Origin of the sequence: Sphingobacterium sp. WOUb80, from assembly GCF_050058145.1 — a bacterium.
Taxonomy (GTDB): Bacteria; Bacteroidota; Bacteroidia; order Sphingobacteriales; family Sphingobacteriaceae; genus Sphingobacterium.
In genome coordinates this window covers 4,959,749-5,017,419 of the sequence record NZ_CP165617.1, presented here as the reverse complement: position 1 = coordinate 5,017,419, position 57,671 = coordinate 4,959,749, and the positions used below count along the sequence as shown (strand labels likewise).

Below are 57,671 nucleotides of genomic sequence, written 5' to 3'. Positions count from 1 at the left end.
ATGTGTTCGCAACTTTATTTTACCAAAAATAGCATTCAGTTCCATCCATTCGTCATTGAGATTTAGACGCTCTTTCGTATGGCGACGAACATATTCTTTTTTTAGTACCTCTGCCGGCCGGAAGATACTCTTAAATGTAAGGTCAACACGAAACAACTTCGCTGCAACGTTGTCCTCGGTTATCATAGCAGAATTGCGTGGTATCAAAATCGGAAAATCGATGTGATATTGGTCAAAGTTGGACTTCAACTGCATCCAATAGACCATCTCAGCTCCACCTCCAATGTACGCAAGATTCGGAAGTATAATCTCCTGATACATCGGCCGCATCACCACATTAGGACTGAAACGCTCCGGATAACGCTCGATCTCCTGTTCCAGCTCCGCTCGGGTAAAATATATATTTTGATGCAATACTTCGTATCGGCCGTCAGCAGCCAGCACCAGACGCTCTCTAAATTCGTCCGTCAAATAAAAAAAATTAATCTCCCGAGCATGCACCTGCGTAGAGAAACCGTTGGCTTCCAGCTCCTCCGACCTCGCTTCTATTGCTTTAAAGCTTTTTTCAGTTAAGATATCTTCTTTAATAATTGGTTTGAAAAGATTTTTCAACTCTCTGTCATCCGCATCGATGATCACAAGACCATAGGATTTAAACAGTTCATTGACCATATACCGTGTTGCATCCGACAGTCGATCATGCTTTAAATAGGCTTCTTCCACAACACGGGTAAGTTTAGCAGAATTTTCGGAAAGCCCTAAAATATTCGTATACTGTTTTACGGCATCAACAATTGTCGCCGTATCCATTCGCCCTGTAGCAGATACCGCAGGTGTATCCCAGCCGATTTTCTTGCCAAAAACTTTTGTATGGTTGATTTCCTCAAAATCATGATCCTCGGTTGCCATCCAATACACGGGAATAAAATTTTTATCCGGGTGTTTGGCCTGTAAATCTTCAGACAGCCGTATAGCGGTCATGATCTTGAAAATAAAATATAAAGGCCCCGTAAAAATATTAAGCTGATGCCCCGTAGTTATCGTATAGGAATTCTGGTCCAATAACAGCTCTATATTGGCAACAACTGCCGGAGAATCTTTTAATAGTTCGGCATATTGCTTTTTAAGCCGCTCCACAAGAATTTTTCGGTGAGCAAAAGGCTTCTTTTCAATCACCTGCTTTTCAAAGCCAGCCCAAGTGGGCCAGTTTCCAACAAAAGGTTTTAAGGCTTCATCATGCGCCAGGTAGGCCAATAAAGTCTTAGAGAAGCTATTTGTTTCACTATATTCTATATAAGTTGCTTTCATCTGCAAGTATCATTAATCATTTTCTATTCTTAATTGCATAACTAAAATCTCTCTGGCAACAAACACGATATGACAAACCATCCAGGATTAGCCGCCCTGTAAGTCATTAATCAAAAAGATGGAACCACAATGAAACGAACTGGGTTCACTAATCTGATGTTAACGGAGCCATGGTTATTAAAGAGCATGTAAGTTTACAAATTTGTTTTTTGCCTTGGCAAAATAGTGAATTTTCACAAAAAGCTGGTCCTGCTTTTAAATTATATCATTTTACTGACAATTGCGTAAAAACCTTCATGACTTCGCAGCCCCCAACAGCAATGAAAGCGAAAAAAGGCTCCTTTTGGCCAATAAAATCAGATGCTTTCAGAAAAAAAAACGGGGTTCCCTGTATAAGAAGCCCCGTCTCTTTTCGTATCATTTATAAATGCAACGTTTATTTTCTTACAATCTCGCCATATAAATCGAAATCTTCAGCGCGGTCGATTTTCACCTGAACAAAATCACCGATACGTGCATAAGAGTCTGCAGCCGGAATCAATACCTCATTGTCGACTTCGGGAGAATCGTATTCTGTACGGCCTATAAAATAGTCACCGTCAACGCGATCAACCAATACTTTATACGTGTTACCCACTTTTGACTGATTGATTTCATAAGAAATGCCTTGCTGCACCTCCATAATCGCTTCTACACGCTCTTCTTTTATTTCTTGCGGCACATCATCTTCCAATGAATGCGCATGCGTTTTTTCTTCGTGAGAATAGGTAAAGCATCCCAATCGGTCAAAACGCGTTTCTTCCACCCATTCCAACATTTCCTGGAAGTCTTGCTCCGTCTCTCCTGGGTATCCACAGATAAGGGTTGTACGCAATGCGATATCCGGAACTTTATCACGTATCGCTTTGACAAGATCGATCTGTTTCTGTTTCGTTGTACCTCTTCGCATAGACTTCAGCATAGGATCAGAAATATGTTGCAATGGCATATCCAAGTAATTACAGATATTCGAACGTTCGTTCATTGCATCCAAAATATCCATTGGGAAGCCCGAAGGATAGGCATACTGCAGTCTGATCCATTCGATACCATCAACATCTGACAAATGACGCATCAGATCAGAAAGATTGCGTTTTCCATAGATATCTAAGCCATAATAGGTTAGGTCTTGTGCAATCAGAATCAATTCTTTCGTACCGTTCGACGCGAGAAATTTTGCTTCTTTCACAAGATCGTCTATGGATTTAGAAACGTGTTTACCACGCATCAAAGGAATTGCACAAAAAGAACAAGGGCGGTTACAACCTTCAGCGATCTTAAAATAAGAAAAATGCGAAGGTGTTGTCAATAAGCGCTCACCCAGCAACTCGTGTCGATAATCAGCTCCAATGGATGACAACAGATCCGGCAAATCATTCGTACCGAAAAAGGCATCAACATTGGGGATTTCAGACTGTAACTCTGGCTTATATCGTTCAGAAAGACAGCCTGTAACGATCACTTTATTGATTTTACCCTGCTCTTTCAGATCCGAATATTGTAAGATCGCATCAATTGATTCCTGTTTGGCATTATCAATAAAACCGCAAGTATTGATTACGACAATATCATTTGCCTGTATATTGGATGCTTCATGTACAACTTCCATCTGATTGCCCTTTAACTGGCCCATCAGCACTTCACTATCGTGAATATTTTTCGAACAGCCCAATGTTACCACATTGACACGTGGTTTATTAATCAAAGGGGCTGGTTTCGCGTATTTTGTCTTCATATGATTAGACGGTAGACTCTATTTGAAAAGGGAGTCGACAAATTCCTTTTTGTTAAACAACTGAAGATCACCAATTTTCTCTCCTACACCAATATATTTCACCGGGATCTTAAATTGATCAGATATACCAATAACCACCCCACCCTTAGCCGTTCCATCGAGTTTAGTCAATGCTAAAGCGTTCACATCGGTTGCCTGTGTAAATTGAGTACATTGCTCAATGGCGTTTTGCCCTGTCGATGCATCCAAGACCAACAAGATTTCATGTGGTGCACCAGGAACAACCTTCTGCATCACATTTTTGATCTTAGTGAGCTCATTCATTAGCCCAACCTTATTGTGCAAACGGCCTGCGGTATCAATGATACACACGTCTTCTCCATTTGCCACCGCCGATTTTACAGTATCATAGGCTACTGAAGCAGGATCCGAGCCCATTGCCTGAGCAACGACACGTACCCCCACACGCTCTCCCCATAATTTAAGCTGATCAACCGCCGCTGCGCGAAAGGTATCTGCCGCGCCCAGCACCACTTTACTTCCAGCTTGTTTAAGCTGATGAGCGAGCTTGCCAATGGTGGTCGTTTTACCGACTCCGTTAACACCAACAACCATAATGACATATGGTTTATGATCGCCGTAATTGAAATTCTCGAAATCAGCACTGTTATTTTCTGCCAATAAGGTTTGAATCTCCTCTTTCAGCAGGCCGTTTAATTCGGAAGTAGAGACATATTTATCGCGGGCTACGCGAGCTTGTATGCGATCAATGATCTTTAAAGTAGTTGTAACCCCTACATCAGAAGTAACCAAAACCTCTTCCAAATTATCCAATACATCATCATCGACTGTTGATTTACCGACGACTGCTTTTGTTATTTTGGAAAGAAATCCTTCTTTTGTTTTTTCCAAACCTTTATCTAAGGCCTGTTCTTCTTCTTGTGTTTGTGGTTTTTTCTTAAAAAAATCAAATAATCCCATGGAGTGTAGTAGTGAAAATTGATGTTCAAATATAAACAAATGTCCTCAACAAAAAAAGCCCTTTCGGTAGGATACCAAAACGGCTATTTTTATCGAATTCTTTTTAAAGAAAAACTTTAAAAAAGGAAAATGCTACTAGTTATTTTTGAGCTGCTGCAACGACGTCTTTCACTTTATCGTTGTGAACCATACCTTCTTTGAAAGTATACGCGCCAGTTTTTGCAGATTTAGTAGTAATAATAACCTTTGTAAATTCTTTACCGCCACCTTTTTGTAACGATGCAACTGCTTTCTTTGCCATGGTATATTAATATTTTACTTAGCCCCTCTTTCGAGCGCCAAGATGTGTGACTTACTTAATTTCTTTATGAACAGTAACTTTTCTCAATACTGGGTTGAATTTTTTCAATTCCAAACGCTCAGTTGTGTTCTTTTTGTTTTTAGTAGTGATGTAACGAGACATTCCCGGAAGACCACTTTCTTTGTGTTCAGTACATTCTAAGATAACTTGTACTCTATTTCCTTTTTTAGCCATTGTTTTACTTTATTTTGAATCCTATTATAGGATTGAAATTCATGAATAATCTTAATGTAACAGGCGCGACAATCAATTAGATTGACCCTTTAACGATAAATTTATTGATCGCTGCTGTAATCCCGTTCTTGTTGATAGTCTTGATAGCAGAAGTAGATACTTTCAACGTAATCCAACGATCTTCTTCTGGAATGTAAAAACGTTTAGTTTGTAAATTTGGATAGAATTTACGTTTAGTTTTAACGTTTGAGTGAGAAACGTTATTTCCTGTTAACGCCGCTTTGCCTGTTAAATCACAAATTCTTGACATGATATTATTTTTTTGTTGTCTTTATTACAATATGTTAATCCTTTGCACTCTCTGCAAAGAGTTTGCAAATATCTATATTTTTTTTGGGATAAGCAACAAGATAATGGGAATTATTTTTAAAAATAGTTCTGCACAGGAATGGTAATGGCAAAAATAAAGGATTTTATTGTATTATATTTGCTTTGTAAAGAAAAATAGTTTTCAACAATTCACATTTATGAACAAATATCTTCGCAAGGGTCTAAGGGAAATAATCATCGGTGTTTTGCTGGTCATCTTGGGATATTACCTTATGGAACAGCGTTCTAATTGGTATAAACTCGCTATGCTGGTCGGAGTTATCACATTTAGTATCGGTGTCCTGACTTTAATCTATCGCATGATTCGTAAAGTTGACCGAAATGCCATTATTGAGATGCGTGAAGAAGCTCATAAAAAAGAAAAAGAAGGAGATGCTCAATAAAACTAGAGGTATAGTCTTAAAAACAACCAACTATTCGGAAAGCAGTCTTGTTGCACAGATATACACAGAAGTATTTGGTATGCAATCCTATCTTATTACTGGAGCAAGGAAGCCTAAAGCGAAGATCAAGGCCAATATTCTCCAACCCTTACATTTACTTGAAATTGTCGCCACTCACAAAGACAATGGTTCGCTGCAACGGATTTCCGAAGCTCGTCAAGTTCCTGCTTTACAAGAAATCCCTTATGATATTGTCAAAAGCTCGCTCGCACTTTTTCTGAATGAAATACTCTATAAAATTCTGAAGGAACAGGAAAACGACAGCTACCTTTTTGAATTTATCCATCACTCTATCTGCTGGTTGGATGAAACTCATTTAAATCTAGCCAATTTTCATCTCGTCTTCTTAATCAAACTGACACGTTTTCTCGGATTCTATCCTGCCGAATCAAAACAGGCCCTCCCCTATTTCAATCTGCATGAAGCGACATTCTCCAACAGTCTTCCTGAACATCCGCTGGTATTGCAGGAACCGCACACTTCAATTTTCAGAAATTTAATCGAATCAGAGTATTCAAATTGTGACAAGATCAAAATGACTAGCTCGGACCGGCAGTTCTTATTGGAAAAGGTATTGGACTTCTATCGACTCCATCGCACAAATTTTAAAGAAATAAAATCGCTCTATATACTCGAAGAGATTTTCAGGTAAGACACCAACAACTTTTACCGTTCAAAAGCTAATTCCATTCGACCGTCATATACAAAAAGGCGAATGAGCGAAGCACAAATGAATATATATCCCGCCGCTCAAACCAGCAACTGTAGCTCCGCCAAACACTTATCCTATTATAATAATTGTTCTCTTGGATAAATTCTTGGTACATTTATTGTAACAAAATTGAAATAACATTTGATTTACTAACATCATTTTCACCTAAAAAAGTATTAAAAGATATGGAACTTAAAGAAGCCTTTTTAAAAGTTGTCCGAGACAACTACGCAAATTTTGAGGGGAGAGCCCGCCGAAAAGAATATTGGATGTTTTTTCTCGCAAATCTTATCATTAGTGCGGTATTTGCAATACTAGGGCAAATTGCGAGCTTATTTACTTACGTCTCCGGTCTAGTAAGCTTAGCCCTACTGATCCCGGGCCTAGCCGTTACAGTAAGAAGATTACACGATACCAATAAATCGGGCTGGTTTATATTAGTTGTATTGATTCCGTTTATTGGATGGATTTATCTGCTCTACTTATTGGTTTTAGAAGGCGACAAGGCTTCGAATCAATATGGCCCAGATCCTAAAGCAATAGAAAATGGCACGAATCATCCATTTAACCAAAGCCAAGATCCTTTTGGCTCTTCTCGTCCACAAGATCCTTTTGGAAGTTCGCAACCATCAAATCCAATACCGCCGGCTCCTGATAAAGATCCATTTGCTTAGATTTGACCCCATAAAAAAAGCTTTCACAAGATTTGTGAAAGCTTTTTTTATGCTATTTTTGCTACCTCTTTATACCAGTCGATGACAGTCAAAAAGAAATTTTCCATGGACTGCAATCATACACCGCTACGCCGAATGGAACCTTAAAAGAATTAATATCTATTTTTTTTCTTCTGCTGTCCTGGAGCGAAATCACGGGCAGATTGCTCTCCGTAATACTTTTTAGCCTGTCCAGGGGGCATCTTTTTTGAACCCTGCCCATGGCTATGATATGTCGAATAACATGCCGACATGGAAATAGCAACAACAATGGACAGTCCCAATACTAAAATACGTTTCATCTTCACTGAATATTTTTAAATAAGCTATTACAATTATCAGTCCAAATTATTTTAGCAAGTGAATCCACACAGGCGCCCTCCTCTCGTTTTAAAATAAAAAAGCCCATGCTGTTCGCATAGGCTTTTTCACAATAAATATATCTTCAATCTAATTAGATAACTCTTACATTTACCGCATTAAGACCTTTACGGCCTTGTTCAACTTCGTAAGATACATTGTCATTCTCACGAACTTTGTCTACTAATCCAGAAACGTGAACAAAAATTTCGCTCTCGCCTGAGTTAGGGATGATGAAACCGAAACCTTTGGTCTCATTAAAGAATTTTACTTTACCTTCTTGCATGGCACTATATTATTAATTTCCCTAAAGGTATAGAAATAAAATCAAAAATCTTAACCTTTTTATTTTTTTTATCCGTTAAACTTTTTCGTAAACTTTGGCTCCAATCTTGTAGCAAAGCGATAATGGCAATCGTATTATTATAAAACTTTAAGACAAAAAATATGAAAAAAATATTATTAGGACTAGCCTTTTTAGGTTTGATGACTCAAGTAAACGCGCAACAAATGGTTAATAAAGAATTTGTATCCACGGTAGGCCGTGCAGAAGAAGAAGTAACACCAGATATCATATATATCGATGTTACCCTAAAAGAGTTTTATGAGAATGGCAATACCAAGAAAAAAGCAGCTATTGACAAACTAGAAAAAGATCTGTTTGACTCGGCCATGAAGGCCGGTGTAAAAAAAGAAGATTTTACGATCCAAAATATCTGGAGTTACAATGTACCCGACAAAAAGAAAAAAGACACCGATATCTTGCTGTCTAGACAATACCGCATCAAGGTGACTAACTTGAATAATTTAGATCAGCTGCTAGATGGTGTTGACAAAGCAGGTATCCAAAGTACTTACATCAGCGAATATGATTATTCGAAGAAAAAGGAACTGGAAAAAAATCTAAAGACGAAAGCTGTACTGGATGCCAAAGCCAATGCGCAGATTCTAGCAGAAGCAGCAGGTCAAAAAATTGGTAAAGCGATCGTATTATCGGAAACTCCACAGCAAATTATCTTTGGCGCTCAACCGATGATGCGCAATGCAATGTATAAAGGCGCTATGGCTGAAGCGGCAGACAGTGCTGGCGGCAATGGACTTGACTTGAATATCAGACCGATGAAAGTGACGAGTGAAATCAGCGCTTCGTTCGAGTTACTATAAACATGCGCAGAGAACTATCTCCTGAAAATAAATTAAAAAAAATTGACCAGGATTTCGGTTGGATTGACCGAATATCCTGGTTGATGGATAATCAATTCAAGATTGGTAACTTCCGCTTCGGATTAGATCCAGTCTTGAATCTTATTCCCTTAGGCGGTGCAATAGCAGGTTTTGGAACATCTCTCGTACTTGTCATAGCCATGTGGCGTAATGGAGCCAGTCCAAAATTAGTGATCCGCATGCTGCTCAATATCTCCTTTGATGCTGTTTTAGGCAGCATCCCTTTCTTAGGGAACCTTTTCGACTTTTTTAGCAAGGCCAACGAAAAGAACATCAAATTACTGCGACAGCACTATTACGAAGGAAAACATACAGGTTCCGGCATAGGGATTATAATCAGTATACTCGCTGTCCTTTTTATATTGATCGGTGTTACATTTTACCTGATCTGGACTTTATTTAGCTGGGCATTCTCCTTATTGAACGGCATCTAAAGGTACAGTTAGCGACTTTCCCATAGATAAAGCCCTTATCCTGGGCTTTTCCCACAAAACAATTCCACATATCTGATATCTATTTAATAATTTTGATCACTATAGGTGTATGATATCATCTAAAACTAGAATTGAAAAAAATGAGTAAAAAAAGAATATTCGCACTGCTATTGATCCTGATCATGCTAGCTGCAATCTTGACGAACCCAAGTAAAGAGGACCATGAGAAAATTGTACGCGCAAAAGCCGAACAGCTCCTAAAAAGTCAACTTCACGCAAAGGATCAGGAATTTTTCGGATTGGGTATGCAGCTCTTCGGTAAGGACATTGTTGATAGGTTTATCCAAAGCTCGGTTGTAGTAGACAACTACTATTTATTCTCCTTGACGAAAATCAAATGGCAGGGTACCGAACAGATTATAGGCGGAGGGGCATTTAAGCATATCTGGCTAAGTCCTAAAATTGACGAAAAAGCAGACGAAATTATTGCTGCATTGAAAAAGATCTAATATGCCCTTAGAAATACTATACGAAGACGATTCCATTGTCGCAATCAATAAACCCCATGGACTATTGGTCCACCGCTCTTCCATAGCACGCGATGCTTCGGAGTTTGCGCTCCAATTATTAAGGGACCAATTGGGAAAAACTGTCTATCCTGCCCATCGCCTGGATAGAAAAACTGGTGGGATATTATTATTTTCATTGAACAAAGAGACTGATCAGTACTTACAAAAGAGCTTTCAGGAGCGTCAGATTGACAAAAAATACCTGGCCTTGCTGAGAGGTTTCGCTCCTACGGAAGGCCTGATAGATTATCCTTTAAAAAGGGATGATGGTACAACACAGGAGGCACAAACCTCCTTTCGCCTACTTGCTCAAAGCGAACTCGATATTCCGTTCGGAAAATTTCCGACTTCGCGTTACAGCCTTGTCGAAGCGACCCCTATTACGGGCCGTATGCATCAGCTGCGGCGGCACTTTGCCCATATCTTTCATCCTATAATTGGAGACCGTCCTCACGGCTGCAATAAACAAAATAAGTTCTGGAAAGAAACATACCAAATGGACACCATGTTGCTACATGCGTCAGAGCTGACCTTTAAACACCCGCTATCGGGAGAATATGTACACCTAAAAGCAGCTTTACAACCTGATTTCATCCGCGTACTGGAACTATTAAATCTCAACGAAGTATGTTAAAACTAATTCTCGAAGCCTTTATCAGCATCTCTGGGATTACCGCAGCTTCAGGTATTGTTTATCACGATAATCAGCTCCATATCGTATCGGACAACAGCAATTATATCTATAGTTATCACTTAACAGATCAAAAATTGTCCAAAACGGTACTGCAGCAGTCCCATTCAATGGAAAACATTGCCAAAGCAGATAAAATGGACTTAGAGTCCATTACTTTCGACGGAAATCGCTATTATCTCTACGGCTCAGGTTCAACCCCCAAAAGGAAAAGTCGTTTTACCTGGGATGGCAAAACTGTCACTCAGGAAGACTATAGTCAAGTCTATTCTTTTTTAATGGACGAATTCAACATTTCCGGAGAGGACTTCAACATTGAAGGGGTCGTTCATTTGCACGATAAGATCTTATTTTTTAATCGGGGAAATGGTCCCAAAGGCATTAATGCCATTCTGGAATATCATCCTCTGGCCAGGGATAAATCGAGATGCATCCCGATGGAACTGCCCAAACTCAATGGTATTCCGACAGGTTTTTCAGATGCCATATTGGTCGGAAGCGAAATCTATTTTATCGCTACAGCAGAAGATGCGAAATCCACCTATCTGGATGGAGAAATAGGGGGGTCGATCCTTGGGAAACTGCCTTCAGACTTAACGGCTAAACCAGAGACGTTTGAAATCCCCGAAAAACACAAATTTGAAGGGATCACCTTAAAAGAAAAAACGGCGCAAGGCTTAGTTTTCCTGCTTTGTGAAGATACCGACAGCGAGGATAATGACCTCACGATTTATTCACTGAAAATAAGCAATTAAATCGATTGCTCTAAAATAGATTCACAGCTAGGAATCACGTATATTTTATTAAATTTGTAGCTGATTAAAACTTAATTTTTATGTTAAAAAATACTGCCCTTTCGGAGACGCACATTGCTTTAGGAGCAAAAATGGTTCCCTTTGCAGGCTTCAACATGCCAGTACAATACACAGGCATAAACGATGAGCACGAAACAGTTCGTACAGGTGTAGGAGTTTTTGATGTAAGTCACATGGGTGAATTCATCCTGAAAGGTGAAAAAGCCTTGGATCTACTTCAAAAAATCTCTTCCAATGATGTGTCAAAATTATACGACGGCAAAGTTCAATATGCTTATATCCCAAATGAAACTGGTGGTGTAGTTGATGACTTCCTAACATACCGTATAGACGATAAGACATATTTTTTGGTTGTGAACGCATCAAATATTGAGAAAGACTGGAACTGGATTTCAAAGTACAATACAGATGGTGTAGAGATGAAGAATATCTCAGATCAAACCTCTTTATTTGCGGTGCAAGGACCAAAAGCTGCAGATGCACTCCAATCGCTTACAGATATTGAATTGGCTCCGATGGAATATTACACCTTTGCAAAAGGTACATTTGCAGGTGTGGAAAATGTTTTGGTCTCTGCGACCGGATATACAGGCGCTGGAGGTTTTGAAATCTATGTAGCCAATGAAGATGCTCAAAAAGTTTGGGATGCTATTTTCGAAGCTGGAAAAGCTTACGACATCAAACCGATTGGTTTGGGTGCACGTGACACTTTACGCTTAGAAATGGGCTTCTGCCTTTATGGAAATGATATCGACGACAATACATCTCCTTTGGAGGCTGGACTAGGCTGGGTAACTAAATTTACAAAAGACTTCGTTAACGCTGCGGCATTAAAAGCGGAGAAAGAGGCTGGACTAAAGAAAAAACTTGTAGGACTAGAAATGATCGACCGAGGAATTCCTCGTCATGATTATGAAATTGTTGATGCAGACGGAAATGTAATCGGACGTGTTACTTCTGGTACGCAATCACCAACATTGAAAAAATCAGTTGGCTTAGGTTATGTTGACACAGCCTTTTCCAAAGACGGAACCGATATTTTCATTCTGATCCGCAATCAAAAAGTAAAAGCAAGAGTAACAAAACCCCCGTTTGTTAAGTAAATAAAAAAGCCTGCTTAATGCAGGCTTTTTTATTTACTTTCTCTTTTGTTTGACAGTTGGTTGCTGCTTTTTGCCACTCTCCTTTTCCTGGATAAGCGCCCGCACTCTTTTACTCAAAACCACACGGAGATATATCAAAACGACCAAAAATGCAATGGACAATCCTGTTACCAGCATATTCCCGGCCTTATATCCTTCAAAACCACTGTAGACTAAAAACACAATGGCCAAACTCAAAACTATATTTAGTATAAAATACTTTAGCATATTATTTTTTCATTAATCCCAACACCTGTTTTCTCCAGCCAAAAAAGAAATAAAATACACCACCAACAACATTTAGTAAAACTATTGCTAGGGCCATAAACATCCTTTCTGTGTTAGAAACTGTTCTTGAAAGCATGATCTCCCTTAGCGCCAAAATCACCCATAAAAGAGATAATAGAATGGAAAGACTGCCTAATATGGGGAAAACACCTAGGTTAAACAATCGTGCTAAAATAGCTACGATATAAAAAGCAAGACTAAACAAGAAAGCTTGTTTAGTCTGATGCTCCAAATTCTTCATATTAATAAACGTCTAACTCTGGATCGATTTCCTCTTTCCAAGCCAGGATACCGCCTTTTAAATTTGCGAGGTTATCAAAACCCTGTTGTTCCAATAACATAATCGCCTGCGCAGAACGTTTTCCTGAACGACATTGGACAATAACAGGTTTGTCTTTTGCAATCTTATCCGCCTCAATCAGTATACCCGAAAGAGGGATGTTCAATCCATCTAAATTTGATACTTCATATTCAAAAGGCTCACGAACATCAATCAATTGAAAATCTTCGTTATTATCGATTTTATTCTTTAATTCTTGTACAGATACTTCTTTCATTTTCAAACAATTTAATATTCAAATATACTACATTTTTTCCGCCCTTAATCCACTTGTAGAATTTTCCTTATCTTCATCCAGACTTTACTAAGCTTTATATGAATTCAATACCTAAAATTATTTTGTCATTGTCTCTATTTGCCATCTCGGCAATTACCTATGGACAACAGGTCATTTCCGATCAAGAACGTCAGGATGTAGGCCGTATTCTCAATACTTTAGCTTCAGATGATATGCGCGGCAGGTCCGCCTTGACAAAAGATATTGAACCAGCAGCAGATTTTATAGCAGGCGAAATGAAACGAATAGGATTAAAACCTTATGCTGAACAGAATTTTAGACAAACATTTCAACTGGATCAAATTTCTCCACTAAGCAAATCCGCAACGGTCAATAACAAGAGTATTCCAGCTGATCACATCATTTCCCTCGGCAATCAGGTGAATCTGCAATGGGATAATAACAGCAAGATCAAAGTAGCAGAAATAAAATCAAACGATGATTTTGCGAAGGTATTCAGGGAACATTCTTTATCCAAAGAAAATACACTTGTCTTGGTAGACCCTTCTTTCGAAAACTATTTTCTACGTTTTGGTAAAATGCTCAATTCGCCCAAGTTTGTGGAGGAATCCTCGCAACAGAAGCCCTCGATTGTTTATCTCCTGACAAAGGAAATGCCAACAACATACCAGGTTCAGATTAAAAAAGAACTTAAAAAAGTTCCCCTATTTAACGTGGCGGGAATAATACCCGGAAAAAGCAAACCAAACGAATATGTGATCTTTTCAGGGCATTATGATCATATCGGTATCCTTCCGGCTGTAGGACAAGATTCTATTGCCAACGGTGCTGATGACGATGCTTCAGGTGTTACGGCGATGTTAACCTTAGCGGATTACTATAAAAAACAAAACAAGAATGAAAGGACACTTATTTTTGTTGCCTTTACTGCAGAAGAACTCGGCATGTACGGTTCAAAATATTTTTCCAACCATATTGATGCAGACCAAGTGATTGCCATGATCAACATGGAAATGATCGGAAAAGATTCAAAATTCGGCCCTAATACGGTGTATATTACAGGATATGACCATTCTAACTTAGGGGAATTAATGCAGGAAAATCTAAAAAACACAACCTTCCGATTCTATCCAGATCCATATACCAAACAAAATCTCTTCTATCGAAGCGATAATGCTGTATTAGCGGCTAAAGGAGTGCCTGCGCATTCATTCTCAACATCGCAAATGGATAAGGATGAATATTATCATACGGTAAAAGACGAAGTATCCACTTTAAATGTACAAAATATCATTTCCAGCATTGAAGCAATCGCTATAGGTACCTCAGGAATTGTAGAGGGAAAACAAACTCCCTCCCGTGTCGAAAAACTAAAAGATTAAGATACAGCCGAAGATTTGACCTTCTTCTGCATCACATAGTCATTTAAGACATAATCATAATAAGGAATATCAACTGCTTCGATCACCTCAAAGCCCTGCTTCAAATAAAAATGGTAAGCAGGGTTATTTCTATTTACATTGAGTTCAACAATATCTTTCCCTTTTAATACTGCTTTTTCAGTAGCGAAGTCTATCAGAACTTTCCCGAACCCTTTGCCCTGTACATCAGGCATCAAGTAGAGTTTTTCTATCCGTATTTTATCTTCAAGAGTTCGCAAGGCAACGAATCCCTGAGCAATGCCATCTTCTTTTAAAAGATAAAAAAACTGCCCATTGACCATACTTTCTGCAAGCCCTTCTATCGAATAGCTTTTTTCCAGCATAAAGTCTATTTGATCCTGCGAAAGGATATCGCCATAAGCATTCGGCCAAATAATATGGGCCATATTAGAAACACTTCTGATATCACTTTGTTCTGCCAATTCTATTTTTATCATGCAATCTTCTCTCCTATTAAAATATATTTTTCTTGGGAAAATTGAAGAACAAATAAGCCATCATTTTCCACCTCGTACTCGTTTTCGTTTATCTTGATCAATCCTGTATGCACGATTTGTTCGTTAACAGGAGCGCTCGCAATTTGGATCCTTTCTCCGGCCGGTTTCCACTTTGTAAAACCAGTAGTCACATAATAATAACGAATACCTTTGGAAAAAAGGACTATATTAATCTGCTCAAGGTAAGGGCTATAGTAATCGATATCAAGCTGTTCTGTTACAATATTCACGGCCTTATAGTGATGCGCGATAAGGTATTCAATCGCCACCTTTAGAAAGTCATTGCCGTAGGAAATCACTTTCAGATTTTCCTGTGATCCGCTAATATAATTTTTTGTAAAAACAATATCGAACTTATAGCCGCGCACATCCAATAGATCAATTGTTTCTTCTTCGATGACAATCGTTGGGCTCCACTCGAGCAGCTGTCCCAAATCTTCTTCATCAATGAGGGAAAGATCTTCAATCAGAAGAGCAGGTTCTTGATTTTCTCTAACAATATGATGAGATGACATAACGTCTATTTAATATCCGAGCCTGCGCAGTGTAATATAAGCCATCAATCCTGTACTGATCTCTAAAGAAGCCTCATCCACGTCAAAAGTCGGTGTATGTACAGCAGAGGAAATACCCCGTGCAACGTTACCTGTACCCAAACGATAAAAGCAAGCATTGATTTCCTGTGAATAATACGAAAAATCTTCGGCTGCTGGCCAAAGATCCAGGTCCACAACATTTTCCTTTCCAAGGTATTCTTCGGCAAATGCCCGTGCATTTTTAGTCAGTTCAGGCTCGTTGATTAGAAAAGGATAGCCTTTACGGACCTCAAATTCGCATGTTGCCCCCATACTTTCAGCAATACCCACCGCTATTTTAACCATTCTTTCATGGGCTTCAGCACGCCATTTCTCATCAAATGTGCGAAATGTACCTTCCAGATAAACCTGATCAGGAATAATATTTGTCGCTCCATTGGCGAGAATCTTTCCAAACGACAGTACAGTCGGTGTACGAGGATCCGCAAAGCGACTAGCTACTTGTTGTAAAGCTGTGATAATCTGCGCCGTAATAACGATGGGATCGATATTTTGATGCGGATGTGCACCATGTCCCCCTCTTCCTTTTACAGTCATGAACAGTTCGTCGCATGATGCCATATATTTACCTTCGCGGAAACCGACTTTCCCTACTTCTATAAAAGGCATCACATGCTGTCCAATGATTGCAGAAGGAGCAGGATTCTGCAAGGCACCTTCTTTGATCATCAAAGATGCTCCCCCTGGTAAACGTTCCTCTCCCGGTTGGAAGATCAATTTGATCGTACCTCCGAATTCGGCTTTCAGGCTATGCAATATTTTAGCTGTCCCCAAAAGAGAAGAGGTATGTACATCATGACCACAGGCATGCATTACTCCTGGGTTCTTGGAACCATATGAGCGCCCCTCCACTTCTTGAATCGGTAAAGCGTCCATATCTGCGCGTAACGCAATAACTTCATCTGAGGGTAGGTCACCTTTGATTAAAGCGACAATGCCCGTATCAGCTTTAGCCTCATAAGGAATTCCCAATTCATCCAATTGCGTTTTTACAAATGCCGAGGTATTGTATTCTTCGAAGGAAAGTTCAGGATTCTGGTGAAGATGTCTACGATTGGAAACCGTATCTTCAAAATATTGATGAGCTAAGGCCAGGACTTTTTCTTTCGTACTTGCCATAAGGTTGATTGATTTATTGATACACAAAAACGTTCTCTGAAAAAACAAAGACGTTGCTAAAATACTGACGCAGTTCGCGCATAAAAGCATTTGCCTCCGAGCGACTTCTAAAATCACCTACTTTGACACGGTAATTGGGTTCGTCATAGGTAATATAGGTATCAATATCTTTATACATGCTTCGGAAACGTGTCTGCTCCGAAAATGCCTGATTCCGGTTTGATCCAGCGAAGATCTGTACGCGAAATCCTCTTACTTTAACCCGTGTTGCCGCTGAGCGGACGACGGGCTTAGAAGGAACCACTGTCTCTTTGCTTTCGACAGGATTGATCCCCATAGCCGCCCTAAAATTTTGAAGCTGTGTAATCAACGAATCCTTGGTTACAATGACTCCTCCTTTTTCCTGTGCATTCACATTTACAATCGTAAACAGCACAAGTGCATGTATGAAAATCAATCCTCTCTTCAGCATAGTTTAACCTTTCTTAGCGATTAGTTATTTGCGCCGTGGCAATTTTTATATTTTTTTCCTGAACCACAAGGACATTCGTCATTGCGTCCAATAGTACTTTCATTACGAACTGGTTCTTTTGGCCCGTCATTCACGTCTTCTTCACTCACCCCTGTAGGCGAAGCCAATTCAGCTTTAGTTTCAATCGTTTTCACGGGTGCCTGCTGTACTTGTCTCGCTTGCATTGAAGTCGGTTCCTGACCAGGAATCTCTCCTTTAAAGATAAAGCTTACAACATCCTTATTCATCGAGGCCAACATCGATTTAAACAAATCAAATGCTTCCATTTTATAAATGATGATTGGATCTTTTTGTTCATAAACAGCATTTTGAACGGATTGTTTTAAATCATCCATTTCACGCAAGTGCTCTTTCCAAGCCTCATCGATCAAAGCCAATACAATTCCTTTTTCGAACGATTTGAAAACTTCTTTACCGTTGCTTTCGATCGCTTTTTTCAAATTTGCCGAAACCTGAATGCCGCGGATACCATCAGTAAATGGAATAACTACATTTTCAACGATTTGACCTCTTTCTGCATATACATTATTCAATACAGGGACTGTCAAAGCGCCAACGGCTTCAATTTTATGATGGTAAGCATTAATTGCATGTTCGAAAAGACGATCAGTCAAGCCTTCGATTTTACCTTGAGCAAATTCTTCTGCTGTTATTTCCGGTGTGATCGCAAAAATACGGATTACTTCAATTTGGAAATCTTCATAATTACCTTGTTCTTTGGCCTCAACGACAATTTCTTCTGCAACATCAAAAATCATGTTATTCAAATCCACGTCCAAACGCTCTCCAAACAAAGCATTTTTACGCTTCGAATAGATTACTGTACGTTGTGAGTTCATCACATCATCGTATTCCAATAGACGTTTACGGATACCGAAGTTATTCTCCTCCACTTTACGTTGTGCACGTTCGATGGATTTAGTTAACATACTATGTTGCATCACTTCGCCCTCTTCAACACCCATTTTCACCATGATGTTAGAGATTCGCTCTGAAGCAAACAAACGCATCAAGTTATCTTCCAAAGAAACGAAGAATTGCGAAGAACCTGGATCTCCTTGACGACCTGCACGACCGCGTAACTGACGGTCAACACGACGAGATTCGTGTCTTTCAGTACCGATAATTGCAAGACCACCTGCATTTTTAACTTCCTCGGTCAATTTAATATCCGTACCACGACCTGCCATATTCGTCGCGATAGTCACCTGACCTGGACGTCCAGCTTCAGCGACGATATCAGCCTCTTTTTGGTGTAACTTCGCATTCAATACGTTATGTTTAATCTTACGCAATTGAAGCATACGGCTCAATAACTCCGAAATTTCGACAGATGTCGTACCGACCAATACTGGACGTCCAGCATCTGTCAATCGTTGAATTTCCTCAGCTACTGCATTGTATTTTTCACGTGCTGTACGATAGATCAAATCTTGACGGTCATCGCGTTGGGCAACACGATTAGTTGGAATTTCTACTACATCTAATTTGTAAATTTCCCAAAGCTCACCTGCCTCTGTTGACGCAGTACCGGTCATACCCGAAAGTTTGTGGTACATACGGAAGTAGTTTTGCAATGTAATCGTTGCATAAGTTTGTGTCGCGTCTTCTACTTTCACATTCTCCTTCGCTTCGATCGCCTGGTGCAAACCATCCGAGTAACGACGACCATCCATGATACGGCCTGTTTGCTCGTCAACAATTTTCACTTTACCTTCATCAACGATATATTCAACATCATTTTCAAACAAAGTATAGGCTTTTAACAGCTGATTGATCGAGTGAATACGCTCTGCTTTAATCGAATAATCGCGTAACATATCTTCTTTCTGAGCGGCCTTTTCTTCCAAAGTCAACGAAGACTTTTCAATTTCAGCAATCTCAGTACCAACATCCGGTAGAATAAAGAATGAAGGATCCTCACCTGTTGCTGTGATCAATTCAATTCCTTTTTCTGTCAATTCTACTTGATTGTTCTTTTCATCAATCACAAAATAAAGTTCTGCATCTACCTTAGGCATATTTTTATTTTGCTCTTGCATATAGTAATTTTCTACCTTTTGCAAGATAGAACGATTAGCCCCTTCACTTAAAAACTTGATTAATGCTTTATTTTTAGGTAAACCTCTATAAGCTCTTAACAAGGCCAAACCACCACCTTCAACATCAGAATCTCCTGCCGCCAAAGCTTTTTTAGCGTCATTCAAAACAGTATTGATGTAAGCTTTCTGTACATGTACCAAACGTTCGATACGTGGTTTCAATTGGTAAAATTCATGTTGATCGCCACGAGGAATCGGACCTGAGATAATTAATGGTGTACGTGCATCATCAATCAATACAGAGTCAACCTCATCGACCATGGCAAAGTGTAATTTTCCTTGTACCAGTGCGTCTGGTGTCTGAACCATATTATCACGCAGATAATCGAAACCAAACTCGTTATTCGTACCATATACGATATCCGATTGGTAAGCTTTACGGCGTTGTGGCGAATTTGGCTGATGTTTATCAATACAGTCAACAGATAATCCATGGAATTCAAATAATGGTGCATTCCATTCAGAGTCACGACGGGCAAGGTAATCATTTACCGTTACAATGTGTACACCTTGTCCAGATAGCGCGTTTAGATAAGTCGGTAGTGTTCCTACCAACGTTTTACCCTCACCTGTTGCCATCTCGGCAATTTTACCACTGTGCAATACAATACCACCAATTAATTGGACATCATAGTGTACCATGTTCCAAGTTACCTCGGTACCGGCTGCCATCCATTTGTTTTTCCAAATGGCTTTATCTCCATTGATGATAACGTTTTGTTTGTATACGGCCAGTTCTCTGTCAAAGTCATTGGCTGTAACTTCTAGTTCTTCGTTTTCAGTCAAACGTCTTGAAGTTTCTTTTACCACAGCGAATGCTTCTGGTAAAATATCCTTCAATACCTCTTCCAACTTCTTGTCACGATCTTTGGACAATTTGTCCACCTGCTCGTAAATTGAAGTCTTCTTTGCCATATCGTCCTCGTCTTGATCTGCCTCTTTTTTAAGCGTATCAATCTCTTGGTCAATATCTGCTAGGTAATTCTTAATTCTTTCTTTGAAATCAACGGTCTTGGCACGTAACTCGTCATTGGTTAGATTTGAAAGCTTCTCATATTCAGCTTTGATTTGATCCACCACAGGCTGAATTCCCTTGATATCTCTCTCGGATTTACTTCCAAATAATTTACTTAAAAACTTTAACATAATTTTTTTTCTATCTCAACTTAAGATTTTGTACAATAATGACTCCAAAGTAAAATTGCAGACAATTTGACACTAATCGGGCAAATTTAGTTATTAGATATGATATCTAACAGCTTACATCCATTTTTTTTACGTTATTTTTTATTGAAAATGTCAGTTCCACACAACCGATAGGAATCTCTCCTATACTTAGCCCTATTTGACTGGATTGCCCTCCTGATTTTCCAGCTAAAATATTTCTTTATTAACGATAAATGAGCTATGATAAAAACAGCTTTTTAGCTGAATACGGAATGAAACCTAGCTCCTGAGCCTTTTCAAACATCTTCTTAATTGCATTACGTCCTTCAAGGCCCAATTCTACTGAATATTTATTGACATAAAGTTCAATATGCTTATACATCACCTCTTCACTCATTTCCTGTGCATGCGCACGAATAAACTCAAGCCCAGATTTCGGATTGGCAAATGCAAATTCTACACTTTCTTTTAAAACTGTGTTCAATGTATCTTTCACCTCTTGCGGCAGACTACGTTTTACGACAATTCCGCCAAGAGGAATCGGAAATTTTGTCGTCTTCTCCCAATACTCCCCTAAATCAACGACTTTATGCAATCCCTTTTCAGCATAAGTGAATCTATTTTCGTGAATAATTAGGCCCAGATCAATCGATCCATCCAATAAAGCGCCTTCAATATCCGAAAAAACCAGCTCAACTTTATTTTTTAATTCGGGGAATGCCAGACTCAATAAAAAATTTGCAGTTGTATATTTCCCAGGATAGCCCACTTTCAACTGATCGAATCCTTCTAAGCCTTCAGCTCTGTCCAATTTTTGTTGCAGCAATTTGGCTAATTTCGGATCCTTGGTAATCAGCATAGGCCCCACACCGAAGCCTAATGCGCTTCCAGCATCAAGTAACTCATAATCCTCAACAGCGTAGGCAAAAGCATGATAGCTCAGCTTGGTAATATCAAGATCGCCTTTGAAAGCCTTCAAATTTAAGGTTTCCACATCTTGATATTCAACCTCAAAATCCAGTCCTTTCGTATCTATTTTATGATGAATTAAGGCATCAAAAATAAATGTATCATTTGGGCATGGTGAAAATCCTAATGTCAATTTCATTTTTTTTCAATTTTTCCCACTAAACGCATGGGATTTCACAAATTTAATCAAACAGTAACTTTATGTGTAATCAGATAGAGTACCATGGCCAAAAAAGTGCTTACCATAATTCCTTTTCCGGTATGATCATTTCCCGCGCGATAAACAAAGCGCAACAGGACTAAATTAACCAGTACAGCTATGGTATAGATAGCCATAGGCTTCTCAGGCAAAAAATGAAGCTCAAGATCCGTAAAACGCACCAAAACATGAGCCAAAGCCGGAAAAATGGCTCCAATGCCCAACCCTATCCAAAAATTATTTTTCACGTTTGCTATATCTAACCGTTTATCCAAGATGATCAAAGCTCCATGAATTTAACTCTGGAATGGCATGATGCGCTGTCATATCAAACTGTGTCGGAACAACAGACACATAACCATTGGCCAGGGCAAAACAATCGGTATCCTCACCTCTGTCCTGCAAAACAAATTTGCCTGTTGTCCAATAATAATCGCGGTTATGCGGATCAATACGTTCATCAAATTCTTCGACCCAATGTCCTCCTGCCTGCCGACAGATTTTAATACCTTTAAACCCGGGAGTTTGTGGAAAATTAACATTCAGCAATGTATTTTTAGGAAGACCATTGGCCAGCACTTGCTCGGCAATAGAAATCACATAGGGCCTACAATAGCTAAAATCTGCATCATGGGAAAAATTATCAAGCGAAAATCCCACGGAAGGAATACCTTCAATAGCCCCTTCTACCGCAGCAGACATGGTACCTGAATAAAGAACATTGATTGAATTATTGAGCCCATGATTGATACCCGAAACACAGATATCTGGTTTTTGCCCCTTAAAAACTTTATTTACGGCGAGCTTCACGCAATCTACCGGTGTTCCCGAACACTGATACATTTCTACCCCTTCATATAGATTGATTTTGTCTAAACGCAACGGTCTGCCGAGTGTAATAGCATGCCCCATTCCAGATTGCGCCGAATCGGGAGCAACAACGACAACATTTCCAATTTTCTGCATTTCCTCCAGCAACACCTTAATCCCCGGAGCTGTTATACCGTCATCGTTAACAACTAAAATATTAGGTTTCATATGTAATTTATTTCTCTTTTATGGTCATCTGGAATCCCCAATTGTCTCCATCCATGATTGTGCTTTTAGCATATGGGGATTTCTTCTTTACCATATACGAAGTTAGTAAATCTGAAACCGAGATGTAAATAATATTGACAAAAGAGGAAAAAAATACGAACTCCCTATAAATATAATACCAATACTAATATTAAACCCGATCTCACACTAGGTTTACAGCCTATTAGCAGGGGGTTAACAGGGGTATACCCCTGTTAACCCCCTGCTAACCCCTTGTTAACCCCCTGTTAACCCCCTGTTATATCGATGTTAGTATAGGAATTGATAGTAAGTTGTTGTTAAATTATCCATTAGCGAAGTAACATCATTTAAAAAAGCAGGAGAACCTATAGATACTACGACATCGTTTGCGTAAGATTGTATGGTTATTGACAAATATTAGCCCTAAATTTAGCATTCAAATAAAAAATAATTCAGTTATGAGCATTAATTTTGAATCCCGCTATGCAATAGGGCCAAAGGAATACAAAACTTTAGATACACAAGGATTAAGAGACAATTTTCTAATTGAAAAAGTTTTTGAAGCCGATAAAATTAACTTTGTCTATACCCACTACGATCGCTATATGGCTGGTGGCGCAATGCCTGTAAGTTCAAAAATAAAATTGGATACTATTCCGGAATTACTAAAAGAACCGTATTTCCTTTCCCGAAGAGAACTGGGTATTATCAATGTTGGTGGAAATGGTCAGGTTGAGGTTGATGGTACTGTCTACGATCTCAATACCAAAGAAGCACTTTATATTGGCCAGGGCGCCCAAGAGGTCTATTTTTCCAGTAAGGATACTGATAATCCGGCGAAATTCTATTTAAACTCGACTCCGGCTCATTGCAGCTACCCAACTAAAAAGGTAACGAAAGAAGATGCCAATAAAATTGAATTAGGCTCATTAGAAACAGCTAATCATCGCACGATCAACCAGATGTTATTGAATAAAGTTGTACAAACCTGCCAATTACAGATGGGTATGACAGAGTTAAAACCCGGGTCTGTATGGAATACAATGCCATCACACACCCACGACCGTCGTATGGAAGTCTATTTCTACTTTGAATTACCTGAAGGTCAGGCTGTATCACATTTTATGGGACCTATTGATGAGACCCGCCATATTTGGATGCACAACGATCAGGCTGTCATCTCACCCCCATGGTCAATTCACTCAGGCGCTGGAACTTCCAATTATACCTTCATCTGGGGAATGGCCGGTGAAAATTTAGATTATGATGATATGGACAAATGTGCAATCACTGAATTAAAGTAACCCTTTATCAAATGAAAAAAACAGTCGTATTGAGCTTAGCGCTAGGGCTTTCAACAGTTGCTTCTGCGCAAAACAACAAAACCATTACCGTAAGCAATCCTTCTGCGAGCACAAGAACGGAGTTGATCAGCATCCCTTATACAGTATTCGAAAAACACTTCGAATTAAAAAACAATGTATTTACAATTGTGGATAAGGACAAAAAGGAATTGGCTTATCAGCTTGAAAAACTAGGAAAGCCCACTGCCCAAAATGTATTGATCCAAATAAGCATCGCTCCTAAAGGTTCATTGACATTTGGAGTGAATGAAAATATTCCTACCGCAGTTGCGCCCAAAACCTACGCACGGTACATCCCTGAACGCAAAGATGACTTTGCCTGGGAAAATGACATTGCAGCTTTTAGAGCGTACGGAAAGGCCTTAGAAGGAACTTCTGAGGACGCACAGGGTTTTGACTTTTGGGCAAAGCGCAGCAACGACCTTGTCGTTGACGAATGGTACAAAACCGGTGATTATCACGCGGATCATGGCAAAGGCTTAGATTACTATTCCGTTGGACAAACCCTAGGAGTTGGCGATGCGACTCCATTTATTGACCAGCAGGTCGTATACCATAAGCATTATCGCCAATACGAAGTATTGGACAACGGTCCTTTACGCTCTTCATTTAAACTCATCTATGAGCCCGAGAACGTAAAAGGTCAACAGCTGCAAGTTGAAAAAACAGTCTCTTTAGATGCTGGCAGCCAATTAAACAAAATAAGCTATTCGGTCAAAAATACGAGTTCAGAAGCGACTCCAATTGTCGTGGGAATCGCCAAAAGGAAAGAGGAAAAACCTCAAATTCTAAATGATGTAAAAAATGGAATTTTGGCTTACTGGGAGCCTGCCGAAGGAGATAAAATTACCGGCACTGCCGTCATCCTGCCTAAAGTAAAATATGTTTTCAAAGATAGTCCACAACAATTTTTACTAGCGACAACGGTCAAAAATAATAAACCGCTAGTCTATTTTGCGGGGGCTGCTTTCAACAAAGCTGGTAAAATAGGCAGTTTTGACCAATGGCAATCCTATGTCAAAACATTCAAAAATAATTTAGATCAACCATTAACAATAAAATATTCAAAATAATGTCCATATTGGAATCTTTTGACTTAAGTGGAAAAGTAGCTTTGGTAACAGGCTGCAAAAGAGGAATCGGTAAGGCAATTGCCGAAGCATTGGCTGAAGCTGGAGCCGATATTATTGGCGTTTCAGCGTCATTGGAAACTGAAGGCTCTGCCGTAGAAAAATCCATAAAAGCATTGGGTAGAAACTTCTACGCCTATCAATGTGATTTTTCTAAACGGACAGAACTCTACAAGTTCATAGAAAATGTAAAATCAGCACACCCTACAATTGATATCCTTTTTAACAATGCGGGAAATATACTCCGCAAACCTGCTGCTGAGCACCCCGATGAATATTGGGATGAAATCATTGAGATCAATCAAAATGCGCAATTCATACTGACGCGTGAAATCGGAAAGGACATGATTTCACGTGGAACTGGAAAGATTGTATTTACAGCTTCTTTACTGACCTTTCAGGGCGGTATCAATGTTCCGGGATACGCCGCTTCGAAAGGAGCTGTAGGGTCTCTGGTAAAAGCTTTTGCCAATGAGTGGGCATCGAAAGGTGTTAATGTCAATGGATTTGCACCAGGTTACATCGCTACGGATAATACAGAAGCGCTGAGAGATGATCCCGAACGCTCCAAGTCCATTTTGGACCGTATACCTGCAGGACGCTGGGGAACTCCAGAAGATTTTAAGGGTCCAGCTGTATTCCTCGCCTCAAAAGCATCAGATTATGTACATGGAACCATCCTTACAGTCGATGGCGGCTGGATGGGAAGATAAAATTCCATCTTTACGATGAGTTTGTTTTAAAAGTCTTTATCCGAAGGGATAAAGGCTTTTTTTCTGAAAGTGTCAGTTTTCAAAGGCCATCAAGAACTTTCATGCGCGTTGTTGATCCAAAGGAATCATGAAAGTTTTTTACGGTTCTAAATCCCAAATTGCTAAAAGATGCATTGGGGCTTACCGAACCGATATACACTGTGTTGAAAGCTGCGCAGCTATTTTTGCTGCACCACCAGGAGCCCCCACGGGCATGTGCAATAGAACGATCGCCATCCCTTTTGAGGCTACCTGCACAGAATTCAAACACATTGCCAAAGATATCGTAAAGTCCCCATGGGTTTGGTTTGAATTTTCCCACTGGAGCGGTATAAAGATATCCATCTGAAACATCGGCTTTCAAATGATCTCTTCCATGCCATATATTTGCATAGTCGCCGATATTCTCTTTATCGACACCGTCAAAATAATAACCTTCACTGCCTGCTCTTGCCGCGACCTCCCATTCATCAAAAGATGGCAACCTGCATGCAGCCCATTCGCAATATGCTAATACATCCCTGAAGGAAATACAGGTAACCGGATGGTTCATTTTTGTCTCAATACCACCCCGGCTTATGCCATTTGGAAAGCGCCAATAGGCTGTACTATCTTGCAACCAACGAAATTCCTCCAGTCCGGGTTCAAAGACCATAGCGTTGTGATAGCGCTCCGCTAATGTTTTATAGCCTGTTGCCCGAACAAATTTTTCAAAATCAGCATTGGTCAGCTCATATTTGGAAATCCAGAATGATTCGATATATACAGTTCTTTTGGGATTGTCTAGACTTACGGTATCACCTAAATGGTAATTACCCGCTGGAATTTGAACATAATTGTTTTCCTGTGCATCACATGGAAAGTATAGGAGAATCCATCCCACCAAATAGAGTAACTTTCTCATTTTCCTTGCTGTATCTTATAATATGCTGCCGCGGTTTCAAGAATATACCGCTCATTTGCCTCAGAAAAGTTTATCCAGCTGTCATAGCTCACATCCGAACCATATAGTTTGCTGTATATTTTCGATCGTTCGAAATCAGAAATTTTCGCTTTTTTTAAGAGCAGCAAAAGTGTTGTCAATATATCTTTGTCCCTTGGGTTTGACCGGTAAAAGTCAATCAAAAAGGGAATGCTTTCCAAGGCATCTATCTCCAAAATTGCCGACTTGTAATTTAAACCCATCTCATGGTTCTTTACAGCTAGATTCTGTATTAATCCTAACACCCTTTCTTTATTCTTTTTCATAAAAGAGATCTGCCGATCACTCCAAAAGACACCTCCATAAACGAAAAGCAACTGGCCGAATATTTTATTCTGAGGGTCATATAAAAACATGCGTTCCGCACAAGCTTGACTAAATATCTCTGGATAAATCATCGTGTATGTGAATTTCTCCTCAAAACTTAAGGTATTAAAATCACGGATAGATATTCCGGCATCATAGTCAGTCAATGCTTCATCAGGAAGAGCACTTAAACGTTTATCTATTAGATTTTGAACCTTTTTTCTATTAAAAGGAGGAATACTATTTTTTTCACGAAAGGCATAATACGAGGAATCCTGAGGACGGGGATCACTCCAGGCAACATCTTTGTATTCCTGTGCCTTAACGAAGTTAAAACACAATCCTCCCAAAAAGAGGATCAAAAGCCCAAATATTCTACTTGCTTTTTTTCTCATTGTAATAATTCAGCGCCCTACTAAAGATCAAAGCTTCATTTTCTTTGTTGTAATTTAAATAAGAATAATAATTACTTTGTTCTCCATACAACTTTTTAAACGAAGCAGATTTAATAAATTCATTATATTCACCACGTTTCATAAGCAACAGCAACAGGGTCAATGCATCCTTGTCTTTCGGTGTTCTCTTAGCATAATCAATGATAAAAGGAATCATTTGCCAAGCGTTTAATTCCACTAGGGCATGCTTATAGTTTACCCCCATACGTTTGCTTCTCGCGACAGATTCTTGAATAAGTTTCAGAATAGAATCTCTATTTTCCTGCAGAAAATCGGTCTGTCTCTGTGACCAGGAAGATTCATTGAAACCGTCTAATAATGTCCCAAAGATTTTTTTGTCTATCTGTGTTTGGTACTCAGGTATAGCACAGTTCTGTGCATATAACTCCGCGTGAATCATGGTATAGGTAAATTTTTCACGTAGAGATAGCTTTTTAAAATCAACAGCCGAAATCGCATTTGTTCCTGCATCCGTCATTTCTTTATCTTCTTCAGGGATTATTTTTGCAATTAGTGCTTTTACCTTGTCCAAGCCATAAGGAGGTATGGTCATTTTGCTTCGCATTTCGATAGCAGCAGGATCCATGAAGAGATTATTTTCATCGGTCTGATCTGTTTGTCCGAAAACATTCCCAAAACAAGCTAAAGAGATAATAAATAAAACTATCCTTTTCATATCGTATGATTTAATTAATTTTAAAAATAAAGAAATTATGCCTACAAAAATTATTCCTCTTTATTTTCTAAAATCTTTTCGGCACTATCTAAGCAAATTAGCCTTTTACTGGCTATCTCATACAAAACAAAAATCCCTAGATTTATTCAGTCTAGGGATTTTTGCTTTGTGTATTGTTACTTAAATTAGGAATAAAGACCTTTTTTATCGATAAAATCAATTACCTTTTGCGGTGTAAAAAACTGAATATTTTTATTTTCCTTAATTGCCTTCCGCAGAAAAGTAGAAGATAATTCCATCAAAGGTGTATCTGTCATGATAATTGAAGGATGATCTTTAAATTTTTCATTTTCGTATCCCGGCCGCGGATAAACATAAATTTGGTAATCACGTAAAATAATATCAGCATTCTTCCATTTTTCCAGCGATTCCAAATTGTCCTGCCCCATTAGAAGCACAAATTCACGATTAGGGTATTTCTCCTTTAGATGAGTCAAGGTATCGATGGTATACGATGGTATAGGCAAGTGGAATTCAATATCACTGACCCGCAAATGTTCACAATATTCCAATGCTAGATTCAACATTTCCAAACGGTCATAGGGATCTGCCAGTGTAGATTTCTTTTTAAACGGATTCTGTGGAGAAACCACAAACCAAACTTCATCCAGTCCAGTAAAGCTGGCCATATAATTAGCAATGATCAGATGCCCAATATGCACCGGATTAAAAGAGCCAAAAAATAAACCAATCTTACGCATGAACCTATTTATTAATAAATCCCATGACGATTTCTTCCGCATCGGCACATGCGGTAGCTAAATCAAAATTCTTCAATATAACATCAAACTTATTGGCATACGTAAGTTCCAATTCAGCCTTAGCAAACCGCTCCTGTAGTTTTTCCTCGGAGTCCGTTCCACGTCCTGTTAATCGTTCCTTAAGAACCTCCAAAGAAGGCGGCTGAACGAATATCGAGATTGCCTGTTCTGGAAATTTAGATTTCAAACGTAATCCGCCGACAACATCGATATCAAAAATAACATGTTTACCTTCTTTCCAAATACGTTCAATTTCAGAACGCAGCGTCCCATAAAATGTACCTGAATAAACTTCTTCGAACTCGATAAACTCTTGTTTGGCTACCTTATGTAAAAACTCTTCTTTCGACATAAAGTAGTAGTCTTTTCCATTCACTTCCTGTCCTCTGGGATCGCGTGTACTCGCTGAAATGGAAAACTCTATTTTATCGCCATGTTTACTTAAAAGATCCCTTACGATTGTTGTTTTTCCCGCTCCCGATGGTGCCGAGAATATAATTAATTTACCGCTCATTCTTATAATACGTTGAGCAATTGCTCTTTTATTTTTTCTAATTCTTCTTTCATTCGGACCACAATCTGTTGAATGCCCGCATGATTGGCTTTAGAGCCTAGGGTATTGATCTCCCTTCCCATTTCCTGTGAAATAAAACCCAATTTTTTTCCGTTTGAATCCGCAGATTCAAATGCTTTTAAAAAGTAATTACAGTGGGAACGCAATCGGACTTTTTCTTCAGTCACATCCAATTTATCAATGTAATAAACGAGTTCTTGTTCAAATCGATTTTGATCTACATTCTCCTTACCCACGGTATCATTTAAAAATTGCTCGATACGCTGTCTGATCAATGGAATACGTTCTACCTCTAGATCTTCCACTTGTCCAAGATAGGTCAATATCAGCTCGGCTCTCTTCTTTAAGTCTTCTGCAAGTACATTGCCTTCATCTTCACGAAATGTATTAAAACGTTTGACCGCATCATAAAAAGCATCCATTAATACTTTAGACTCTTCGTCATCAACCGAATCATCATTATTGGTGATTACCTCAGGCATATTTAATGCAAGCTCAAACAAGTTGACATTTGTGTCGTTGAGCTCGGATGCAATCTGCTGCAATTGACTGTAATATTTTTTAAGTAAATCGGAATTGATGGAAGACGCTTTTGCTGTTTGATCCGTGTATTCGACAGTTACATTCATGTTAACTTTACCACGCTCAATAAGTTTGCTGCTTTCAGTCCGCAGGGTTAATTCTTTGTCCGAAACAACTTTGGGCAAACGGAGATTTAATTCAAGGAATTTTGAATTTAAGGACTTTATTTCGACACTATATTTAACTTTACCGTTATCAGCGGAAGCCGTGCCATATCCTGTCATGGATTTTATCATATGCAAAGGTATGACTTTTCAGTAAAAATTGAATACTCTGCATTGATTAATTGCTGATACTCCTCAAATTAACTTCCTTTTAGTTCCAGTCGTGCTTGGCGATGATAACAACAAGATAACTTTCATAAGGCCTGGCACCTTTACATTCCACATAGCCAATTCCGATATCATACAAGGAAGCATTCCACTGATCCATACCCAATAAATGCGTACGATGATGGTATCCAGGTGCCTCCTTTCCGATAATAAGGGCTTTAATGGCCTCTGTAGCACTGGCTCGATTGGCAGCAATGGATTCAAAATTGTTAGAATTTCGTTTTTTCAGCCATTCAGGATTAAGCTGATAACCGGCCTCTTCAATGAAATAGTTAGGCCCATATCCTTCGGGAGAAACATGGTCAAAATAAGAGCGTTTAGCCATGTCTTTCGCGCGGTAAACAGCAACCTCAGCCAGCTGATTGTTCCAATGGAGTTTTGTACGTTTAATCTTCTGAAGATTAAAAAGTTTGAGTTCTTTCTTATACTTTTCTGGACTTGTGCGAATTTTATTCAATAATTCATAAGCCTCTTTGGCTTGATGATGATCAACAACAACACGCTGTGCTAAAGCAAACTGCGTAAAAAACAAGGTAAATGCTAAAACCAAATAATTCATACCTAAATAGTTATTTCATAAGCTCCTAATGCACGACACTCCTATTTAAAGCAATATCCAAGTGATTCTCGTCAGTATATTTAGATACCAAACATGGATATTTCATACAGAAACAAGTGCTCTTGCAATGGTAGATCCGAATTTCCTGGCAATTTTATTCGCTTCGTTTACTTGATAATATTTTTTAGAACAATCGCTCGTTCATCAACGTTAGTGCTTCTCAAGTAAGAATAATTCGTACTTACCCTTTAACCTTAAAAGACGATATTTAGTATGCAACGTTTAATCTTTTTTTGACTGTTTAGCAGATAAAAATTGTATAAGCATGGGTATTAAGCTAATAAAAATAACACCTAAGATAACCAAGGAAAAATTATGTTTAAAAAATGGCAGCTGTCCAAAGTAATAGCCTGTTAGGATAAATAAAGAAACCCATAACATCCCCCCCACTATATTGTATTTTCCGAAGACGGTATAGGGCATTTTACCAATACCTGCTACAAATGGGGCAAAAGTCCTAACAATAGGCACAAATCGAGCATAAACGATGGTCTTGGTTCCGTGTTTGGCATAAAAATCTTGTGTTTTTTGCAGATAAGAAGGTTTAAATACCCTTGATCCTGGTCTAAAAACTCTTATTCCAACATATTTACCAATTTCATAATTCACGAAATCGCCAGAAATAGCAGCTAAGATTAAAATAACAATAAACAGTGGCAAAGAGAGCTGGCAGTCTGGTCGGGCAATTATTGCTCCCAGAGCAAATAAAACAGAATCTCCGGGAAGAAATGGTGTGACAACAAATCCTGTTTCAGCAAAGATGACCAAAAACAAAATCAAATAAGTCCAGTTCGCATAACTATTGATCAGCTGCAAAAGATGCTCATCAATATGTAATATAAAATTAATGAGTTGTGTTATCGTTTCCATTCTTGATCTATAAAAAAAGGGAATCCTATTGGACTCCCTTTTTAGCTTTTATCTTTTCTTTTATGATTTCGATGACTATCGGCAATACAGATATAAAAATAATGATCAGTACTACCTTCGAGAAATTATCCCGGATAATTGGAATATTCCCCAAAAAATATCCGGCAAGGGTTATACCACCCACCCACAAGACAGCTCCTACAACATTATACGTAATGAAAGTACCATAATTCATCTTTCCAATACCACCTACGAAAGGTGCCAGGGTGCGAACAATTGGTACAAAGCGCGCTATAACGATCGTTTTACTACCATATTTCTCATAAAAAGAATGCGTCTTGGCAATCTGCTCATCTTTGACAACCTGTTTACCAAAGAGCTTAAATTTTGTTAAGCGCATACCAAAATGTTTTCCGATAGAATAATTCAAGGAATCACCGGAAACCGCAGCAACCAACAAAACAAAAATCATCAGCCATACGTTGAGATCATTCGGTTGTGCCGCTAGCATGCCTGCAGCAAACAACAAAGAATCCCCCGGTAAAAAAGGCATGACAACCACTCCGGTTTCTACAAAAATAATAAGAAACAGAATAAGGTATGTCCAAGTCTGATAATCATTGACTATTTCAACCAAATGTTTATCAATATGGAGAATAAAGTCAATGAGGTGTGTAATTATTTCCAAACCGAGAAGAATATTAAGCGTTGTTTAACATAACAGGCATCACCAACATCAAAATATCTTCATGATCTTCCGATACTGCTGGGATCAATAAGCCAGCACGATTTGGTGTACTCATCTCCAAAACAACTTCTTCGCTCTCTAGGTTATTTAGCATTTCGACTAAGAACTTGGCGTTAAAACCAATTTCCATGTCGTCACCTTCAAATTGACAAGATAAGCGCTCATGTGCTTCATTAGAAAAATCCAGATCTTCTGCAGAGATGTGCAACTCACTACCTGAAATTTTCAGACGAACCTGGTGTGTCGTTTTATTGGCAAAGATCACCACACGTCTCAATGTATTCAAGAACAATAAGCGGTCTACGGTCAACTTGTTTGGATTGACTTGAGGAATTACAGCAGCATAATCTGGATAACGCTCGTCAATCAAACGACAGATCAAATTGATATTGCCAAAGCTAAAGAACGCATTGGTCTGATTATATTCAATAGATACTGCCACATCATCTGATGGTAAAGAAGATTTTAACAATGAAAGCGCTTTTTTCGGCAAAATAAGGGACGCTGGTTTTTCAGCACCGATATCCGTTCTTGAGTAACGTACCAACTTATGTGCGTCCGTAGAAACAAAAGTCACATTCTTTTCGGCTAACTGTACCAAAACACCCGACATTGCCGGTCTCAATTCATCGTTACTGACGGCAAAAATTGTTTTGCTGATCGCTTCCGATAAAATAGGAGCTGGCATCTGAATAACAGAACCATTATCTATCGAAGGAATTTTAGGAAAATCGTCAGCGTTTTCTCCGCTCAATTTGTACTTACCATCACCTGCGCTGATTTCGATAGCCAAGGTATTCATGTCTACTGAAAATGCTACTGGCTGATCTGGTAAAGTTTTTAATGTCTCGATCAAAATCTTCGAAGGCATGGCTACTCTTCCTTCTTCTTTTGCCTCAATCTGTAGCGAAGTAACCATACTTGTTTGCAGATCCGTAGCAGAAATAGTCAAGTTATTGTCTTTTATTTCAAAAAGAAAGTTTTCCAAGATTGGCAAAACAGTACTTGTACTGGATGCGCCATTGATAGCTTGTAACTGCTTTAATAAAATTGATGTTGATACAATGAATCTCATTTCCTGAATACTAATTATTATGTGCAATAATACACAAATTAATCAATATTTTTCAGTTTTATAGGCGCCTTTCTTTCCACATAAAGAGATTTCCGAGCCCTAAATAAGCAATTGTATTTCAATTAATAAGCACAGCACCAAAAGTATAGAAAGTAAATTCGGCGTGATAAATCACAATATTTATTACATTTGTATAATAGCAGTAGTGTATGCAGTTTAAAGAGATCATTGGGCATAAAGACATCAAAGAACATTTAGTTCGTACGGTTCAGGAAAATCGTGTGAGTCACGCCCAATTATTCCTAGGTCCCGAAGGTTCGGGCAGCCTTGCTTTGGCTTATGCTTACGCACAATTTTTGAATTGCGAAAACCGGCAACCTGCAGATAGCTGTGGACAATGTTCATCGTGTCGGAAATATAGCAAACTGATCCATCCGGATCTTCATATGTCCTATCCTTTTATAGCCAAACATAAAGAAGATACCGCGGCCGACTATGCTGAAAGCTGGCGAAAATCTTTTCTTTCCAATCCTTACATGGGATTGGAGTATTGGCGCAATCAACTGGATGCTGACAACAAACAAGTCAATATCAATATTGCAGAAGCTCACGGCATCATCAAAAAATTAAGCCTTAAGTCATTCGAAGCCGAATACAAGGTTTTAATTATGTGGCTGCCAGAATACTTGGATACGCAGGGTAATGCGCTCCTGAAATTGATCGAAGAACCTCCAGAAAAAACACTCTTTATTCTGGTAGCTGAAAATCAGGACAAAATATTAAATACGATTATTTCGCGTACGCAATTGGTCAAAATCAAGAAATTGGATCATACTGAGGTATCACAATATTTAAAGATCGTCCATCATCTTTCAGATCAGGAGGCTGCAGAAATTGCTTTTATTGCAGATGGAAATCTGCAGGAAGCAATGAATCAGATCCAATCCCAAACAAATAATCATTTTGGAATTTTGGTCAATTGGCTACGCTTCATCGTTTCAGATGCCGGCACCAATATGATTTCCTTGGTAGAAGAGGAAATCTCAAAAATGGGAAGAGAAAACCAGAAAAGTTTTCTTTTCTATGCGATTAATATGATGCGACAAATCATCTTGATCAAAGAAGGACTTTCAAGTCTTGTCTTCTTACCTGCCAAAGAATTGGACTTTGTCCAAAAATTTGCAGTACATTATACTGTTGAACAAATTGAAGCAACTATAAATCTATTTGAGGAAACACATTATTTTGTAGAAAGAAATGCAAATCCCAAAATATTATTTTTAGATTTATCTTTGCAGTTAACATTAATATACAAGTACAAAACGTTTCCGAAAGGAACTCAATATATATAAATAGAAAACTATGGGATGTGGCAGTTGCTCATCCGGCGGAGGTTGCGGTACTACCACAGCAAATGGTACACCGGCAGGATGTCAGAATAATGGCTCTTGCATGACTAGCGGATGTAATAAATTAGATGTATATGACTGGCTTTCCGATATGGATATGCCTTCAAATTATAAACCATTTAATATCGTCGAAGTACGATTCAAGGGATCACGAAAAGATTTCTTTATTAATGTAGACAATATCTACCTGGAAATGGGTGAGATGGTCGTTGTAGAGCCTTCAACAGGGGGCTATGATGTCGGACACATCTCCCTAACAGGTGAATTGGTCAGATTACAATTAAAAAAGAATAATGTTACCCCAGAAATGGTAACAAAGAAAATCTATCGGAAACCAAATGAAGTAGATGTAGAGAAGTATAACGCAGCAAAAGATCTCGAATGGGAAACTATGCACAAAGCTCGTAAATTGGCTTTGGACCTCGGTTTGTCTATGAAGATTTCTGACGTAGACTATCAGGGAGATAAAACAAAGGCTACCTTCTATTACACTGCTGAGGGCCGTGTGGATTTTCGTGAACTCATCAAAAAAATGGCCGAAGCGTTTAGGATACGTATTGAAATGCGTCAGATAGGTATGCGACAAGAGGCAAGCCGTTTAGGCGGTATTGGTTCCTGCGGCCGTGAACTCTGCTGTTCAACTTGGTTAACGGATTTTAAAACTGTTTCCACGTCAGCTGCACGTTATCAAAATCTGTCCCTGAATACGCTAAAATTAGCTGGACAATGTGGAAAATTGAAATGCTGTCTCAATTATGAATTGGATAGTTATATGGATGCATTAAAAGATATTCCGAATAACATAGACCGCATTGAAACGCAAAAGGGAGTCGCTTATCTTCAAAAGACCGATATCTTTAAAAAAATGATGTGGTTTTCTTTTCCAGGCGCCGAAAATTGGATAGCACTACCAGTCCAACAAGTAAAAGAGCTTGTTGAAATGAATAAACAGGGTATCAAACCTGAAGCAATCTCAAGTGCAATAGATACGGATGAAATCAAAGAAGAGAAAAATATCAATTACGATTACGAGAACGTAGTCGGACAAGATAGCTTAACTCGACTTGATGATCGGAATAAAAGAAAGAAGAAAAGGAAAACCAAAAGCAATACCGTTAAACCGGAAAATAAGACGGGGCAGAAAACGGATAAATCCGAACAAAATGCACCTAGACAAGGTGCTAAACCTCAGTTAGCGACGGATACTTCCACTCCTGCGGCAAGTAAAGACAATAAAGAGGGTACAAACAACAGACCTAAAAAGCGTTTCAATAGGCACCGCAATAAAAATAAGGGTAATAATAACAATACTGCCCCAAAAGCAGAATAAAATAAAATATGCCTAATTTTAACACATTAGGCATATTCTTTTTACAGATAAACATGAAACTCAAAAACTCAACGCTCCTTGTTGGTATGTTATGTATTGGCATATGGGGTTCCTGTGACCAAACTTTAATCATTAATGATAATAAACCCATTGACAATAAAGCTTGGCTCAATACATCTCCACCTCGTTTTCAATTTCATATCGGCGACAAAACTAAACGATATGATGTATTAATGGATATCCGTCACACCCCTGAATATGCCTTTTCAAACCTTTTTGTCCTCATCTATCAAAGTGGTCCCGATAAAAAACAATATACTTATCGTAAAGAAATAAAAATGGCACGCCCCGATGGAAAATGGCTTGGAAAATCCTCAGGTAGCCTATATAACAATCAATCCATCATCCATAAAGATTACCAATTTCCAGATACAGGAATGTATACAATTTCCATTGAACAGCATATGAAGGAGAATCCGTTGAAAGAAATCACCGACGTTGGATTAACAGTTGTCCCAAAATGATAGCTTTACTACGATATCTCTTATTTCCTTTCTCAATTATCTATGGCCTTGCTGTTTGGATAAGGAATCGATTATATGATCTTAAATTGCTTAAATCAAAGTCATTTGATGTCCCGACGATTGTTATAGGCAATCTCTCTGTCGGCGGTACAGGAAAAAGTCCAATGACAGAATTTGTTGTTTCTAGCCTTAAAGACTATTATAAAACGGCCATTCTCAGTCGCGGGTATGGGCGAACGAGCAAAGGATTCCATCTCGTAAAAACCGATTCATCTGCCAATGATGTTGGGGATGAACCCTTACAGTTCAAAAATAAATTTCCATGTCTCACGGTTGCGGTTTGTGAGGATCGTTGTACCGGAATAGAAAAACTTCGGCCCGATCATCAGCTTATTATTTTGGATGATGCCTATCAACACCGAAAATTATCACCGCTTTTCAATATTTTACTGTTTGATTTTTCATCGTTTTTTCATCCCATGCTGGTATTTCCAGCGGGGAACTTTAGGGATCTCCTTATGGAAGCTAACCGAGCGCAAATTATAACGATCACCAAATGTCCTATTCATCTTTCAGCTGAGGATAGAAAGTCCATAGAACGCAGAATCAGGCGATATAACAAAGAAGCTTTAATTACATTTAGTTATATTGATTACTTTGAACCGATCGATAGCGACGGAATCAAAATAGATATTAGCGGCAAAGATATTATTCTAGTTACTGGTATTGCCAAACCGCAGCCGCTTGTAAATTATATAAAAAAGAAAGCAAATTTGATCCAGCACATTTCTTTTGGAGATCATCATGCATTTAGTGAATCAGATTTAGATAAGATTACAACATCGTACCTAAACCTAGCAAGTACCAATAAAATACTATTGACTACCGAAAAAGACCTTCAGCGGTTAAAACCTTTTAAAAAGCTATTTGCAACCATTGACTTGGTTTATCTTCCGATTGGACTCCAATTTCATGATCCTAAACAAAAAGCACTATTCATAAAAACCTTGCATAACACAGTCTCTCAAAGTGTTAATCAACCTTAAATTTTGTTAAGATCAAATACAATACTAAACTTTTTCATCAAATTTATATTCAATAGATAAAGAAAGAGCTGAAAAGCTTATTGGTCCATAATAAATGGAAAATGAACAAATTGAGTGTACAATTATAATCGTAGCACTCATTATATAAACTATATAAAAATGAAAAAGAAAATTTTAATGGCAGCAGCTTGCCTAATGTTAAGTGCTACAGGAGTTTTTGCTCAACAACGTCAGCAACGCAGCCCTGAGGAACAAGCTAAAATGCGAGTAGAGCACCTGGACAAATTATTGAGTCTCAATCAAACGCAAAAAGATTCCATCTATAATCTTACCTTAAGTCAGGCACAACAACGGGCTGCTCTTAGAAACGACGGTGGAGACCGTAAAGCCAATATGGAAAAATTTAAGCAACTCCAGGAAGTACAAACAAGTAAAATCAAATCATGGCTTACTCCTGAACAAGCTAAATTATTTGATGAACAACAAGAAAAAATGAAAGAAAGAATGTCTAAACGTTCCGATAATTAAAGACTAAAATGTTTCAAAAAGGTCCTTGCAAACAAAGCAAGGACCTTTTTTATATTAAAACTTTGAGTTTATTGAAGCTTAACCCCGAAGCATCATTTATACAGGATTAGATTTTAAATGCACGCTGATCATTGACAGCAGATCTAATTATTAATAATACCGTAACTATCGCAATGAAAGTCTCCCTTTCGGTATTAAAAACAAAACAATCTATTGTTATTCAATTATATAAAGAAAAGTAATGTTAAAACTCTGTTAAAGTAACATACTTGATACAATATTACTAATACTTTCAAAGTTTTTATAACAAGATAGTTTAATTGTAACTTTTTAAATACAATAGATATGAAAAAGCTAATTTTAACAGGAATAGGACTTTGTTTGGCGCTTAGCCTTACATTCGCACAGCAAGCCACCCCAGAGGAAACTGCAGCAAAAGCAACGACTGAGCTTGTACAGAAACTGAATCTGAACGATGAGCAAAAAACAGCAGTATCAACTATTCTATTGGATCAAGCCAAGGCAGAACAGAGCATAGCAAAAGATAGCGGTTCTTCCGCACAGGCAAAAGGTGAGGCACTAAATAAACTTCAAAACGAAGTGGATACAAAAGTCAATCAATTACTGACCGAAGATCAAAAATCACTTTATCAAAAAATGATAGCCGAACGGCCTGCCAAATCAGCACCTACCAAGGCTGAACCTATAGAAACTAGATCTAATCGTTAATCGGTAGTGAAGTAAAGAAGCATCAGCATACAAAATGAATAATTTCATCTAAAATTAAACATCATGAAAAAGTTATTTTTAGCAGGTATAGGTTTCTTCCTAGCAATGAGCCTAACATTTGCACAGCAAGCAACACCAGAAGAAAATGCAACGAAAGTAGTGACTGAATTAGTCACCAAGCTCACATTAAACGACGAACAAAAAACTGCGGTATCAACGATCGTATTGGATCAAGAAAAGGCTATTGCAGCCATTATTCAGGATAGTACGACGACTGTTGATGCTAAAAAGGAGAGCATCGCGAAAATTCAAGGTGCATCGGACAACAAAATAGTTCAATTACTGACAGATGAGCAAAAGGCAGCGTACCAAAAATATGTAACAGAAAGACCTCCGGTGAACATTCCTGCAACTCAAGAAACAACGGAACATAAAGGATCTGGTAACGGAGAGAGCAATCAATAACAATTAATCATTCTATAGGAATGAAAAACCTCTGGCTATCCAAATATAGCCAGAGGTTTTTTAATGCATTACATGGCTTTAAATTCATTAAAAAAGGGCTATCCATGTTATTTAGATAGCCCTTTTGTTTCCTACTTACTAATTGACATTAAGATTTCAACTTTTTCATAATATCACTTACATAAGTTTTAAATTTCTTGTCTGTTTCAATTAAATCCTCTACGGTTTGACATGCATAAATGACAGTCGAGTGGTCTCTCCCTCCGAAGAATGCTCCGATCGATTTTAATGAAGATTTGGTATGGGCTTTTGCTAAATACATCGAAATTTGCCTGGCCTGCACGATTTCTCGCTTCCTAACTTTCGACTTTACCATATCCACAGGAACTTCAAAATATTCACAAACTAATTTCTGAATAAAGTCCATTGAAATTTCCTTATGTGTATTCTTCACAAAATTCTTCAACATGGATTTCGCTAGACCTAAATCGATCTCCTTTTTGTTCAATGTAGATTGCGCCAATAAAGAAACCATGGCACCTTCCAATTCACGAACACTGTTGTCGATCTGTGTAGCGACATATTCCACTACATTTTCAGGTAAATCAATACCATCAGAATACATCTTCTTCTTCAAGATCGCCATTCTCGTCTCAAGATCAGGAATCTGAATATCTGCAGATAATCCCCATTTAAAACGACTAAGCAAACGTTCTTCCAAACCAGCTAAATCTTTAGGTGCTTTGTCCGAAGTTAAGATAATTTGCTTTCCAGATTGATGCAAATGATTAAAAATATGGAAGAAAATATCCTGCGTTTTTTCTTTACCAGCAAAATTATGCACATCATCCATTATAATGACATCCATTGCTTGATAAAAGTTAACGAAATCATTGATTGTGTTATTTTTCAATGAGTCCACAAACTGTTGGCAGAATTTCTCACAAGACACATAAATGACCAATTTATCGGGAAGATTTCTTTTGATCTCATTTCCGATAGCTTGAGCAAGGTGTGTCTTTCCCAAACCAACATCACCATAGATCATCAAAGGGTTAAATGATGTACCACCTGGTTTGTTAGCTACAGCATAACCTGCTGAACGAGCAAGACGGTTACATTCACCTTCAATGAAATTTTCAAATGTGTAGTTTTGATTCAATTGCGGATCAACCTGTAATTTTTTCAATCCAGGAATAACAAATGGGTTTTTGATATCTCTATTTAAAGAAACCGGCACAGGGATAGATTGTCTCTTTCCTTCTGCTCCATTGCCATTCGATGGAAGATTAGTCGTATAAGGATGAGAAGCGGAAGACTTCTCTACTACAATATTGTATTCCAATCTACCTTGTTCTCCTAAAAATTTCTTTACGGTCTTACGAAGAATTCCTACATAGTGTTCTTCCAGCCACTCATAAAAAAATAAACTAGGCACTTGAATAGTCAAAACGTCACCCTCCAAACGGACTGCTTTCACAGGTTCAAACCAGGTCTTGAAACTTTGTGCTGGTATATTATCTTTGATAATCGAAAGACAATTATTCCAGACACTTGAATACGTTTTTTCCATTCTAAAATTGTTAATAAGTTGATTTACAATACGCGACAAAAAATATGTTGATAACTTTCTCTGAGAACGAAGATGACAAAAAAAAATCAGCTAAAAAACTAAAATATAAAATAATTGATAAGATACTATATATCAGCTTTTTATTATGTAAAATTGTGGAAAACTAGCGCTAAAATTGATCTCTAAAAATAATTATTAACATTCCAAATTTATTTCAAAAAAAAGAACAAAAAAAGTAGCAAACTCACTACATCTCAGTCTTTAAGGTCTAGAACTAAATTAACCAAAATTATAGCCAATTACAACCTTTGGTTCATATATTTTTAATATTAAATTTATAAGAATTTAAAGCCAACTTAACATCGCTGTCAAATGACAATTTACCTGATTTAAGCGCAAACTGTAAAATCAAGACCGCTACAAATTGTCTTTTCAGAAAAAGTAAATTGTAACATAGCAGATTACTTGAGTGCTCTCAAAAAACCTGTAGTCAAAAACAAAAAAAAGGAGGTCTGCACAGACCTCCTTTTTTTTGTTATCTTAATAGCTATTTTTATCCAACCATTGTACTGGTCAATTTTCCATCGCAAAGTTTCTTAGCTTCCATTATGATAGCATTAGCATCGTAGTGCGCATTCTTCCACTGTGCATTTTGTTCTGCATGTTCAATGATCTTATCCGGAATACCTAAACGAACAACTTGACTGCGGTAACCGTGATCGGCCATAAATTCCAATACTGCCGAACCGATCCCCCCTTGCAAACTTCCGTCTTCTACCGTAATAATTTTGGCAAACTTCTTAAAGACCTGATGGAGCAAAGCCTCATCCAAAGGCTTAGCAAATCTAAGATCATAATGAGCGGGATGAATACCCAATTCATTCAACTGCTGTACGGCTTTTGCAGCTTCGTTTCCTATAGCCCCAAAACTTAAAATCGCAAGTTCTTCTCCTTCAGTAATAAGACGTCCTTTGCCAATTTCAATTTCTGCAAATGGACGGCGCCAGTCTGGCATAACACCATTTCCTCTTGGATATCTAATGACAAATGGACCTTTGTTAGGTAATTGAGCCGTATACATTAAATTTCTCAACTCTTCCTCATTCATCGGAGCCGAAACAGTCATGTTTGGAACACATCGCATAAATGCAATGTCATAAGCACCGTGGTGTGTAGCGCCATCTGCGCCAACCACTCCCGCACGATCCAAACAGAAAACGACATTCAGGTTCTGTAATGCAACATCATGAATCACTTGATCATAAGCTCGCTGCATAAAAGATGAATAAATATTACAAAATGGTAATAGTCCCTGAGTTGCGAGTCCTGCACTAAAAGTAACAGCATGCTGTTCAGCAATACCAACATCAAATGCGCGCTCAGGCATTGCTTTCATCATTATGTTCATGGAAGAACCAGAAGGCATTGCAGGCGTTATACCCACAATCTTATCATTTTCTTCTGCAAGCTCAACTAAAGTATGTCCAAAAACATCTTGAAATTTAGGTGCTACAGGTTTATCATTCGAAGATTTTTTGATCTCTCCTGTAATTTTATCGAATAAACCTGGAGCATGCCATTTGGTCTGATCTTTTTCAGCTAGCGCAAAACCCTTTCCTTTGATGGTGACGGCATGCAATAATTTGGGTCCCGGTATATGTTTAAGGTCTTCTAGGGTCTTCGCCAATTTTTTGACATCATGCCCATCAACCGGTCCAAAATATCTAAAATTCAAAGATTCAAAGAGATTAGCATTTTTTAATAACGTGCCCTTTATGCTTTTTTCCAATTTTTTGGCAATACCAAGTGCATTTGGACCAACTTCCGAAATCTTGGTTAATACAGCTGCAATATCGTCTCTAAAACGATTATATCGTTTTGATGTCGTTATACTTGTCAAATACTCCTTCAATGCTCCAACATTAGGATCAATGGACATACAGTTATCATTCAGAATGACCAAAAGGTTGGATTTGGAAATACCGGCATGATTCAATGCCTCAAATGCCATTCCACCAGTCAAAGCACCATCACCAATTACCGCAATATGCTGACGGTCCTTTTCTCCTTTTATCTGGGATGCAACCGCCATACCTAATGCCGCAGAAATAGACGTTGAGGAGTGCCCAACGCCAAATGCATCGTATTTAGATTCAAAACGGTTGGGAAATCCCGAAATTCCGTTCTCTATTCGATTTGTATGAAATATATCGCGACGCCCCGTTAGGATTTTATGCCCATAAGCCTGATGGCCAACATCCCAAATCAACTGATCATATGGGGTGTTCATTACGTAATGTAACGCCACCGTTAACTCAACGACTCCCAAACTTGCTGCAAAGTGACCACCATTAACCGAAACCTGATCAATAATAAATTGACGTAACTCTTGGCTTACCTGTTCTAATTGGTCTTCCTTTAGCTTTTTAAGATCAGAGGGATCGTTTATTTTACTTAATAGTTCTCCAGTCTCAAACTGCATAGTAATGCTATTTACATGATATGTTGGTACAAAGTAACGACAATTTTATCTAATCTTTAAAATAAATCGTATTTACATATTGAGGTACAACAAATAAAATAATGAATAGTTTGTACCGGAGCTGTTCCAAAAGATTTTATATGTAAATTTGTATAAGATATGCAAGTAGAAGAAGGCTACGAAATCAAGCTTCCTCAATTTGAGGGACCTTTTGATTTATTATTATTTTTTATCGAGCGGGACGAACTAAATATCCACGATATCCCGATTTCAAAGATTACAGATGATTTTTTGTCTTATGTGAGCCAAATGCAAGCGCTCAATATGGAAATGGCAAGTGAGTTTATCTTTGTTGCTTCGACACTGATGCGTATCAAAGCCAAAATGCTGTTACCGCGTCTCGATCTAGATGAAAATGAAAATGAAATTGATCTCAGAGAGGATCTTGTTCAAAAACTTATCCTCTATAAGCAATTTAAAGAGACCTGCGAAGATTTGAGGTTGATGGAAGAAGATCGCCTCAAACAGTACAGCAGAGGCAATATACGTTACGATATCCAGCAAAGACTTAAACTAGATTCTAGCGGAGAAAATCTGGATAACTTCGACCTTTACGGTTTGATGATGATCTACGAGCAAATGATGTATCAATTCCGTAATCGTCCTCCTGAGGTAACTCATACAGTAATAAAATACCCTTACACGATTGAACAACAAAAGAAAGCAATAGCTGAACTGATTGAAATTAACAAGAAATTGGATTTTCAGGAAATTCTTAAAAATTCAGAAAATAAAATTCAATTCGTCTATAATTTTCTAGCTATTCTTGAAATGCTTCAGCAGCGGTTATTACAGATTGAAGTAGGTTTGGGCTACAATAATTTCAATGTTGGTGAAAGAGATCCAAATGAAGAGGAAGAATTTATCTTAGAAAATGAAGAAGCATAAAAAAACCCGTCTAAGACGGGTCTTTTTTTAATCTCTCTTCTTAAAAGCATTCCAGCCTTGAGCTGATATTGGATAAAGATTTCCAGATTTCGAAATCATTTCACAGCCTTCGGAAGCCGGTGTCATGTAACCAATAATACTGATATCAGGTAAATTCTTAATTTTATCATGATCAGCCTGAGCTATGGTAAATAAAAGCTCATAATCTTCACCACCATTTAGTGCTGCTACTGTTGGATCAATTCCAAATTCCCGTCCAGTGTCATAAGTCATCTGATCCAATGGTATTTTTTCCTCATATAAACGGCAACCTTTATCCGATTGTCGACAGATATGTAAGATTTCTGATGCTAGACCGTCTGAAATATCCATCATCGCTGTGGGCTTGATCGCTAGCTTGGCAAATAGTTCCACCATATCCTTTCTAGCTTCTGGCTTCAATTGACGCTCAACAATATAATCCTTCCCTTCCAGATCAGGTTGTACATTCGGATTTTCTAAATAGATATCTTTCTCACGCTCTAAGAGCTGCAAGCCCATGTAAGCTGCGCCCAGATCGCCTGAAACACACAGTAGATCGCCCTCCTGTGCTCCATCACGATAAACAATCTTATCGGAATCAGCGTAACCTATACTCGTCACAGAAATAACCAATCCCTGAGCTGAAGCTGAGGTATCGCCACCAATTAAATCAACATTATACTTCTTACAGGCAATCAGTGCTCCCTGGTAAATTTCCTCGACTGCTTCCAAAGGAAACTTAGATGATAGACCAATTGAAAAGGTGATTTGGGAGGCTATACCATTCATCGCATAGATATCGCTCAAATTGACCTGAACAGCTTTATAGCCTAAATGTTTCAAGGGTACATACCTCAGATCAAAATGAATTCCTTCCAAAAGCAAATCAGTGGATATCAAAGTTTTCTTACCCTCAAAATCTAAAACAGCAGCGTCATCACCTATCCCTTTAATGGTGGACTTTTCTGTTAATTCCACAGCTTTACTTATATAATCAATTAGTCCGAACTCCCCCATTTCCTCCAAATTGGTCCGCTCGGTATTGTCAAAATCAAACATGTTTAAAAGTTTAAAAGTTCATTATAGATAATGCCAAACAATCATCTCTTAACGATTTATCATGCTGGTATTATAAAACAGCTATCGCAATAAATCCAACAGATTTCGGTACCTTTCTATTCGCAACTCTTGTTTCTATTCTATCAAAAAAGAAATAAAAGTCCACTTTTAGCACCAAAAATCAATTTTTCCTTCTATCGCTAATATCAAAAATTATGCAAATTTCTATAATCCTAAACTCGCCGATATTTCCAACATACGTTCAATAGGACGCTGGGCACGAAAAATAACATCCTCAGGAAGAAGAATTTCAGGCGATTCATATTTAAGGCAATTATAGAGCTTCTCAAGCGTATTCAGCTTCATGTGTGGACAATCATTACATGCACATGCATTGTTAGGAGGTGCTGGTATAAAGGTCTTATGAGGACTCGCTTTCTGCATCTGATATAGAATACCTGATTCTGTAGCGACAATATAGGACTGAGCCGCATCATGCTGAGTAAATTTAAGCATTCCGGCTGTAGATCCCACATAATCTGCATTTGCCAATATATGGTCCTCACATTCGGGGTGGGCAATAAATTTCGCTTCCGGGTATTCGCTTCTCAAACGATCAATCTTATCTTGCGAAAAAATCTCATGCACCATACAAGCACCATTCCAAAGGACCAGATCACGGCCAGTTTTCTTCTTAACGTATGCACCCAGATTACGGTCCGGACCGAAGATGATTTTCTGATCTTTAGGTAAACTCTCCACAATTTGAACAGCATTGCTTGAAGTACATACAATATCCGAAAGTGCTTTTAATTCAGCGGTGCAGTTCACATAAGTAATGACCAGATGATCAGGATATTGTTCTTTAAACTTAGCAAAAAGATGTGGTGGACAGGAATCTGACAACGAACAACCAGCTTTGGCATCCGGTAAGATAACCTTTTTCATTGGTGAAAGTATTTTGGCTGTTTCAGCCATAAAATGCACTCCTGCAAACACAATTAAATCCGCATCTGTTTTGGCAGCCTCTTGCGATAGTCCTAAGCTATCTCCTATATAATCTGCTATATCCTGAATTTCAGACTCTTGATAATAATGAGCTAAAATTACAGCATTCTTTTCTTTCTTTAATCGTTGGATTTCTTTAACCAAATCCAATGAGGGATCGATCGGAGCATCGATATAACCTTTGGCCTGAAGCTCATAATTTACAATTTCCATGCGGGTACTTTCAACTTTTATGAATGACAAAAATAAGCATTGTTGCATATATAAAAGTCAATTAAAAGCAAATTAATCAAATGATAGCAATTTATTCCTAACTACTACAGACTACATTGTGGGATATTCATAATTTAATAGCTGATAACTAACATATTAATGCGCTTTTCAGACACAAATGGTCAGTATCGTTATCTGGCTTACTGGATGATATCGATCCACAAATTTGATCTACTAAGCGCTGTCATTTATAAATTCCTCTAGCATGGAAAAGAGCGAACGGAATAGTTTATTCAAAATATATGAATCTCTAAATGAAATAATAATAGTTAAATTTATATCACTAAAAAATAATAAAGAGGATTAATTTTAAAATAAACCCTTCTAGAATTGAATATACAGCAAATAAACCACACACATATCCTACAGCAAAAGCTCAAAGAGTTTAACGTAAACTATTTCTATGTTAGAAAATCAGTTTCGCCAAGATCCGACTTTGCTAGCCTATGGAACATTCTTAGGCATATTACAAAACAATGAAAAATATAGCACAAAAGGAAGCTTTATTTATTAACATTTTAAGCGATATAGCGATTCAAAGTCCTTATAAAACCAATTTATGATCTGTGCATTAATTGATAAATTTATATTGAATTCTCAGAGGGTTTAATCGACCAATTACGGATGAATTTAAAAAGGTCAAACTTAAGAATAGGGAAGCACCGCAGCAAAATACAAAATAAAGCCCTTGAGAATCGCTTGTAATATTTTTTGCGCATGTGACGTAAATTTATAGCAATCTGCCTACGAAGCTGCCCAAAATCTATCCGATCCTTCTATTAATATTAAATGTAGCATAAAATTAAAGATAAAGGCAGCAATTGTCCAGATCCAAATATAAACTTAAACAGAAAGGCTAGAAACAGAAAATTTTCATTGTAAAGAGCTCTAGAATCGCATATTTTTTAAAAAAAATGGCGCTGTGCCAAATAGGAGAATCTTAGAAAGATAAATGAATTTTACACAGATAAAATCTGAATCTCTCAAATATATTTCTAAAATGAATACAATGAGAATTCGATATTTATAAAAAAAACTAACTAAATCAACTATAAGCTAACCTGATAAGGTTAATTTCTATTGGAAAAGTATGGGAAAGATATCTTCTGCCTTTTCTATCCAGAAGAGAGCCGCTGACAATTGGATATTAACAATATGATCTAATGAATAGATATTTACTGAATTGTAAAGAGGTTTAATAAAAAAGTATTTTTGAAGTGAACTATAGCGGGTAGAAATCCATTGGGCTATGTATTGTTTTAGTGCTTAAACTATAAATTCAAACTACTAAAGGTAGTCTATTAATACTTAAATAAATTAGAAATAAATGTAAATTATACGATATATAAACAATAAATACAGAAATAAAAAATCAAAAAAAAAAATTAAATATAAAATTTATAAGATATTGATATCACGATAAAATACAAATTCCTAATATTCAGGTAAATAGCTGTAATTTATGCTTAAAATTAAATAGTAGATTACACAAAGCATAGAAACTATCAAAAAAACACATTTAATCGCTTAGAATCAAATAGACGATACAAATGTTATATAAAATAAATCTATTCCATCTATAAAGAGTTTATTTTAGAAATAAACCCGTTTAGAATTGTTTATAAAAGAACATCCAACGCATTATCCAGAATATTCGAATCTCAGAGATCTAGTTTTCATTAAGTCTGCTAAGAAATCAATGTTGGGCAACAAATATAGTAAGATTGTTTGTTCTACAATAAATTTTTTGAACAAATTATTTCTATTTAAAATTTCAATCCGCTAAATTATTGAATCCACTCTCAAAATCACTTTTCCACATTAAGCCTTGTTAGAATCTAATAAAATCTATTTATATCAGATTTTATTAGAATATTCAATTGTAAATTTATTTATTTCAAAACTTGCTGCCTGGAGATTCAAATATAAATTCCACGGCGTAAAAAAAAATTAAATATCACAACTAGGACCGTACAAATTTCACAAATTGGAATTTGGAAAACCTCAAGCTATAAATCCGGCATAAATCCAGATATTTCATAAAATATATTCAAAAATGTAGCATTCAGAATTTAATAGCCAAGAAAAAGCTATAATTTTTTTTTCAAGAAAATACGAATAAACAAACCTAAAGTTTTCTAAAATCGAAATCTCGAAAAGCAAATAGGATCAAGTTACGCTGAAATTTTAATGAATCGAAACCAATTAGAATTCAATAAAAGCCGTTATTCTGTTCAAAATGTGCAATATTGAAAAGTCACAGCGCCTAAATTAGATTTACAAACATCCTTTCGTCAGTTTGTGCTCTTTAGGATCGCGTAAATCCACATAGAAACTCAAAAGCTCAGAATATTGAAATATAAAAGCGTTTAAATGAAAAAAAAATAAAATATCTGAAAAATAAGCCTCTTAAATCACGTTATAACCATATTTCAAAAAAAATAAAATAAATATTGCATTCTAAAGCACTTTAAAAGCCAATAGAATTATTAAAAAATAAAATAAACTCAATTAGAATCGAATATTTCGATAGGGGAGCCTACAGTTCCCGAATATCGAAATGTGAACGCGTCTAATTGAACTTGACAAAACTAAACAAAGATTTTCGAACGTATTCCACAATCTTTTTTTTCAATAAATACTAATTATTTTAAATAGAAGATCTCTTATTGTTTATTATGGTGTGGAAAAGTGGTATAAATTGAGTTAGTTCTATTTTGATTTTAGGTTTTTATGGAGTTTTCAACAGTTTTTCAACAGTATTTTGATATTAAACGACTGATTTTTAAAATTCTAATTTTCTCGGGTTTTTATTTTCCATATTTTTTTGTTGAATAGTTTGTGTCTAAAAATTGTGGAAATCTCATGAATTTTATGCGGAAAAGTTTGAAAAATTTGAGTCGAAAATAGGGGACTTGTGAATTGTTAAATACTTTTCATTTTTATTTAACCTTTTATTTACACGTTTTCCACATTTTTCGTTAATTTGAATTGTCACTTTTGGGGATAGTTTGTGAATTTAAAATATATGGCAGATAGAAAGGTCGATTTTTTGGTCATTGGATCAGGTATAGCTGGATTAAGTTTTGCGTTAAAAGCTTCTAAATTCGGTAAAGTGTTGATAGTCACTAAGTCCAATGAGGATGAGTCTAATACAAAATATGCACAGGGGGGAGTAGCTGCTGTTGTGGATAAGTCTGATAGCTTTGAAAAGCATATTATTGATACTCAGATAGCTGGGGATGGATTATGTGATGTTGAAATTGTGGAAAACGTGGTGCGGGAGGCTCCCGATCGTATTGCCGAGCTTATTTCATATGGAACGTCATTTGATAAGGAAGAATCCGGACTCTATGACTTGGCAAAAGAGGGTGGACATTCGGCACATCGCATTCTACATTACAAGGATATTACTGGCTACGAAATTGAACGGGCATTATTGGAGCAGGCTCATATTGATCCAAATATTGAAATTGTAACACATTACTTTGCCATAGATTTAATTACGCAGCACCACCTGGGGGAATATGTAGACAAGAACAAAGCGGATATTACTTGTTATGGTATTTATGCTTTCAATACATCTTCCCATCTGGTGGATAAAATTTTGAGTAAGGTTACGGTGATGGCTTCCGGTGGGGCAGGGCATGTGTATTCAAGCACAACTAATCCAACGATTGCTACCGGGGACGGTATTGCAATGGTCTACAGAGCCAAAGGGAAGGTACGTAATATGGAATTCATGCAATTTCATCCTACGTCGTTATATAACCCCAAGGACTCTCCAGCATTTTTGGTATCCGAAGCTGTACGAGGATTTGGTGGAGTTTTAAGAAGAGTCAATGGGGAGTCTTTTATGGAGGAATATGATGAACGTGCTTCGTTGGCTCCTAGAGATATAGTGGCTAGAGCTATTGATGCTGAGATGAAAAAATCCGGTATTGATTATGTTTATCTCGATATTACACATAGGGATAAGAATGATATTCTCAGACATTTTCCTAATATTTATGAGAAATGTCTTTCTATTGGACTTGACATGTCGAAAGACTTTATACCAGTGACACCTGCAGCGCATTATCTTTGCGGTGGGATTTATGTGGATGATTTTGGACGAAGCAGCATTCTCAATCTTTATGCCTGTGGAGAGTGTTCTTCTACTGGTTTGCATGGCGCAAATAGGCTGGCTTCTAACTCGCTTCTTGAAGCACTTGTCTATGCCCATCGGATATTCTTAGATGCTACTAAATTGGTTAAATCGACCAGCCATATATGTGACGTTCCCGAATGGGATGATTCTAAAACCTCGCTTTCTAATGAGGATATTTTGGTCAGCCATAACCTGCGGGAATGTCAGAAGATTATGAGCGATTATGTTGGTATTGTCCGTTCTGATTTTAGGCTCGAAAGAGCGCTTAAGAGACTACATCTATTATATGAGGAGACCGAGGAGTTCTACAGAAATACAAGACTTTCTGTCAAACTTTGTGAATTGCGCAATGTGATTCAAGTCGCTTATATTGTGACTAAATCGGCTATGTTGCGGAAGGAAAGTAGAGGGTTGCATTATACAACTGACTATCCGAAGCATTCGGATGTATTACAGGATACAATTTTTTAGGAGATATGGCACTTATTTTACCCGTTTTGGATAAGTCTCCGATAATTGCTGAAGAGTGCTTTTTAGCGCCTAATTCAACGATTGTAGGTGACGTTGAGATTGGTCACCATTGTTCGGTCTGGTTTAACGCTGTTATTCGTGGTGATGTCAATTATATTCGTATAGGTAACTATACGAATATTCAAGATGGCGCTGTTATACATTGTACTTATAAGAAATGCGGTACTTCAATAGGTAGTTATGTAAACGTGGGACACCAGGCTATGGTTCATGGCTGCATTGTTGAAGATCACGTGCTTATTGGTATGGGCGCAATTGTTATGGATAATGCTATTATCGAATCTAATGTGATTATAGCAGCTGGGGCGGTAGTTTTGGAGAATACGCGCTGTGAGTCGGGATTCCTATATGCCGGTGTACCGGCAAAAAAAATAAAAGCGCTAACTGAGGAACAGAAAGAACTGTTACAGCAGTTACCGCATAATTATGTTTTGTACAGTTCTTGGTTTTAGCTTAAACGAATTAGCAAGGTTAAAATAGCTTTTTATTTGGTGACCTCAATTATTCTTTTTTGAGGCCACTTAATGAAAAGCTATCTTTTTGTTCCCAGTTTGCTCGTATGGTGAATACTTTGTTTAAGTATACAACAGGCTCTGGAAAGGTCTTTTTTTCTACATCTCCAGTATCCCAAATACCACTGCTGTTATCGTCTCGGATTACACGCAAACTGTATTTACCTCCTGGATATTGTTTATATACAACGGTCGGGTTATCTATGTTGATTTTGTCTAAACGATAGACTTTGTCCTTTTTCTCATTGATCAATTCTACCAAGTAAGTTGTATTGCTATCCAGATCTGTGAAATCAAAAGTAAGATCGCCATAGTTCTCGCTATCGTCATAGGTAAGATCCAGTTTTTTCTCTTTGTTTTGTTCTCCAAAATAGCCAGTAATAGCGCCTTCTGCGAATTCAATTTGGTACTTTTTGTCCTTTCTCCAATTATATCGAATATGATACATGTTGGAATTGGCTGTATCTACCGCAAGTTGATAATTGGTGCGCACCAATGAGTCTTCTTTGAACTTTAATTTTGTCTTGTCTATATTCTTTATTGGTGTGAAAGCGGATACTTGAAGGTGAGTGATACGATCGACCCTCCCGTTATTTGGCGTAAAAATAGGTTCTATTGTTTGTTCTATTTTTACGTTTCCTTTTCTAACAAGAATGGTATCCAGAGGCTTTTCATTTTCCGTTAAAACCAGCTTTAAAGAGTCTATTTTTAAATTTGGAATAAACAAGGTAGCCGAATCTGAAGTTTTTGAAAAACGTACGATTTTATCTTTATTGTTTACTTCATCATGAAGTATATTAAGATTAGGTTTATCTACTCTTCTATTAAAAATAAGGAGTACACTCCCATTTTTTTCAAATTTCTTTTCTTGTGTTCTAAACTTCTTTGGGGTACCCTTGAATATCTCCAGATTAATATTGCTCAAATCTCGCTCTAGCACTATTGAATCTTTTAAGAAACCTATTTCTTCGTCGGCGCCATTGTAGATTCTATCATTGTTTTTTTCCTGAAGCGCGTAAATACGGTATGTTCCCTCTCTTAGATTATTTAGTTTATAATTGCCGGCTGTATCTGTTGTCGTAAATATATTGGCTTTCTTTTTGCCAAAAATGGAATCTTGGCTAATGGGTATCAACAAGACTTTAACATCTTTTTGGACCTCTTTGGTAATCGCACTTTTTACGTTGCCAGATATGCTGAGCGAGTCTATTTTGTCTCCTGTTGCAAATACATAAGCATAATTGACCAACGCATTTCCTGCATTATAATCTACAAGGCCCTTACCAAAGTATATGCTGTATGTTGTATTTTTTTCCAGGGAATCTGGGAGGGTAATCTCAAGATTTTTTTTCTTGACTTTGAATTCTGGATTGCTCCCCATATCGGGTGTCACACTAAATTCTTTTTGTTGATTAGCGAGTTTGATGTATTCGTCGAAAGTGATGACTATTTTTTTTGCTGTAAAATTCTTCGAAAAATTCGTAGGATTTTCCATTAAAATTTTAGGCGGAATAGAATCTTTTGGTCCTCCGGTTGGTTGCTGTATACTCGCACACTGTATCGATAAACCAATAAGCGTAATAAACAAGCTTAAAATAAGTAATCTTGGCTTTAAGCCACTTTTTAGCCTTTCTGAACTACTTTTATTTTCTTTTGAATAAGTTGTCATAAAAAATAGAATATTGTCTTAAATCGCTTATTTTAAGCTTGTATTTATTGTTTGTTTAATAACTTGTAAATCAACTATTTAACTCATATGAACCATCAATACGCTGATATCAGAAGGTGAAACACCCGAGATTCGCGAAGCTTGGCCCAGGGTTCGAGGTTTGACCTTCGCTAATTTTTGTCTTGCTTCGATTGACAGTGAAGTTAACAAACTGTAATCGAAATCGGGATTTATTTCTCTATCTTCCATCTTTTTCATGCGGTTCACAATCTCTATTTCTTTTTCGAAGTAGCTTTCATATTTGAGGTTGATCTCTGCTTGTTCTATGGTATCGTTATCAAATTGTGATGCAAATTGTGCGAAGCCCTCATCTCCTTTTATAATGTCTTGAATACTGACTTGTGGTCTTGCCAGTACATTGCTTAATCTGGTTTTTTGAGCAAGTGCACTTGAGCCTACTTCGGCCAGCACGGTATTCATCTTTTCGAGATTAGTGGAGTTTTGTTTCAGATACTCGATAATATTATTAGAGTTATCTATTTTGTTCTCTACTTTCTTTAGTCTTTCCTCTCCTACCAGTCCCAATTTATAAGCTAATGGGGTAAGGCGAATATCTGCATTGTCCTGGCGTAATAACAAACGATGTTCTGCTCTTGATGTAAACATTCGGTAAGGTTCTTCTGTTCCCTTTGTTACGAGGTCATCTACTAGTACGCCGATATAAGATTCTGATCTTTTTAAGATTAGTTCCTTGTCGTCATTGATACGTTGATGCGCATTGATACCGGCTAAGAAACCTTGTGCAGCTGCTTCTTCATATCCTGTGGTTCCATTGATCTGGCCTGCAAAGAATAGGTGTTTTACCAATTGCGTTTCGAGTGTAAGATCTAATTGCATTGGCGGAAAGTAATCGTATTCTATGGCGTAGCCTGGACGATACATTTTGGCATTTTCAAAACCGGGGATTAGTTGCAATGCTTTTAGTTGAACATCTTCTGGTAGTGAGGTCGAAAATCCGTTTACATAAATCTCTACTGTTTTAAAACCTTCGGGTTCGACAAATATCTGGTGTCGGTCACGTTCGGCAAAGCGATTAATTTTATCTTCTATCGAAGGACAATATCGTGGTCCTAGTCCTTTGATTCGTCCGGTGAACATCGGTGATTTTTCGAAACCTGTCCGTAGCATTTCGTGCACTTTATCGTTGGTATATGTAATCCAACAACAACGTTGTTCTGTTGGTATATCTACATCAGTATAAGAAAATCTACCTCTTTTTTCATCACCCCATTGTTCTTCCATCAGTGCATAGTTGAGGCTTCTTCCATCTATGCGTGGTGGAGTTCCGGTCTTCATTCTTCCTGATTCAAATCCGAGTGAAACAAGCTGTTCTGTCAAACCTGTGGCTGCCTTCTCTCCTGTTCTCCCACCACCAAATTTCTTGTCACCGATATGGATAACACCATTTAGAAATGTTCCATTGGTTAATACGACTGCATCAGATTCTATTTCAATTCCCATAGAAGTGATGACACCGCAAGCTCTACCGTTCTTTACAATTACCTCCTTGACGGTATCTTGCCACATATCTAAATTGGGCAGAGACTCTAATTGTAATCTCCATTCTTCTGCGAACCGCATACGATCATTTTGTGTACGCGGGCTCCACATGGCGGGGCCTTTAGATAGGTTAAGCATGCGAAATTGGATAGTTGATTTATCTGCAATTATACCTGTGTATCCTCCCATTGCATCAATCTCCCGTACAATTTGGCCTTTGGCAACTCCACCTATAGCAGGATTGCAGCTCATTTGAGCTATTACCCCCATGTTCATAGTGATGAGTAAAGTTGAAGATCCCAAGTTGGCAGCAGCGGCTGCGGCTTCACAGCCAGCATGACCTGCACCTACTACTATTACGTTATATTTTTTAAACATTTTTCTATTCTTGTTCCACGTGAAACGTGGTATTTTATTTTATTTACAAATTTAAGTTTTCTTTACGTTCCACGTGAAACGCTTTGTGAAATTTTACATAAAATCAGCAAGATATAACCACCTTTCGGATTTCTCATCTATCTCCTTTTGGATGGATTGAATTTCTTCTGCAAGGGATGAAAGTTTTAGGTGGTCTGTTACTTGATTTAGCTCTTCCGTTTTTGACTTTATATTTTGCTCCAGCTTTTCGATTTCTTCTTCTAGCTTGGTATACTCCAATTGCTCCTTGTAAGAAAGCTTTTTCTTCTCCTCTTTTACGGCTGGCTTTACTTGTTCTTGAATGCTTTTTTTCTGCTTTTCTTTTTCTAATTTTTGAATCTCGTCTTGTTCAAGCTTAAAGTCAGCATAATTTCCATTGTAGATTTGTACCTTCCCTTTTCCCTCGAAAATGAAAAGTTGATCTGTTAGTTTGTCTAATAAATATCTATCGTGGGATACCAAGATAAGTACTCCCTTATAGTTATCAAGAAAATCTTCCAGTACATTTAAGGTGTCAATATCTAAATCGTTGGAAGGCTCATCGAGTATTAGAAAATTTGGGTTCTTCATTAAGACCCGCATAAGCTGAAGACGTTTTCTCTCCCCCCCGCTTAGCTTATTAACAAAACCAAATTGTTTTTCAGGAGGGAATAAGAAATGAGTCAGTAACTGAGAAGCTGTGATTACTTCTCCATTTGCCATCTCAATATAATCCGCTACATTCTTTACAACATCTAATACACGGTCATTTTCGTTCACTTCCAATCCGCCTTGTTTGTAGTATCCGTATACGGTTGTTTCTCCAACAGCGATCGCTCCTGTATCCGGTTTTTCTTCTTCGGTGATTAAGTTTAGAAAGGTAGATTTTCCAGTTCCGTTTTTTCCAGCTAGGCCAATACGATCCCCCTTTTTGAATGTATATGAAAAATCTAGTATGATTTCTTTTGCTCCATACCGTTTTGAAACTTTGTCCAGCTCTAATATTTTAGATCCCTGCCTGCTTACTTTCACACTGAGTTGCACGGAATCGTTTCCTTTTATTGCTTTAGATTTTTCTTCTAATTCATAGTATGCATCGATACGCGATTTGGATTTGGTACCGCGTGCTTGAGGCTGACGTCGCATCCATTCCAATTCGCGGCGAAGAAGATTTCTGCTCTTCTCTACCATCACTGCATCGATCGCTTCCCTTTCAGATTTTTTCTCTAGAAAATATGAATAGTTTCCTTTGTAATTATAGAGGTTGCCCCTATCTAGCTCGCGAATCTCCGTACAGATGTTGTCTAAGAAGTAACGATCGTGGGTTACCAAAAGAACGGTTTTGTTTCCTGTTGTCAATAGCTTTTCCAACCATTCAATTGTCTCTATATCCAAATGGTTGGTAGGCTCATCCAATATATAAATATCAGGTTCGTCTATCAGAAGTTTGGCAAGTGCCAGGCGTTTTCGTTGACCTCCTGAAAGACTTTTAATATCCTGATGAAAATCCATTATGTTTAGGCGATTGAGAAT

The 57,671-nt window shown here is 37.7% G+C and carries 59 protein-coding genes (2 of these 59 running past the window's edge); 23 read left to right on the top strand and 36 right to left on the bottom strand.

Going from position 1 to position 57,671, the window contains the following annotated elements; translation table 11 throughout:
- The 6 genes from bshC to rpmB all read right to left on the bottom strand — a co-directional run.
- Positions 1-1,308, bottom strand: the 5' portion of a protein-coding gene (bshC, locus tag AB1Z56_RS20885; RefSeq protein WP_426790013.1) for a bacillithiol biosynthesis cysteine-adding enzyme BshC. It extends 282 nt beyond the left edge of the window; the window shows 1,308 of its 1,590 coding nt (coding positions 1-1,308); it begins with the start codon at positions 1,306-1,308; its stop codon lies beyond the left edge, outside the window.
- 436 nt (positions 1,309-1,744) lie between these two features.
- Positions 1,745-3,082 (bottom strand): 30S ribosomal protein S12 methylthiotransferase RimO, encoded by a 1,338-nt coding sequence (gene rimO / locus AB1Z56_RS20880; RefSeq protein WP_309367270.1) that lies wholly within the window; start codon positions 3,080-3,082, stop codon positions 1,745-1,747.
- A gap of 18 nt (positions 3,083-3,100) precedes the next feature.
- A complete protein-coding gene (ftsY, locus tag AB1Z56_RS20875; protein ID WP_309367269.1) occupies positions 3,101-4,063 on the bottom strand; it encodes a signal recognition particle-docking protein FtsY in 963 nt (320 codons plus the stop codon).
- Between the two features lie 139 nt (positions 4,064-4,202).
- The gene (locus AB1Z56_RS20870) at positions 4,203-4,364 is read right to left on the bottom strand and encodes a DUF4295 domain-containing protein (RefSeq protein WP_070562566.1); all 162 of its coding nucleotides are present in this window, start codon (positions 4,362-4,364) and stop codon (positions 4,203-4,205) included.
- A 51-nt stretch (positions 4,365-4,415) separates the two neighbouring features.
- Positions 4,416-4,598, bottom strand: a complete 183-nt coding sequence (gene rpmG, locus AB1Z56_RS20865) for a 50S ribosomal protein L33 (RefSeq protein ID WP_002998409.1) — start codon at positions 4,596-4,598, stop codon at positions 4,416-4,418.
- A 76-nt stretch (positions 4,599-4,674) separates the two neighbouring features.
- Positions 4,675-4,908 carry a 50S ribosomal protein L28 gene (gene rpmB, locus AB1Z56_RS20860; RefSeq protein ID WP_046672597.1) on the bottom strand — a complete coding sequence of 78 codons (234 nt, stop codon included), beginning with the start codon at positions 4,906-4,908 and terminating at the stop codon, positions 4,675-4,677.
- Positions 4,909-5,125: 217 nt separating this feature from the next.
- Between rpmB and AB1Z56_RS20855 the strand changes: the two genes are divergently transcribed.
- The 3 genes from AB1Z56_RS20855 (at position 5,126) to AB1Z56_RS20845 (ending at position 6,817) form a co-directional block, all read left to right on the top strand.
- Entirely contained in the window at positions 5,126-5,371 is a 246-nt protein-coding gene (locus tag AB1Z56_RS20855; protein WP_309367268.1) for a signal peptidase, read from the top strand.
- Positions 5,361-6,083 carry a DNA repair protein RecO gene (recO, locus tag AB1Z56_RS20850; protein WP_426790012.1) on the top strand — a complete coding sequence of 241 codons (723 nt, stop codon included), beginning with the start codon at positions 5,361-5,363 and terminating at the stop codon, positions 6,081-6,083. Before AB1Z56_RS20855 ends, recO begins: the two co-directional genes overlap by 11 nt.
- A 245-nt stretch (positions 6,084-6,328) precedes the next feature.
- Positions 6,329-6,817 (top strand): DUF805 domain-containing protein, encoded by a 489-nt coding sequence (locus AB1Z56_RS20845; protein WP_293899363.1) that lies wholly within the window; start codon positions 6,329-6,331, stop codon positions 6,815-6,817.
- Positions 6,818-6,969: 152 nt separating this feature from the next.
- Here AB1Z56_RS20845 and AB1Z56_RS20840 read toward each other — a convergent pair whose 3' ends face one another.
- Together AB1Z56_RS20840 and AB1Z56_RS20835 are read right to left on the bottom strand one after the other, a co-directional pair.
- Positions 6,970-7,158, bottom strand: coding sequence for a quinol oxidase subunit 4 (locus AB1Z56_RS20840; protein WP_309367265.1), 189 nt, complete (start codon positions 7,156-7,158; stop codon positions 6,970-6,972).
- A gap of 152 nt (positions 7,159-7,310) precedes the next feature.
- Positions 7,311-7,502 (bottom strand): cold-shock protein, encoded by a 192-nt coding sequence (locus tag AB1Z56_RS20835; protein ID WP_046672593.1) that lies wholly within the window; start codon positions 7,500-7,502, stop codon positions 7,311-7,313.
- A gap of 161 nt (positions 7,503-7,663) precedes the next feature.
- Here AB1Z56_RS20835 and AB1Z56_RS20830 point away from each other — a divergent pair, with 161 nt between their 5' ends.
- From AB1Z56_RS20830 to gcvT, 6 genes are all read left to right on the top strand, one after another.
- Positions 7,664-8,380 (top strand): SIMPL domain-containing protein, encoded by a 717-nt coding sequence (locus AB1Z56_RS20830; protein ID WP_309367264.1) that lies wholly within the window; start codon positions 7,664-7,666, stop codon positions 8,378-8,380.
- Between the two features lie 2 nt (positions 8,381-8,382).
- Positions 8,383-8,874, top strand: a complete 492-nt coding sequence (locus tag AB1Z56_RS20825; RefSeq protein WP_426790011.1) for a DUF4112 domain-containing protein — start codon at positions 8,383-8,385, stop codon at positions 8,872-8,874.
- Positions 8,875-9,014: 140 nt separating this feature from the next.
- Positions 9,015-9,383, top strand: a complete 369-nt coding sequence (locus AB1Z56_RS20820; protein WP_293899377.1) for a DUF4359 domain-containing protein — start codon at positions 9,015-9,017, stop codon at positions 9,381-9,383.
- Between the two features lies 1 nt (position 9,384).
- Positions 9,385-10,077, top strand: a complete 693-nt coding sequence (locus AB1Z56_RS20815; protein ID WP_426790010.1) for a pseudouridine synthase — start codon at positions 9,385-9,387, stop codon at positions 10,075-10,077.
- Positions 10,071-10,889, top strand: coding sequence for a DUF6929 family protein (locus AB1Z56_RS20810; RefSeq protein WP_309367261.1), 819 nt, complete (start codon positions 10,071-10,073; stop codon positions 10,887-10,889). The genes AB1Z56_RS20815 and AB1Z56_RS20810 overlap by 7 nt, the downstream gene beginning before the upstream one ends.
- An 80-nt stretch (positions 10,890-10,969) precedes the next feature.
- On the top strand, positions 10,970-12,052 hold the full coding sequence (gcvT, locus tag AB1Z56_RS20805) for a glycine cleavage system aminomethyltransferase GcvT (RefSeq protein ID WP_309367260.1): 1,083 nt from the start codon (positions 10,970-10,972) through the stop codon (positions 12,050-12,052).
- A gap of 33 nt (positions 12,053-12,085) precedes the next feature.
- On the opposite strand, the gene AB1Z56_RS20800 is transcribed toward gcvT, so the two are convergent.
- The 3 genes from AB1Z56_RS20800 to AB1Z56_RS20790 are packed head-to-tail and all read right to left on the bottom strand — an operon-like array spanning position 12,086 to position 12,936.
- Entirely contained in the window at positions 12,086-12,319 is a 234-nt protein-coding gene (locus tag AB1Z56_RS20800; RefSeq protein ID WP_426790009.1) for a DUF6358 family protein, read from the bottom strand.
- Position 12,320: 1 nt separating this feature from the next.
- Entirely contained in the window at positions 12,321-12,620 is a 300-nt protein-coding gene (locus AB1Z56_RS20795) for a PLDc N-terminal domain-containing protein (protein WP_426790008.1), read from the bottom strand.
- Between the two features lies 1 nt (position 12,621).
- Complete coding sequence (locus AB1Z56_RS20790) at positions 12,622-12,936, bottom strand: rhodanese-like domain-containing protein (RefSeq protein WP_286591776.1); 315 nt, start codon at positions 12,934-12,936, stop codon at positions 12,622-12,624.
- A gap of 98 nt (positions 12,937-13,034) precedes the next feature.
- On the opposite strand from AB1Z56_RS20790, the gene AB1Z56_RS20785 reads away from it, so the two are divergent.
- Positions 13,035-14,339 (top strand): M20/M25/M40 family metallo-hydrolase, encoded by a 1,305-nt coding sequence (locus AB1Z56_RS20785; protein WP_309367258.1) that lies wholly within the window; start codon positions 13,035-13,037, stop codon positions 14,337-14,339.
- Here AB1Z56_RS20785 and AB1Z56_RS20780 read toward each other — a convergent pair.
- The 8 genes from AB1Z56_RS20780 to surE form a co-directional block, all read right to left on the bottom strand.
- Entirely contained in the window at positions 14,336-14,836 is a 501-nt protein-coding gene (locus tag AB1Z56_RS20780; RefSeq protein ID WP_426790007.1) for a GNAT family N-acetyltransferase, read from the bottom strand. The two genes, AB1Z56_RS20785 and AB1Z56_RS20780, sit on opposite strands and share 4 nt — an antisense overlap.
- The gene (locus AB1Z56_RS20775; protein WP_426790006.1) at positions 14,833-15,411 is read right to left on the bottom strand and encodes a thiamine pyrophosphokinase; all 579 of its coding nucleotides are present in this window, start codon (positions 15,409-15,411) and stop codon (positions 14,833-14,835) included. Before AB1Z56_RS20775 ends, AB1Z56_RS20780 begins: the two co-directional genes overlap by 4 nt.
- Positions 15,412-15,420: 9 nt before the next feature.
- Complete coding sequence (locus AB1Z56_RS20770) at positions 15,421-16,611, bottom strand: M20 metallopeptidase family protein (RefSeq protein WP_426790005.1); 1,191 nt, start codon at positions 16,609-16,611, stop codon at positions 15,421-15,423.
- A gap of 13 nt (positions 16,612-16,624) precedes the next feature.
- A complete protein-coding gene (locus AB1Z56_RS20765; RefSeq protein ID WP_426790004.1) occupies positions 16,625-17,083 on the bottom strand; it encodes an SPOR domain-containing protein in 459 nt (152 codons plus the stop codon).
- Between the two features lie 20 nt (positions 17,084-17,103).
- The gene (gene secA, locus AB1Z56_RS20760) at positions 17,104-20,391 is read right to left on the bottom strand and encodes a preprotein translocase subunit SecA (protein ID WP_309367253.1); all 3,288 of its coding nucleotides are present in this window, start codon (positions 20,389-20,391) and stop codon (positions 17,104-17,106) included.
- 259 nt (positions 20,392-20,650) lie between these two features.
- On the bottom strand, positions 20,651-21,520 hold the full coding sequence (locus tag AB1Z56_RS20755) for a 1,4-dihydroxy-6-naphthoate synthase (RefSeq protein ID WP_309367252.1): 870 nt from the start codon (positions 21,518-21,520) through the stop codon (positions 20,651-20,653).
- A 47-nt stretch (positions 21,521-21,567) separates the two neighbouring features.
- Positions 21,568-21,828, bottom strand: coding sequence for a hypothetical protein (locus AB1Z56_RS20750; RefSeq protein ID WP_309367251.1), 261 nt, complete (start codon positions 21,826-21,828; stop codon positions 21,568-21,570).
- Positions 21,829-21,847: 19 nt separating this feature from the next.
- Positions 21,848-22,618: a 5'/3'-nucleotidase SurE gene (surE, locus tag AB1Z56_RS20745; protein WP_293899425.1), complete on the bottom strand. Its 771-nt coding sequence runs from the start codon at positions 22,616-22,618 to the stop codon at positions 21,848-21,850.
- Positions 22,619-23,097: 479 nt separating this feature from the next.
- On the opposite strand from surE, the gene kduI reads away from it, so the two are divergent.
- The 3 genes from kduI to AB1Z56_RS20730 are packed head-to-tail and all read left to right on the top strand — an operon-like array spanning position 23,098 to position 25,846.
- Positions 23,098-23,943 carry a 5-dehydro-4-deoxy-D-glucuronate isomerase gene (gene kduI, locus AB1Z56_RS20740; RefSeq protein WP_309367250.1) on the top strand — a complete coding sequence of 282 codons (846 nt, stop codon included), beginning with the start codon at positions 23,098-23,100 and terminating at the stop codon, positions 23,941-23,943.
- 11 nt (positions 23,944-23,954) lie between these two features.
- The gene (locus tag AB1Z56_RS20735) at positions 23,955-25,076 is read left to right on the top strand and encodes a DUF4861 family protein (protein WP_426790003.1); all 1,122 of its coding nucleotides are present in this window, start codon (positions 23,955-23,957) and stop codon (positions 25,074-25,076) included.
- Positions 25,077-25,081: 5 nt separating this feature from the next.
- Positions 25,082-25,846 carry an SDR family NAD(P)-dependent oxidoreductase gene (locus AB1Z56_RS20730; protein ID WP_426792398.1) on the top strand — a complete coding sequence of 255 codons (765 nt, stop codon included), beginning with the start codon at positions 25,082-25,084 and terminating at the stop codon, positions 25,844-25,846.
- 79 nt (positions 25,847-25,925) lie between these two features.
- Here AB1Z56_RS20730 and AB1Z56_RS20725 read toward each other — a convergent pair whose 3' ends face one another.
- The 10 genes from AB1Z56_RS20725 to dnaN all read right to left on the bottom strand — a co-directional run bounded on the left by AB1Z56_RS20725 (position 25,926) and on the right by dnaN (position 33,925).
- Entirely contained in the window at positions 25,926-26,789 is an 864-nt protein-coding gene (locus AB1Z56_RS20725; RefSeq protein WP_309367248.1) for a formylglycine-generating enzyme family protein, read from the bottom strand.
- Positions 26,786-27,568: a hypothetical protein gene (locus tag AB1Z56_RS20720; RefSeq protein ID WP_426790002.1), complete on the bottom strand. Its 783-nt coding sequence runs from the start codon at positions 27,566-27,568 to the stop codon at positions 26,786-26,788. Before AB1Z56_RS20720 ends, AB1Z56_RS20725 begins: the two co-directional genes overlap by 4 nt.
- Positions 27,549-28,304 carry a hypothetical protein gene (locus tag AB1Z56_RS20715; RefSeq protein WP_426790001.1) on the bottom strand — a complete coding sequence of 252 codons (756 nt, stop codon included), beginning with the start codon at positions 28,302-28,304 and terminating at the stop codon, positions 27,549-27,551. The genes AB1Z56_RS20720 and AB1Z56_RS20715 overlap by 20 nt, the downstream gene beginning before the upstream one ends.
- 185 nt (positions 28,305-28,489) lie before the next feature.
- Positions 28,490-29,065 carry a nicotinate (nicotinamide) nucleotide adenylyltransferase gene (nadD, locus tag AB1Z56_RS20710; protein WP_426790000.1) on the bottom strand — a complete coding sequence of 192 codons (576 nt, stop codon included), beginning with the start codon at positions 29,063-29,065 and terminating at the stop codon, positions 28,490-28,492.
- Between the two features lie 4 nt (positions 29,066-29,069).
- A complete protein-coding gene (gene gmk, locus AB1Z56_RS20705) occupies positions 29,070-29,639 on the bottom strand; it encodes a guanylate kinase (protein WP_293899446.1) in 570 nt (189 codons plus the stop codon).
- A gap of 2 nt (positions 29,640-29,641) precedes the next feature.
- A complete protein-coding gene (locus AB1Z56_RS20700) occupies positions 29,642-30,517 on the bottom strand; it encodes a YicC/YloC family endoribonuclease (RefSeq protein ID WP_293899449.1) in 876 nt (291 codons plus the stop codon).
- A 79-nt stretch (positions 30,518-30,596) separates the two neighbouring features.
- A complete protein-coding gene (locus tag AB1Z56_RS20695) occupies positions 30,597-31,172 on the bottom strand; it encodes a CAP domain-containing protein (RefSeq protein WP_309367245.1) in 576 nt (191 codons plus the stop codon).
- 282 nt (positions 31,173-31,454) lie between these two features.
- Positions 31,455-32,102, bottom strand: coding sequence for a DedA family protein (locus tag AB1Z56_RS20690; protein WP_426789999.1), 648 nt, complete (start codon positions 32,100-32,102; stop codon positions 31,455-31,457).
- A 25-nt stretch (positions 32,103-32,127) separates the two neighbouring features.
- A complete protein-coding gene (locus AB1Z56_RS20685; RefSeq protein ID WP_309367243.1) occupies positions 32,128-32,790 on the bottom strand; it encodes a DedA family protein in 663 nt (220 codons plus the stop codon).
- A gap of 13 nt (positions 32,791-32,803) precedes the next feature.
- Positions 32,804-33,925 (bottom strand): DNA polymerase III subunit beta, encoded by a 1,122-nt coding sequence (dnaN, locus tag AB1Z56_RS20680; protein WP_293899462.1) that lies wholly within the window; start codon positions 33,923-33,925, stop codon positions 32,804-32,806.
- Positions 33,926-34,134: 209 nt separating this feature from the next.
- Between dnaN and AB1Z56_RS20675 the strand changes: the two genes are divergently transcribed.
- The 7 genes from AB1Z56_RS20675 (at position 34,135) to AB1Z56_RS20645 (ending at position 39,956) form a co-directional block, all read left to right on the top strand.
- Entirely contained in the window at positions 34,135-35,277 is a 1,143-nt protein-coding gene (locus tag AB1Z56_RS20675; protein WP_309367242.1) for an ATP-binding protein, read from the top strand.
- A gap of 10 nt (positions 35,278-35,287) precedes the next feature.
- Positions 35,288-36,664 carry a PSP1 domain-containing protein gene (locus AB1Z56_RS20670; RefSeq protein ID WP_426789998.1) on the top strand — a complete coding sequence of 459 codons (1,377 nt, stop codon included), beginning with the start codon at positions 35,288-35,290 and terminating at the stop codon, positions 36,662-36,664.
- Positions 36,665-36,717: 53 nt separating this feature from the next.
- Positions 36,718-37,188 carry a gliding motility lipoprotein GldH gene (locus tag AB1Z56_RS20665; RefSeq protein ID WP_309367240.1) on the top strand — a complete coding sequence of 157 codons (471 nt, stop codon included), beginning with the start codon at positions 36,718-36,720 and terminating at the stop codon, positions 37,186-37,188.
- Entirely contained in the window at positions 37,185-38,234 is a 1,050-nt protein-coding gene (lpxK, locus tag AB1Z56_RS20660; protein ID WP_309367239.1) for a tetraacyldisaccharide 4'-kinase, read from the top strand. Before AB1Z56_RS20665 ends, lpxK begins: the two co-directional genes overlap by 4 nt.
- Positions 38,235-38,393: 159 nt before the next feature.
- Positions 38,394-38,762 carry a hypothetical protein gene (locus AB1Z56_RS20655; RefSeq protein ID WP_309367238.1) on the top strand — a complete coding sequence of 123 codons (369 nt, stop codon included), beginning with the start codon at positions 38,394-38,396 and terminating at the stop codon, positions 38,760-38,762.
- Positions 38,763-39,107: 345 nt separating this feature from the next.
- Positions 39,108-39,491 carry a hypothetical protein gene (locus AB1Z56_RS20650; RefSeq protein WP_426789997.1) on the top strand — a complete coding sequence of 128 codons (384 nt, stop codon included), beginning with the start codon at positions 39,108-39,110 and terminating at the stop codon, positions 39,489-39,491.
- 63 nt (positions 39,492-39,554) lie between these two features.
- Positions 39,555-39,956 (top strand): hypothetical protein, encoded by a 402-nt coding sequence (locus AB1Z56_RS20645; RefSeq protein WP_426789996.1) that lies wholly within the window; start codon positions 39,555-39,557, stop codon positions 39,954-39,956.
- A 148-nt stretch (positions 39,957-40,104) separates the two neighbouring features.
- Here the strand turns inward: AB1Z56_RS20645 and dnaA are convergent, their stop codons facing one another.
- Together dnaA and dxs are read right to left on the bottom strand one after the other, a co-directional pair.
- Positions 40,105-41,529 (bottom strand): chromosomal replication initiator protein DnaA, encoded by a 1,425-nt coding sequence (gene dnaA / locus AB1Z56_RS20640; protein WP_046672557.1) that lies wholly within the window; start codon positions 41,527-41,529, stop codon positions 40,105-40,107.
- A 553-nt stretch (positions 41,530-42,082) separates the two neighbouring features.
- The gene (gene dxs, locus AB1Z56_RS20635; protein WP_309367235.1) at positions 42,083-44,011 is read right to left on the bottom strand and encodes a 1-deoxy-D-xylulose-5-phosphate synthase; all 1,929 of its coding nucleotides are present in this window, start codon (positions 44,009-44,011) and stop codon (positions 42,083-42,085) included.
- 159 nt (positions 44,012-44,170) lie between these two features.
- Here dxs and AB1Z56_RS20630 point away from each other — a divergent pair, with 159 nt between their 5' ends.
- Positions 44,171-44,959 carry a segregation and condensation protein A gene (locus tag AB1Z56_RS20630; RefSeq protein ID WP_309367234.1) on the top strand — a complete coding sequence of 263 codons (789 nt, stop codon included), beginning with the start codon at positions 44,171-44,173 and terminating at the stop codon, positions 44,957-44,959.
- Between the two features lie 27 nt (positions 44,960-44,986).
- Here the strand turns inward: AB1Z56_RS20630 and thiL are convergent, their stop codons facing one another.
- Together thiL and nadA are read right to left on the bottom strand one after the other, a co-directional pair.
- A complete protein-coding gene (gene thiL, locus AB1Z56_RS20625) occupies positions 44,987-46,039 on the bottom strand; it encodes a thiamine-phosphate kinase (protein ID WP_426789995.1) in 1,053 nt (350 codons plus the stop codon).
- A 225-nt stretch (positions 46,040-46,264) separates the two neighbouring features.
- Positions 46,265-47,260, bottom strand: coding sequence for a quinolinate synthase NadA (gene nadA, locus AB1Z56_RS20620; protein ID WP_426789994.1), 996 nt, complete (start codon positions 47,258-47,260; stop codon positions 46,265-46,267).
- A 3,088-nt stretch (positions 47,261-50,348) separates the two neighbouring features.
- On the opposite strand from nadA, the gene nadB reads away from it, so the two are divergent.
- Positions 50,349-51,941 carry an L-aspartate oxidase gene (gene nadB / locus AB1Z56_RS20615; protein ID WP_309367231.1) on the top strand — a complete coding sequence of 531 codons (1,593 nt, stop codon included), beginning with the start codon at positions 50,349-50,351 and terminating at the stop codon, positions 51,939-51,941.
- 5 nt (positions 51,942-51,946) lie between these two features.
- Positions 51,947-52,453: a gamma carbonic anhydrase family protein gene (locus tag AB1Z56_RS20610; protein WP_426789993.1), complete on the top strand. Its 507-nt coding sequence runs from the start codon at positions 51,947-51,949 to the stop codon at positions 52,451-52,453.
- A gap of 49 nt (positions 52,454-52,502) precedes the next feature.
- On the opposite strand, the gene AB1Z56_RS20605 is transcribed toward AB1Z56_RS20610, so the two are convergent.
- From AB1Z56_RS20605 to AB1Z56_RS20595, 3 genes are all read right to left on the bottom strand, one after another.
- Entirely contained in the window at positions 52,503-54,182 is a 1,680-nt protein-coding gene (locus AB1Z56_RS20605) for an Ig-like domain-containing protein (protein WP_426789992.1), read from the bottom strand.
- Between the two features lie 78 nt (positions 54,183-54,260).
- Positions 54,261-56,120 carry a tRNA uridine-5-carboxymethylaminomethyl(34) synthesis enzyme MnmG gene (mnmG, locus tag AB1Z56_RS20600; RefSeq protein ID WP_309367228.1) on the bottom strand — a complete coding sequence of 620 codons (1,860 nt, stop codon included), beginning with the start codon at positions 56,118-56,120 and terminating at the stop codon, positions 54,261-54,263.
- A gap of 93 nt (positions 56,121-56,213) precedes the next feature.
- Positions 56,214-57,671 carry the 3' portion of an ABC-F family ATP-binding cassette domain-containing protein gene (locus AB1Z56_RS20595; RefSeq protein WP_309367227.1) on the bottom strand. Its footprint extends 408 nt past the window's final position, so the window shows 1,458 of its 1,866 coding nt (coding positions 409-1,866); the start codon falls outside the window, past its right edge; its stop codon occupies positions 56,214-56,216.

Excerpts from the sequence above, each read along its gene's own strand:
- rimO (WP_309367270.1), bottom strand. The coding sequence starts at position 3,082 with ATGAAGACAAAATACGCGAAACCAGCCCCTTTGATTAATAAACCACGT.
- ftsY (WP_309367269.1), bottom strand. The coding sequence starts at position 4,063 with ATGGGATTATTTGATTTTTTTAAGAAAAAACCACAAACACAAGAAGAA.
- AB1Z56_RS20870 (WP_070562566.1), bottom strand. The coding sequence starts at position 4,364 with ATGGCAAAGAAAGCAGTTGCATCGTTACAAAAAGGTGGCGGTAAAGAA.
- rpmG (WP_002998409.1), bottom strand. The coding sequence starts at position 4,598 with ATGGCTAAAAAAGGAAATAGAGTACAAGTTATCTTAGAATGTACTGAA.
- rpmB (WP_046672597.1), bottom strand. The coding sequence starts at position 4,908 with ATGTCAAGAATTTGTGATTTAACAGGCAAAGCGGCGTTAACAGGAAAT.
- AB1Z56_RS20855 (WP_309367268.1), top strand. The coding sequence starts at position 5,126 with ATGAACAAATATCTTCGCAAGGGTCTAAGGGAAATAATCATCGGTGTT.
- recO (WP_426790012.1), top strand. The coding sequence starts at position 5,361 with ATGCTCAATAAAACTAGAGGTATAGTCTTAAAAACAACCAACTATTCG.
- AB1Z56_RS20845 (WP_293899363.1), top strand. The coding sequence starts at position 6,329 with ATGGAACTTAAAGAAGCCTTTTTAAAAGTTGTCCGAGACAACTACGCA.
- AB1Z56_RS20840 (WP_309367265.1), bottom strand. The coding sequence starts at position 7,158 with ATGAAACGTATTTTAGTATTGGGACTGTCCATTGTTGTTGCTATTTCC.
- AB1Z56_RS20835 (WP_046672593.1), bottom strand. The coding sequence starts at position 7,502 with ATGCAAGAAGGTAAAGTAAAATTCTTTAATGAGACCAAAGGTTTCGGT.
- AB1Z56_RS20830 (WP_309367264.1), top strand. The coding sequence starts at position 7,664 with ATGAAAAAAATATTATTAGGACTAGCCTTTTTAGGTTTGATGACTCAA.
- AB1Z56_RS20825 (WP_426790011.1), top strand. The coding sequence starts at position 8,383 with ATGCGCAGAGAACTATCTCCTGAAAATAAATTAAAAAAAATTGACCAG.
- AB1Z56_RS20820 (WP_293899377.1), top strand. The coding sequence starts at position 9,015 with ATGAGTAAAAAAAGAATATTCGCACTGCTATTGATCCTGATCATGCTA.
- AB1Z56_RS20815 (WP_426790010.1), top strand. The coding sequence starts at position 9,385 with ATGCCCTTAGAAATACTATACGAAGACGATTCCATTGTCGCAATCAAT.
- AB1Z56_RS20810 (WP_309367261.1), top strand. The coding sequence starts at position 10,071 with ATGTTAAAACTAATTCTCGAAGCCTTTATCAGCATCTCTGGGATTACC.
- gcvT (WP_309367260.1), top strand. The coding sequence starts at position 10,970 with ATGTTAAAAAATACTGCCCTTTCGGAGACGCACATTGCTTTAGGAGCA.
- AB1Z56_RS20800 (WP_426790009.1), bottom strand. The coding sequence starts at position 12,319 with ATGCTAAAGTATTTTATACTAAATATAGTTTTGAGTTTGGCCATTGTG.
- AB1Z56_RS20795 (WP_426790008.1), bottom strand. The coding sequence starts at position 12,620 with ATGAAGAATTTGGAGCATCAGACTAAACAAGCTTTCTTGTTTAGTCTT.
- AB1Z56_RS20790 (WP_286591776.1), bottom strand. The coding sequence starts at position 12,936 with ATGAAAGAAGTATCTGTACAAGAATTAAAGAATAAAATCGATAATAAC.
- AB1Z56_RS20785 (WP_309367258.1), top strand. The coding sequence starts at position 13,035 with ATGAATTCAATACCTAAAATTATTTTGTCATTGTCTCTATTTGCCATC.
- AB1Z56_RS20780 (WP_426790007.1), bottom strand. The coding sequence starts at position 14,836 with ATGATAAAAATAGAATTGGCAGAACAAAGTGATATCAGAAGTGTTTCT.
- AB1Z56_RS20775 (WP_426790006.1), bottom strand. The coding sequence starts at position 15,411 with ATGTCATCTCATCATATTGTTAGAGAAAATCAAGAACCTGCTCTTCTG.
- AB1Z56_RS20770 (WP_426790005.1), bottom strand. The coding sequence starts at position 16,611 with ATGGCAAGTACGAAAGAAAAAGTCCTGGCCTTAGCTCATCAATATTTT.
- AB1Z56_RS20765 (WP_426790004.1), bottom strand. The coding sequence starts at position 17,083 with ATGCTGAAGAGAGGATTGATTTTCATACATGCACTTGTGCTGTTTACG.
- secA (WP_309367253.1), bottom strand. The coding sequence starts at position 20,391 with ATGTTAAAGTTTTTAAGTAAATTATTTGGAAGTAAATCCGAGAGAGAT.
- AB1Z56_RS20755 (WP_309367252.1), bottom strand. The coding sequence starts at position 21,520 with ATGAAATTGACATTAGGATTTTCACCATGCCCAAATGATACATTTATT.
- surE (WP_293899425.1), bottom strand. The coding sequence starts at position 22,618 with ATGAAACCTAATATTTTAGTTGTTAACGATGACGGTATAACAGCTCCG.
- kduI (WP_309367250.1), top strand. The coding sequence starts at position 23,098 with ATGAGCATTAATTTTGAATCCCGCTATGCAATAGGGCCAAAGGAATAC.
- AB1Z56_RS20735 (WP_426790003.1), top strand. The coding sequence starts at position 23,955 with ATGAAAAAAACAGTCGTATTGAGCTTAGCGCTAGGGCTTTCAACAGTT.
- AB1Z56_RS20725 (WP_309367248.1), bottom strand. The coding sequence starts at position 26,789 with ATGAGAAAGTTACTCTATTTGGTGGGATGGATTCTCCTATACTTTCCA.
- AB1Z56_RS20720 (WP_426790002.1), bottom strand. The coding sequence starts at position 27,568 with ATGAGAAAAAAAGCAAGTAGAATATTTGGGCTTTTGATCCTCTTTTTG.
- AB1Z56_RS20715 (WP_426790001.1), bottom strand. The coding sequence starts at position 28,304 with ATGAAAAGGATAGTTTTATTTATTATCTCTTTAGCTTGTTTTGGGAAT.
- nadD (WP_426790000.1), bottom strand. The coding sequence starts at position 29,065 with ATGCGTAAGATTGGTTTATTTTTTGGCTCTTTTAATCCGGTGCATATT.
- gmk (WP_293899446.1), bottom strand. The coding sequence starts at position 29,639 with ATGAGCGGTAAATTAATTATATTCTCGGCACCATCGGGAGCGGGAAAA.
- AB1Z56_RS20700 (WP_293899449.1), bottom strand. The coding sequence starts at position 30,517 with ATGATAAAATCCATGACAGGATATGGCACGGCTTCCGCTGATAACGGT.
- AB1Z56_RS20695 (WP_309367245.1), bottom strand. The coding sequence starts at position 31,172 with ATGAATTATTTGGTTTTAGCATTTACCTTGTTTTTTACGCAGTTTGCT.
- AB1Z56_RS20690 (WP_426789999.1), bottom strand. The coding sequence starts at position 32,102 with ATGGAAACGATAACACAACTCATTAATTTTATATTACATATTGATGAG.
- dnaN (WP_293899462.1), bottom strand. The coding sequence starts at position 33,925 with ATGAGATTCATTGTATCAACATCAATTTTATTAAAGCAGTTACAAGCT.
- AB1Z56_RS20675 (WP_309367242.1), top strand. The coding sequence starts at position 34,135 with ATGCAGTTTAAAGAGATCATTGGGCATAAAGACATCAAAGAACATTTA.
- AB1Z56_RS20670 (WP_426789998.1), top strand. The coding sequence starts at position 35,288 with ATGGGATGTGGCAGTTGCTCATCCGGCGGAGGTTGCGGTACTACCACA.
- AB1Z56_RS20665 (WP_309367240.1), top strand. The coding sequence starts at position 36,718 with ATGAAACTCAAAAACTCAACGCTCCTTGTTGGTATGTTATGTATTGGC.
- lpxK (WP_309367239.1), top strand. The coding sequence starts at position 37,185 with ATGATAGCTTTACTACGATATCTCTTATTTCCTTTCTCAATTATCTAT.
- AB1Z56_RS20655 (WP_309367238.1), top strand. The coding sequence starts at position 38,394 with ATGAAAAAGAAAATTTTAATGGCAGCAGCTTGCCTAATGTTAAGTGCT.
- AB1Z56_RS20650 (WP_426789997.1), top strand. The coding sequence starts at position 39,108 with ATGAAAAAGCTAATTTTAACAGGAATAGGACTTTGTTTGGCGCTTAGC.
- AB1Z56_RS20645 (WP_426789996.1), top strand. The coding sequence starts at position 39,555 with ATGAAAAAGTTATTTTTAGCAGGTATAGGTTTCTTCCTAGCAATGAGC.
- dnaA (WP_046672557.1), bottom strand. The coding sequence starts at position 41,529 with ATGGAAAAAACGTATTCAAGTGTCTGGAATAATTGTCTTTCGATTATC.
- dxs (WP_309367235.1), bottom strand. The coding sequence starts at position 44,011 with ATGCAGTTTGAGACTGGAGAACTATTAAGTAAAATAAACGATCCCTCT.
- AB1Z56_RS20630 (WP_309367234.1), top strand. The coding sequence starts at position 44,171 with ATGCAAGTAGAAGAAGGCTACGAAATCAAGCTTCCTCAATTTGAGGGA.
- thiL (WP_426789995.1), bottom strand. The coding sequence starts at position 46,039 with ATGTTTGATTTTGACAATACCGAGCGGACCAATTTGGAGGAAATGGGG.
- nadA (WP_426789994.1), bottom strand. The coding sequence starts at position 47,260 with ATGGAAATTGTAAATTATGAGCTTCAGGCCAAAGGTTATATCGATGCT.
- nadB (WP_309367231.1), top strand. The coding sequence starts at position 50,349 with ATGGCAGATAGAAAGGTCGATTTTTTGGTCATTGGATCAGGTATAGCT.
- AB1Z56_RS20610 (WP_426789993.1), top strand. The coding sequence starts at position 51,947 with ATGGCACTTATTTTACCCGTTTTGGATAAGTCTCCGATAATTGCTGAA.
- AB1Z56_RS20605 (WP_426789992.1), bottom strand. The coding sequence starts at position 54,182 with ATGACAACTTATTCAAAAGAAAATAAAAGTAGTTCAGAAAGGCTAAAA.
- mnmG (WP_309367228.1), bottom strand. The coding sequence starts at position 56,120 with ATGTTTAAAAAATATAACGTAATAGTAGTAGGTGCAGGTCATGCTGGC.